We start from the raw sequence: 57671 nt of genomic DNA, 5'->3' as shown, positions 1-57671 counted from the left end.
ATTCGCCTCCGGGAAGCCCCTCGGAATCGTCGACCTTCTTCGGGTCGATGCTGGACACCGGGTCCGGCCCGGTCGGCGGATTGATCGAACGCATGGCACGACCCTGCGCGGGTTCCGGATCACCGATCACCCGAGGCCGCCCGGTGCCGTCCACGATCATCCGCGCCGGATTCTTCGCCGGCACCATGCCCAGCCGAGATGCCTTGTCGGACAGTTCCGGCGCCGAGTCACCGGATTCGTAACTGCGCTTGAGTGAGTCACGCCGATCGACGAGCGCCTGGTTCGCCTGCCGCTCCTCACCGAGCCGATACGAATCCGCGGCAGCCTTGGTCGACAACAGCAGACTCATGCCGAGACCGACCACGAGAAGGGCGAGTACCGGTACCACGAAAGGAATTCCGGCGATTCGAGCCCGCATCGAGATCGGTCGACCGACCGCAGGCGTCGACTTCGCCTTGGACCGGCCCGCGATCTGATCGGCCCGTTCATCCCGCTCGAGCCGTTTCCGACTACGGTCGATCGCGCGCTGGGCCGCGCGCGACCGGGTCGCGCGCTCACTCTCGAAACCCGAATGCCGCCGGCCCCGGCGGATCTGGTCCGCTTCGACGTGATCATCGTCGATCTCGATGTCCTGCAAGAGGGTCATGCGCGATCCTTTTCGTCGACACGTTCGATCACCCGGACACGCACCGGGGCCGATCGAGGGTTCTCCGTTTGCTCCTGGTCGTTCGCTCGCTCGGCGCCGCGGGTGACCAGGCGAAAATCCGGTGCCGAGTCCGGCAATTCGACCGGCAGGCCGATCGGCGAGGTCGATGTCGTTCGTGTGACGAACTCCCGCTTGACGATCCGGTCTTCCAACGACTGGTAACTCATGACGGCAACGCGCCCACCGACCCGCAGGGCCGACATCGCCGCCGGGAGTGCGCGGCGAAGTGCATCGAGCTCGTGGTTGACCTCGATGCGCAACGCCTGAAAGGTGCGTTTCGCCGGATGTCCACCGGTCCTGCGCGTAGCGGCCGGTATGGCTGCGTAGAGCAGTTCGACGAGACGGGCACTGGTGGTGAACGGTTCCTTCTCACGCTCCCGCAGAATCGCCGACGCGATCTTCCCGGCGAATCGCTCCTCGCCGTACTCGGACAGGATGCGTGCGAGGTCGCCGTGCGAGTACGTGTTGAGAATGTCTGCAGCAGTGGTGGATTCGGAGGAATTCATCCGCATGTCCAGTGGCGCGTCGACCGCGTAGGCGAAACCCCGGTCGGGACGGTCGAGTTGCATGGACGACACGCCGAGGTCGAAGAGCACCGCGTCGACGAGGTCGACACCGACGTCGGTCATCACCTCGCCGATCTCGTCGAAACGGGCCTGATGAAAGGTGATCCGCTCACCGAACTCTGACAGGCGGTCGCGCGCGATGTCGAGCGCGTTGCTGTCCCGGTCGATGCCGATCACCCGGACCCGTGGATCTGCGCGCAGTATGAGCTCGGTGTGGCCGCCTGCCCCGAGCGTGCCGTCCACGAAGATCGGAGTGCCGGCGCTTCGGGGGAACGCTGCCGTGATGAGGTCGACCATGCGGTCCGCCATCACCGGCAGATGACCGAACTCGCCAGAACGGCGGGGCGCACCGCTCGGCTCCGCGTGCGGAGTGAGCCGACCGGATTCGCCGTCCGGCTCCTCGTGGCGTGCGTTCACCGACCTCCTCCTCGGACTGTGCGGTTCGATTCGTCGGTCTCGGGCGGTGAGGGCTCGCAACGGGAGGTCTCCGATGAGGCGGGGTCTCGGCCCGATCGCGCACCTGGCGTTGGGGAAGTACGCCAGGGTCGCTCCGGGCCGAGGCCTCGACCCATCCGATCCCGTATTCATCTGTCTGCCCGGGCGGTGCCTGCTAGAGCAACGCGTCCAGGGCTGCCGAGCCCGCGGCGGAGAAGTCCTCCTCGTGCTGACTCTGGTAGTCGCTCCATGTCTGCGCGTCCCAGATCTCGAGGTGATCGAACCCGCCGATCACCACGCAGTCCTTGGACAGGCCGGCATAGTTCCGGTGCTCACCGGACAAGGTGATCCGTCCCTGTCCGTCCGGCCGCTGCTCATCGGTACTCGCGAAGAAGTACCGCTGGAACGCCCGCGCCTCCGGGTTGTTCCGCGATGCCGCCATCGTCTGTTCCGCTATCGCGTCGAACTCTTCGGCCCGATACACCGACAGGCTGCGGTCCTGGCCTCGTGTGACCATCACCCCTCCTGCCAGCGCGTCGCGGAACTTGGCGGGCAACGTGAGCCGCCCTTTGTCGTCCAACTTGGGCGTGTAGGTGCCGACAAATCGCACGGACATGTCGTCACCTCCTGCCCTACTGGGTTCGACGTCCGGTTCGCCTCACCCAGTGCTGCCACAGTACCCCACTTTCCTCCACTTTCCACCCCCGACGCTCCACTTACCCTCCACAGGATCAGAAAAGTCCAGTTCAATGGCCTGATTTCGAGTGGGGAACGATCCGCGACACGGCGCGTCGCAAGCACAGGCGGGTGGTGGCAATGATGCTCAATCACATCAAAGTGCCAGGTGAGACATGAAGTCCGCTCACGGTGGGGCGTAGTGGGGCACGCCGGTGGGGCACCGTGGGGAATCGGGGTGGGGCAGGTGGGCAATCGAAGCGGGGCACCGTGGAGAAAGCGGCTGGGAGTCGCGGGACGGGTCGCCGGCCTCCACCGGCGGGCGTCGAAGACGAAAAGACCGCACACCGAAGTGGTGTGCGGTCTGTGAACGACCTGGCGCCGGTCTCACCCGGCGGAGGATCTACTCCTGCTCGAAGCGGCGGTTGAACCGCTCTTCCATGCGTTCGGAGAACTTTCGCTTGGGTCCGCCGCCGCGGGATTCCTTGGCACCGGGGCCTTGCTCACGGTCTGCCCCCGCTGATCGACTGCCGCCGCCCCAGAGGGCGAGCAACCCGGCCCCGAACATGACGAGAAAGCCGACGAGGCTGATGATCGGGAACCCGCCGACGCGCACCTCGACGATGAGTCCACCGACGAGGAGGACCAGACCCACAACGAAGATGGCAACCGCTTGCAGGCGGCGCCGGCCGCTGGACCGTCCGAGGCGACGACGCTTGACGCTCGACGCGAACTTCGGGTCTTCGGCATACAGAGCGCTTTCGATCTGTTCGAGCATCCGCTGCTCGTGCTCCGAAAGAGGCACCGACCCTCCTAACTCCCACTCCACCGACCCGACCGCATCGCCGTTGCCGGTCCTGCGCGATGTCGACGCCGTCTGCCGCCGTCTGCGGCTTCAATTTCCCATGATACGAGCAGAATCACCCGGCGACCACCATTACCCGAGGTTGGGTCGGATCATACCGTTACGCGGTCCGGTCCGAATGCGCGGCCTGGTGGGGCAACTTGCCTTGTTCGTACGAGATCAGCAACGCCTCGACGGCATTTAGCAGGTCGATGACCCTACGGCGCATCTGCTGGACCGCGCGATCATCGATCGAGCGGATCAGGCCGGCCTCGATGTCGAGACGTATCCGCGAGCGGGCGGCGAAGTAGGCGGCGTGGTCGTCGAGCTCCGGCACCACCACCGGAACCCGATTCCAGGCGCTACGGGAATGCCTGCGTCGGACCGGCCTGTTCGTCGGTTCGTGGATCTCCAGCGCCGCGCCTGCGGCACGCAACGCGGTGAGGTAGTACTGACGGAAGCGCTCTGCGGAGTCGTCGACGCCGTCGGCGTTGTCGAACAGGTTCTGGGCGCGGTCGAGCAGGTCACGGCTACGTCCCACCACGATCGGATCGATGTCCGTCGTGGACCCGGTCGTCGGAATCGAGTTGGGCATGTCCACCTCCCCGTGGTCAGTCGGCCGTCGTTGTATGCGGTGCGACTGCTGTATACAACGTCGGCCCGACAGCAAACGCTTCCCTCGTCGCCGTCGGGCCGACGCCCGATGTCGGCCGGGTGGACAGAACAGCTTGCGGAGGCTGATTCATCGAACACCCGTTCGACATATTCAATATAGCTAGCACCTCCGTCACCTTCAAGGCGACGGCCGACCCCGATGTCCAGTGTTCGACGAGAGGACAGACGTTCGTTGACGATCCGCCTCGTTGATCTGACCGGCCAGGATTCCCGGATTTGGCTCGAACCCGCCCTCGACATCTACGTGACCGCGATGAACTACCCACGCGGTACCGAGATTCACCGGGCGGCGCTCTGGCGCGACCACATCACCCGGCCCGGCTGGCGTGCGGTCGGGGCGGTGGCGACGGTGCCGGCCACGGAGATCACCTCCCCGCAGATGGTGCGCCGGCGCTTGGCCCGGCCGGTGGCCCTCGCCGACGACGAACTCCTCGTCGGGATCGCCTACGGCTATCAGGGCGCACGCGACCAGTGGTGGAATCAGCAGCTCCGCATCGGCCTGCGCCAGGCGGGACATTCCGATCCCTCCGTCGATGCGATCACCCGCGACTACTTCGAGCTCACCGAACTGCACGTGCACCCGACGGCACAGGGACGCGGCATCGGACAGTGGCTCCTCGGCCGGTTGCTCGCCGGTCGGCCCGAGTGCCAGGTGTTGCTGTCGACCCCCGAGGCGCCTGCCGAGGACAACCGCGCCTGGTCCCTGTACCGGCGAATGGGATTCGTCGACATACTGCGCCATTTCACCTTCACCGGCGATCCGCGCCCGTTCGCATTTCTGGGACGGCCGCTTCCGCTGGGCCCCGACGACCCGGCCCGGGCACGATGACCGGGCGGAATCGCCGGGCGTGAGCCCCGCCGGCGATCGAACCCATCGGCCACTCGACGCGATCGTCGTCGGGGCGGGCCACAACGGCCTGGTCGCGGCGGCCTACCTGGCCCGTGCCGGGCGATCGGTGCGCGTCATCGAACGCGACCACGTCGCCGGTGGCGCGGTCTCCACGGTCGAGCGTTTCCCCGGCTATCGGGTCGATCGCGGGTCGTCGGCGCACCTGATGATCCGCCATTCCCCCATCCTCGACGAGCTGTCTCTCGCCGATCACGGACTGCGTTACGTCGACTGTGATCCCTGGGCGTTCGCCCCCTCGACCGATCGGACCGGGCCGATCATCTTCCGCACCGACCTCGACGCCACGTGCGAGTCGATCGAGCGTGCGGTCGGGTCGGACGACGCCGAGGCCTACCGACGATTCGTCGAGGTGTGGCGACCCCGGGCCAAGTCCGTCATGCGCGCGTTCTACGCCCCGGCGGGTCCGGGACGGTTCGCTGCGGCGTTCACCGGTCTCGCGAGCACCGCCGACTCCGCCCGGACGGGACTCATCGGACACCGGACCGGTGCGATGCTCTCCCTGACGCAGGAGCTGATGTCCTCCGGCGACACCCTCCTCGACCGGTGGTTCACCTCCGAGCCACTCAAGGCCGCGCTGGCCTGGTTCGGTGCGCAGTCCGGTCCATCGATGAGCGCACCCGGTACCGCCCCGATGGTCGGCTTCGCCGCGCTCCAACACGACATCCCGCCCGGCCGCGCCATCGGTGGCAGCGGGGCACTCACCGAGGCCCTTCTCGGCCGGCTCGGGAGCGACGGCGGCGAGGTGCTGCTGGGCCGCGCCGCCACCACGATCACCCGGTGCGGCGACCACTGGCAGGTCCGGACCGTGGACGGCGAAGGTCACTGCGCGCGAAAAGTGATCGCGGCCTGTCACATCGCCACCACCCTGGACCTGCTGACCGCAGGTGGATATCCCCACGAGACGGCCGACCGCTGGCGGTCGCAGATCGTCATCGGCGACGGCATCGGCATGGCCGTCCGGCTCGGCACCGACGCCCTCCCCGCCTACCGCGACCTGCCGTCGGACCTCCCGGCCCACGGCGTGCATTCGGCTCTCGGCCTGCTGGTTACCGATCGCGCGCAGCTCCGGCGAGCACACGCCGCGGCGTCGGTGGGCGACCTGCCCGAGCGACCCGCCTGCGTGGCGATGGGATATTCGGCGATCGACCCCACGCTCGCGCCACCCGGCAAGCATCTCGTCAACGTCTGGGCCCAGTGGCATCCCCATCGGCTCGCCGGTGGCCGGTCGTGGGCCGATGTCGCGCCGGATGCGGCCGCCGCGATCGGTGCGGAACTCGATCGCCATGCGCCCGGGTTCGGCGAACACGTCGAGCACACCCACATCCAGACCCCGGCCGACCTCGAACAGGAACTCGGCCTGCTGGGCGGCAACATCATGCACGTCGAGATGAGCATCGACCAGATGTTCTTCTGGCGCCCCCATCCCGATCTGTCCGGACACTCCGTTCCCGGCGCGAAAGGGATCCTGCTGGCCGGGGCGTCGACGCACCCCGGCGGCGGCGTGACGGGAGCGAGCGGCCGGATCTCCGCGCACCTGGCGCTTCGGCGGTGACACGTGCGCGTCGGCAACGGTTGCTCCGGCGCGTCTGGCACGATGAGCAACGTGCGCTCGTCATCTCGTAGGTCCGCGGTCCTGTTACTGGTGTCCCTGATGGCTGCCGCGCCCATGCTCACGGGCTGCCTGGAACGCTCGACCACCGTTGGTGACCGCTACTCCGGCACCATCGTGGTGGCGACCTCCCCGGACAATCCGCGTGGCGCACCCAAGCTCGACGTCCCGGAGTCGATGACGTCGAGCGTCACCCTCAGCGACTACTCCACTCGACCCGAGTCCGAGACGACCGCTGCGCCCGGAAGTTCCCCGACGCAGTCTCCCGCGAGCCCCGGCGCGAGCGCGGCTCCCGGCGCCACCGCCGACAAGGTCATCCCCCGCGTCGGCACCCGTGCGGTCTTCCACGATCTCACCGCCGGTCAGTTCAGCCAGCTCGGCGACATCGTGGCGGCCTCTTTCGGCGAGTCCGCGATGAGCATGGATCTGTCGGCGAAACGCAGTGGCGACGTCGTACGTTTCCGCGGCTCCGCCGACCTCACCGATCTGACCCCGAACCGCGACTTCGTCGAGCTCACGGTGACGTTCGGTGGACCGGTGAGCGCCACCAACGGCGATCAGATCAGCGACACCACCGTCACGTGGACGCCCGAGCCGCGTAAGCCGTCGGACTTCAGCGCCGACGCCACCTATCCGGATCCGGCGACGGCCGCCGTCAGCAGTTGGTCGTGGTTCTTCGCGCTGATCTGCCTGGCGACCGTCGCGATCGTGGGCTGGCTGGCCTATCTCAAGCGAGACCGCAGTCCCCGACCGGGCCGTCCACGGCGACTGGGACCGACGAACACGAAATCGTCGACGAAACCCGAGGCGACCGAGCAGACGACGACGACACAACAGACGACGACGGGTTCCGGCAGTCGGTGATCGGCCAAGCGTCGGGACGTCAGCCGACGGTCGCGCCCAGCGCCGACGACGTGTCGACCCCGAGGCGCTCGAGGACCTCGCTGGTCGCCTTGGCGAAGTTCAGGCTGCAGAAGTGTATGCACGGCACGCCCTCGGCAACGAGGCGTTGTGCCATCTCGGTCGCGAAGTCGATCCCGACCGCACGCACCGCCGCACGGTCCTCCTCCGCGCCGTCACCGGCCGCGGCCGCGAACCGCTCCTGCACATCGGCCGGGATCACCGACCCCGACAGCTCGGCCATCCGCCGCGCACTCGCCAGCGACGTGATCGGCATGATCCCGGGAATGAGTGGCTTGGCACCCTGCTCCGGATCCGCGCGGACCACCCGGTCCCGCAGCCGCAGGAAGTCGTCGGCGTCGAAGAACATCTGCGTGATGGAGTATTCGGCACCGGCGCGCAGCTTGTTCACCAGAGTGCGGGTGTCGTGCTCGAGCGTCGGCGCCCGGTGATGCCCTTCGGGGAACGACGCGACACCGACGTGGAAGTCGCCGAGCTGGTCGATCAGCCGAACCAGTTCCTCGGCGTAGGCGACCCCGTCCGGATGCCGGACCCAGTCGCCGAGCGGATTGCCCGGAGGGTCGCCGCGGAGCGCGAGGATGTTGGTGATGCCCTGGTCGGCATAGGCGCCGACGAGCGCCCGCAGCTCGTCGATGCTGTGGTTGACCGCGGTCAGATGGGCCACCGGTAGGAGTGTGGTCTGGGCGGCGAGCTCGCCGGTGATACGAACCGTCCGGTCGCGTGTGGAGCCGCCGGCGCCGTAGGTCATCGACACGAAGGCCGGACCCAGTCGCTCGAACGTGCGGACCGCGCGCCACAGCCTCGCCTCGGCCTCGGCGTCCTTGGGCGGGAAGAACTCCACCGAGAACGGGACGGGGCCGAGGTGAGTTGCCGACAGCCGGTCCACGATCGAGGGAGCCCGGGTGGGAGATGAGGTCACCCACACATAGTACGGATCACGGGTCGCGCCCTGCCGGGACCGGGCTCCACGGCGGCGACGGCGGCGGCACTAGCCTGGCAGGGTGACGTCCGCCCTGCCGATCCCGACCACACTCGACGCCGTGCCCGCCGCGGTCGAGCGGGCACTCGAGGTCTTCTTCGAGCGCGCGCTCCCGGTCGCTGCCGAGGTCGATCCGCAGGTGGGTGCGGCCGGCGAGGTGGTGCGGGACTTCGTCCTGCAGGGCGGGAAACGGGTGCGCCCCGTCTTCGCATATGCCGGATGGCTCGCCGGCCTCACCTCGTCCGGACGCGACCTGCCGGCTGCCGGGCCGGACGTCCCCGCCGCGGACGATGCGCTCCGCGTCGCCGCCTCGCTCGAGCTCGTCCAGGCGTGCGCACTGATCCACGACGACATCATCGACCGATCCGACACCCGACGCGGCCGTGCCACCGTGCACCGGGTGTTCCAACGCCGCCACCTCGACGACGGCTGGGCCGGCGATGCCGCCCACCACGGGATGGCCGCCGCGATCCTGCTCGGCGACCTCGCCCTCGCCTGGGCCGACGACATGGTGCACGGTCATCACCCGGGCGATGCGACCGCGTCGGGAGAATCCGCGCCACGTCCACTGCCCGCGTCGGTCGGTCGGGTGTGGTCGTCGATGCGGACGGAGGTTCTCGGCGGCCAATACCTCGACATCGTCAACGAGGCGGCCGGCGACGAATCCGTCGGCGCCGCCTACCGCGTCATGCGGTTCAAGACCGCTGCCTACACGGTCGCCCGGCCGCTCGAACTCGGCGCCACCCTCGCGTCGGCGCCCGCATCGCTCATCGGTGATCTCCGTTCGATCGGCCACGATCTCGGTGTCGCCTTCCAGTTGCGCGACGATCTCCTGGGAGTCTTCGGCGACCCCGACCGCACGGGCAAACCATCCGGCGACGATCTGGTCGCCGGGAAGCGCACCGCGCTGCTCGCCGTCGGACTGGCACGGGCAGCCGAGCGCGATCCGGCCTTCGCCGCACGGCTCCGCGCCGCCATCGGCCGACCGCTGACCGCCGACGAGGTGCGTGCAGCCCGGTCGATCCTCACCGACGTGGGCGCGGTCGACGAGATCGAGTCGCAGATCTCCGGTCTGCTCACCAGCGCCCTGGCCACCCTGGAGGCGGCCGACATGTCCGAACCGGTCCGCACCGAGCTGGGCTCCTTCGCCCATCGCATCGCCCACCGCACAGCGTGACCACGACGTGACCACGACGACGGCACGGCACGGCGCCCGGGTGGTGATCATCGGTGCCGGGTTGTCGGGCCTCTCGGCGGCTTTGCGCCTCACCGGACTGGGGCACCGGGTCACCGTCGTCGATGCCGCGCCCACCGCAGGCGGACTGGTCCGCACCGAACCGCTCGCGATCGACGCCGCAGACCTGGACCTGACTACCGAAACCGTCGGATTTGACACGGGCGCAACAGTTCTCACGATGCCATCGCTGATCGACGACGCGCTCGGCGCGGTCGGCATCCCGGCCGCCGAGTCCCGCCGCCGACTCGCCCTGATCGACGTCGACCCGTCCTACGCCGCTCGATTCGCCGACGGCACACACCTCGACGTCCCGCGCGGCGCCGACAGGTTGGCCGCCGCCGCGACCTCGACGTTCGGCCCGGACGCGGGTGCCGGGGTGCGTGCACTCACGAGCTGGCTCGCCCGGCTCCACGACGTCGAGTTCGACACCTTCATCGATCACAACCTCAGTTCACTCTCCGACCTGCGTGACCGCCGAATCCTCTCCCGCGCCGCAGATCTGGTGGCGATGGGTGCGACCCGGCGGCTCACCCCGGCCGTCGCGCGGCACGTCACCGACGAACGCCTGCAGCGCGTGTTCACCTTTCAGGCCCTCTACGCCGGGGTGCCGCCACAGCATGCGGCGGCGATCTACGGCGTGATCGCACACATGGACATCGGACTGGGCGTCTACTACCCGACCGGCGGGATGGGTCGCGTCGGCGCAGTCCTGGCCGATGCGCTGCGCGAGGCCGGGGGAACCGTCGAACTGTCCACCCGTGCGACGGCCCTGTGTCGCGACGGCGCACGGGTCACGGGTGTCCGCCTGGACTCCGGCAACACCCTGCCCGCCGACGCGGTGGTGGCTGCCGTCCCGATCGGCGAGGTCGCTCGGCTCCTCGGCGCCCCGATGCCGCGCGGACCCCGATGGCGCCGTATCCGTCACTCGCCGAGTGCCGTCGTGATCCATGGTCTCGCCCCGCGTTCGGTGACCGCGAACTGGCCGGGTCACCACCACACCCTCGACTTCGGGGCCGCGTGGCAGGAGACCTTCGTCGACCTGACCCGCGCGCCGGGGCGTCTCATGCGCGACCCCTCATTCCTGGTGACACGTCCCGCGGTGTCGGACCCGAGCCAGACCGGTCCGATGGAGCCCGTCTCGGTGCTGGCCCCCTGCCCCAACCTGACCACCGCCGACCTGCCATGGGACGTCCTCGCCGACGCCTACGTCGACGAGTGCCTGCAGACACTCGCACGCCGCGGCTACCGGGGCATCGACACGGCGCTGCGGGTACTGCGCGTCGACGACCCGGCCACCTGGGCGGCCGCGGGACTGCCGGCCGGGACGCCGTTCGGCGCCGCCCACACCGTTCGGCAGACCGGGCCGTTGCGGACCCCGAACCGGTGGCCGGGCAGCACCAATCTGATCCTGGCGGGTGCGGCGACAGTGCCGGGGGTGGGCATCCCGCCGGTCCTGGTGTCCGGCAGGCTCGCCGCCGAGCGCGTCGTCTCGGCTCTCGGTACGTCGTCGCGCCGTAGGATCAGGCCGTGACCGCGACCCGCGACGACACCCCGCGATCCCGTCGGAGCCGCGCGGTCCGCGAAGCAGGATTCGCGGACCTGGTGGTGGGCTTCGTCGGTTCCGTGCTCGTGTGCATCGGCAGCTTCGGCGTCGGTGACATCGCGCGGAACAGCACCGTCGCCCAGGATCTCGGTCTCTCGGCGATCGCGTACGGACACGGCAAGACGTTGTTCGGCAGCATTTTCTGGCTCGGCGTCGCCACCATGGTGATCGCATGGGTACGGCTCGGACGGCGGCTCGCCTCCGACCGATCGGCGCTGTCGGTGCGCACCTTCCGCTGGGGCATCGTGGGCTGGGCCGCCCCGCTCGCAGTGGCCGTTCCCGTCTACAGCCGCGATGTCTACGCCTACCTCGGTCAGGGGGCGTTGTTCCAGGCGGGATTCGATCCCTATGCGGACGGACCCGCCCACCTTCCCGGACCGCTCCTCGACAGCATGGCGCAGGTGTGGGCGACCACCACCGCGCCCTACGGTCCGCTCTTCGTCGGGCTCACCCGGCTGGTCACCGAGATCACCGGCGACCACGTCATTCTCGGCGTCTACGCGATCCGCCTGATCCTGTTGCCCGGGCTCCTGTTGGCGCTCTGGGCCATTCCGCGGCTGGCCGATCATTTCGGCGCATCACCGCAGACCGGTCTGTGGCTGGCACTCGCCAACCCGATGGTCCTCATCCACCTGGTGGCAGGCAGCCACGTCGAGTTGCTGATGATGGGCGTCCTCGTCGCCGGTGTCGCCCTGGTGGTGACCGGGCGACACGTCCCCGGTCTGGTCGTGCTCGGGCTGGCGGTGTCCATCAAGGTCACCGCCGGCATCGCGATCCCGTTCGTGGTGTGGATCTGGTTGTCACACATCCGCGACCGGCGCAGTGTCGAGCCGGTCGACGTGGCCCGCGTGTTCGCCTCGGTGGTCGCCGTCACCGTCGCGGTGTTCGCGGTCTCCACCGCCGCACTCGGGCTCGGACTGGGCTGGCTGACCGGTCTCGGCTGGGCCGATCGCATCATCAACTGGTTCACCCTGCCCACCCTCGCGGGGCACATCGTCACGCTGGTCGCCGCCCCGTTCACGGCGTTGAATCTGCAACCGGTCCTCGGGGTCACACGTGCGGTGGGGATGGTGGTACTCGCAATCATCCTGGTGGGTCTGTGGTGGTCGCACCGTCGCGACGAACGCAGCGCCATGGCAGGCATGGTGTGGGCGATGCTCGCGGTCCTGCTCCTCGAACCCTCCACGCTCCCCTGGTATTACACCTGGGTCCTGTGTCTCGCGGTGGCATTCACCCTGCCCCGCGGGGTGCGGGCGATCGTCGTCGGCGTGTCCACCTTCATGCTGATCGTGTTCCAGCCCGACGACTCGATCCTGTTCTACAAACTCCCGGAGGTGCTCCTGGCGACGGCGCTGTCCCTCCTCGCGGCCATCTCGCTGACCCGGCAGGATCCGCTGCGCCTGCGGCGGGCTGTCGAATGGTTCCGAGGCGGCCCCGACGTCGCGGACGAGTCCGACCGACCGACGACTCCCGGTGCGTGAGAGCATGCTTTGCGATACCGACGAGACGGATATCGTCCGGCTCGGCTACCGGCGGGCACGGGCGCTGACCGCCGAACACGGCCGGACGTACTTTGCCGCGTCGTGCCTCCTCCCCCCGCGGCAACGTCGCGGGGTATGGGCGCTCTACGGATTCGCCCGGATCGTCGACGACGTCGTCGACGATCCGCCCGCCGCGCCTATGCCGCCCGACAAGACCGCCCAGATCGACCGGATCGAGGAGGCGCTGCACAGTGTGCTGCATCCCGAGCCCGACGGGACACCGGGTGCGGGGCTCGACCATCGACCCGGCCGCCACGAGCCGGGTGACCCCCAGATCGAGCCGATCCTGGCCGCGGTGCGCGACACCGTCGTGCAGTTCGACATCCCCACTGCCACCTTCGACGCGTTCCTGCGGTCGATGCGGATGGACGTGCCGGGCACCGCCGAATTCCGGGACCGCTATCGGACCTGGGCCGAACTCGCCGAGTACACCTACGGATCCGCGGCCGTCATCGGTCTGCAGATGATCCCGCTGCTCGGGGTGCGAGCAGCAGGTGACGACGTCGCCGACGGCGCCGCGACGCTGGGCGAGGCGTTCCAGTTGACGAACTTCTTGCGGGACATCGCCGAGGATCTCGACCGCGACCGGATCTACCTGCCCACCGACGAACTCACGGCGTTCGGGGTGGACGAGGACCACCTCCGTCGGTGTCGTGCGGAACGGGTCACCAGCCCGCATCTCCGACGGGCGCTCGCCCACATGATCGCGGTCAACCGGGACCAGTACCGACGAGCCTGCCCGTCGATCACGGCGCTGCCCAACAGATCTCGCCGATCGATTGCAGCCGCGGCGGCCATGTACCACGGCATCCTCCGCGAGATCGAACAGGCCGACCACAACGTCATGGATCATCGCGTGGTGGTCGGCGGCCGACGACGGGCCGTACTGGCCGCACACGCGATCTCCGGTGGCCGCCCCTGGTGAGACGGCCGGGCAGACCGACCGTCAGAACGCCTGGGCCTGAGCCCGACGAATGACCTCGCGAGCCGAATCCGTGTGCAGCGCATCGGCCGGGCACATACCGAGATCGTCCTGGACGGCGAACAGCCACTCCATCACCTCGTCGCGGGTGTAGCCGCCGTCGAAGAGGACCTCCACGAGTCCGGTGAAATGCTTGACGATCCCGAGGTCGTCGAAGAACACCGCCGGAATCGCCGGCTGTCCCTCGCGTGACACCGCGAGCAGTTGATGGTCCTGGATCAGGGTGCGCACACGGCTGGCCGACACTCCCAGCCGGCGGGCCGCGTCGCCGATCGTCAGCGTGTCGAGATCGGACGTGAGACTGTCTTCGGACAGCGGTAGTGAACCCACGTCGCCGAGCCTACCGGCTGGGGATTCGTCGCCCAACGATGCCGCCCCCGATTCGTGGCGGGAGACACCGGGCACCGGGCCTGCGCTGATCCGGGTCCGAGTCGATACACCGCCCGCGCGACGTCGACCGGTAGATTCGGCCACGTGAAACCTCCCGCCGACTCACTCCTGGGCGCGTCCCTCGAGGACCGCTACCGGATCGACGCGCCGATCGCGCGCGGCGGGATGTCGGCGGTCTACCTCGGGGTGGACCTGCGTCTGGGTCGGTCGGTGGCGATCAAGGTGATGGATTCCCGCTACAGCGGTGATCCACAGTTCCTGCGTCGGTTCGAGTTCGAGGCGCGGGCCGTCGCCGGATTGAAACACCCCGGGCTCGTGGCCGTGTACGACCAGGGCATCGACGACGGGATCGCCTTCCTCGTGATGGAACTCGTCGAAGGTGGCAGTCTTCGGGAACTGCTGCGCGAACGCGGTCCGATGCCGCCCCACGCGGTCAGCGCGGTGGCCGACCCGGTACTCGGTGGGCTCGGTACCGCCCATGCCGCCGGACTCGTCCACCGCGACGTCAAGCCGGAGAACGTGCTCATCTCTGACGCCGGCGAGGTGAAGGTCGCCGATTTCGGGCTGGTCCGCGCAGTCGCCGAGGCGGGCGTCACCTCCGCCAGTGTCATCCTGGGCACGGCGGCCTACCTGTCCCCCGAGCAGGTCGAGGCCGGTGACGCCGACGCCCGTAGCGACGTCTACTCGATGGGCGTCATGATGTTCGAATTGCTCACCGGCCGAACGCCTTTCCGTGGTGACACGCCGCTTGCACTGGCCTACCAGCGGCTCAGCTATGACGTGCCCGCACCGGGCGACGTGGTGGACGGTGTACCGGAGGAGTTCGACGAGATCGTGCTGCGCGCAACCGAGCGCGATCCCGCCGAGCGCTATGCGGACGGGTACGACATGCGTCGGGCACTGCTGGCCGCCGCCGACGAACTGGACCTGCCGTCCTTCACGGTCCCCGCCCCGCGCCGGTCGGCCGAACGCGACACCATGGCACGGTTCCGGGCCGATCGCGCCCAACCGCAGGCCCCGGCTGCCCCGGTCCCCAACCCCACCAGGGTGCAGTCGGGGCCCACGACCTCACCTCCGGTCGCCGCGCCGCCGCCGCGACCCGTGCGCGACCCCACGGCGGCGAGGATGACGCGCCTGGAGTCCAGATTCGACGAGCGGCCGGAACCGGACGACAACGGACCGGTGCGGGCGCTCATCTGGACCACCCTCGTGCTGCTGCTCGCCGTCGCGATCGGCGCCGTCGGCTGGTGGGTGGGACAGACCTATCTCAGCTGAGCACGCCGATCGATCCCGCGGCGACCGTCAGCCGCGCAGCATCTCCGCGACGAGGAACGCGAGCTCCAACGACTGCTGGGTGTTCAGGCGGGGATCGCAGGCCGTCTCGTATCGTCCGGCGAGGTCGAGATCGGAGATGTCCTGTGCGCCACCGAGACATTCGGTGACGTCTTCGCCGGTGAGCTCGATGTGCACACCACCGGGATGGGTACCCAACGCGTGGTGCACCTCGAAGAAGCCCTGCACCTCATCGACGATGCGATCGAAGTGCCGCGTCTTGTAGCCGGTCGAGGCCTCGTGGGTGTTGCCGTGCATCGGGTCGGACTGCCAGACGACCTTGTGCCCGGTCGCCTCGACCGCGGACACGATGGCGGGCAGGACCTCCCGCACCTTGTTGTTCCCCATCCGGGCCACCAGGGTGAGCCGTCCCGGGCGGTTGTGCGGGTCGAGTCGTTCGACGTATTCGACGGCCTGCGCGGGCGTCGTGGTCGGACCGATCTTGACGCCGATCGGGTTGTCGATCAGTTCGGCGAAGGCGATGTGTGCGCCGTCGAGCTGCCGGGTCCGCTCGCCGATCCAGAGGAAATGCGCGGAGAGGTCATAGAGCACCTTGTCGTCGGTGCCGGTTGGATCGTCGGCCAGACGCAGCATCGCGCGCTCGTAGTCGATGACGAGTGCCTCGTGGGAGGCGAAGATGGACGCCGATTCCAGATTGGTGTCGGTCACGCCGCAGGCGTCCATGAACCGCAGGCCGCGGTCGATCTCGGAGGCGAGCGCCTCGTAGCGAGCCCCCGCAGGCGAGGTCCGCACGAACTCCCGGTTCCAGAGGTGCACACGTCGCAGGTCCGCCTCCGAACCCGTCAGCGCGCGAACGAGATTCATCGCAGCGGCGGCGTTGGCGTACGCGCGGACCAGCCGCGACGGGTCATGCCTGCGCGTGGTCTCGTCGGCCGGGAACCCGTTGACCATGTCGCCGCGATACGACGGCAGGCCGAGCGCATCGGTGTCCGACGACCGCGGCTTGGCATACTGGCCGGCGATCCGGGCCACCTTGACCACCGGCATGCTGGCGCCATAGGTGAGTACCACCGCCATCTGCAGCAGCGTGCGGATGTTGCCCTTGATGTGCGGCTCGGTGTTGTCGACGAAGGTCTCCGCGCAGTCGCCACCCTGGAGCAGGAAGGCGCGCCCCTCGGCGACGTCGGCGAGCTGCGCACGGAGATCCCGGACCTCGGCGGGCATGCAGATCGGCGGCACGCTCTCGAGGACGGTGCGCATCTTGCGCGCCTCTTCGGCGGGCCAGCTCGGCTGCTGCAGCGCCGGACGCGCCATCGCATCGTCGAACCGGTTCTGCAGGTCGCCGGGCAGCGGCGGCAGCTCCGGGAGTTCTGCGATCGGAACGTCTACGGTCCAGTTCGTCACCACGGTTACAGGGTAGTTGAGCCGGTCGCGTACCAGGTGGGCGGGGAGCCCGGCGCGCGACGAGGCTCCGGACCGGCAGATGCGCCTCCGATCAGGGTCGCGACTTCTCGATGACCTGCCAACGACGCCAGTTGTGTCGGGCATCGGTGAGCGCATCGTGGGCGTCTCGCGGCGACGGCGGGAGCGCTGGTTTGCCCGCGGCCTCCCAGTGCTGTCGCAGCTCCCGGGTGAAGCGCGGCATCTCGCGCGGGAGCGCGGTCATCGGGCCCCACAGCTGGCACAGCACCACATGGTCGTAGGCGCCGACCCACGCCCACAATTCGACGTCGTCACCCTCGGCCGTCAGGAACGCGAACAGCTCGTCGCGGATCTGCCGACGGCTGCGCCAAGAGGGTGACGCCGGGGACGGTAGCTTGGGCAATACGTTGGTCCGAACCCAGTCACCGGCCCGGCCCGGGTCGAACTCGGTGGACACCGCGTAGAATTCACGTCCGTCCTCGGCGACGACACCGATCGAGATGAGCTCGATCGTGGTGCCGTCCTCGATAAACTCCGAGTCGTAGAAGAACCGCATACCCCCCAGTATTCACACCACGTGGAGCAGAGAACCGCCGAGACCATGACTTATCTGTCCGCGGCCGACACCAGGCTGCATCGATGGGCGCCGTCGAACGGTGCACGCACCGCGATCGCCGTGGTGTTTCTGGCGTCGGTCACCCTGCAGATCGTCGGTATCCCCTTCACGTCGAGTTTCGGGACCCGCACGCGCATCGACCTGGACGTCTACCGTCTGGGTGGGCAGATCTGGCAACACGGCCAAAGCCTGTACGCAGACGGGTCCATGCCCTTCACAAGCGACGGAATCTGGTTGCCGTTCACCTATCCTCCGTTCGCCGCACTCGGCTTCATGCCCCTCGGCGCGATCAAGCTCGGTCTGGCCGGGCTGCTGATCTCGGTGATCACGGTCGCCCTGACGGTGGTGATCCTGCAGATCGTGCTGAGGATGCTCTCGGTGGGCAACCCGGAGAACCGATGGTGGACCGCGCTGTTGCTCGCTGCCGGAGTCGTCTGGCTCAACCCGTTGTGGATGACCCTCGGCTTCGGTCAGATCAACATCATCCTGATGGCGATGATCATCGTCGACATCTTTGTCGTCGGTCGGGGCCGTGCCGCCGCCACCGGACCGTTCCGCGGAATCCTGACCGGTCTGGCATCCGCGATCAAGTTGACCCCGCTGGTCTTCGTCGCCGTCTACCTGCTGACGCGGCAATGGCGCGCGGCGCTCGTCACGGTCGGCACCTTCGTCGGCGCCGGCGCGCTCGCATGGATCTGGCTGCCCGCGGACTCACACGGCTACTGGACGCACACGCTCTTCCACACCGCCCGCATCGGCGACCCCGCAGGCCGGATCAACCAGAACCTCAACGCGATGTGGATTCGCCTCATCCCACAATCGGAGTCGGCCGAGCAGTTGATGTGGGTCGCCAGTTCGCTCGTGGTGACCGTCCTCGCGCTCGTCGCCGCACGATCATGCCGGCCGATCGCGGCCTTCGGGGCATTCCGGCGTCCCGACGGCGGCGACCCCTCGGCACGGGTCGCGGCCGTCCTGACGGTCTCGGTGGTCGCGCTCTGGGGCCTACTCGTGTCGCCGACCTCCTGGGCCCACCACTGGGTGTGGGCGATCCCGACCATCCTGACCGCCACCGTGGTGGCCGCGCGCGACACCGATCGACGCGTGCGGGTCGGCTACGGCTCGGTGGCCGTGACCGGAGTGGTGATCTTCGCGCTCGGCCCGTTCCAGTTCTTGTCGCCCGCGGTCCGCCAGTGGTCGATCATCGACCACCTGATCGGGAATTCCTACACGCTCTGGGGGCTGGCCGTCCTGATCGTCGTGTGGCTGCTCCCGCCGCAGATCACCGGCGAGGGCACCACGCGCGCGCATCCCCAACTCGCCGACGCACACGTTCGCTGAACCGGCGGGGTGCCGGGCCACCGGCGCGGATGCGACGACGGTGTAGTCGTGGGTGGGTCAGGCGGCCGACGCCGACACGGGCTCCGCCGGTTTCGGCTTGCTGTCCTTGAGGGAGGCCGCATAGACGTCGACGTACTGCTGACCGGTCAGCTGCATCAGCTCGTACATGATCTCGTCGGTGATCGCGCGCTCGATGAACCGGTTGCCCTGCATTCCCTCGTAACGCGCGAAGTTCAGCGGCTTACCGATCTTGACGACGATGCGCGCCGGGCGCGGGATGAGCGAGCCGGGCGGGTTCAGCTTCTCGGTGTTGATCATCGCGACAGGGATCACCGGTACACCGGTGTCGAGCGCGACCCGTGCGAGACCCGTCTTGCCCTTGTACAGCCGACCGTCCGGGGACCGGGTGCCCTCCGGGTACATCCCCATCAGCTCACCGGTCTCGAGCTGCCGGCGCGCGGCGGTCAACGCACCCGCGGCCGCCTCCGCACCAGAACGATCGATCGGGATCTGACCCAACGCCGAGAAGAACCACCGCTGGAACGCACCCTTGGGTCCGGTGCCGGTGAAGTACTCGTTCTTGGCCAGGAAATAGATCCGGCGCCGCACCATCAGGGGCAGGTAGAAACTGTCCATCACGGCCAGGTGATTGCTCGCCAGGATCGCCGGTCCACGGGCCGGGATGTTCTCCAGCCCTTCGACCGTCGGTCGGCCGAGGAGGCGGAGAAACGGTCCCAGCAATACATATTTGAACGTGTAGTACCACATCGAAGACTCCGAACCTCGCCCATCGTCACCGCCTCAGACCTTACTCGCAGAAACGATACACATCCTCAGGTTCGGCCGCGTACCGTCTCCCCGGCCTGCACTCTGATGGCTTGTCGCGCAACTTCTGCCGCGCCCACCACACCGGCACTCTCACCGAGCTGGGTGCCGCGGATGCGGGCGAGCTGGCGATGACCGGCACCCGTCACGAGCCGTGCGTAGTGCTCGCGCGCCTCGTCGAGGAACAGCCCGGAGGCCGCGCCGACCCCGCCTGCGAGCACGATGAGATCCGGGTCGAAGATGTCCGCGATCATCGCCAGACCCTGTCCCAACGATGCGCCGAATTGGGCGAACGCCGCCAGCGCGACGGCATCCCCGTCCGCGGCGGCACCGGCCACCCGACGGCCGGTCAGTGAGCCGGGGTCGGCGGCCACGTCCGCCGCCAGTTGACTGCGTCCCCAGTCGCCGTCGGCGAGCAACTCGAGCACGGTGTCCACCAAAGCGGTACCGCTGCAATATCTTTCCCAGCATCCGAGCTTCCCGCAGGAGCACACCCGGCCGTTCGGGACCACCGTCAGGTGCCCGAGCTCCGGCGCCACCCCGAAGCTGCCACGATAGATCTCGCCGTCGAGCAGCAAGCCGGCGCCGATCCCGGTCCCGATGGCGAGGACCAACGAATTCTTGCCACGGGCAGCGGCCCCGAAACGCCATTCCGCCACCGCCGCGGCATTCGCGTCGTGTTCGGCGAACACGGGTACACCGATCCGGGCGGTCATGTCCTCGGCAACCGCGGCCTCCCGCCATGGGAGATGCGGCGCGAAACGCACCACCCGACGGTCCGGGGTCAGGAATCCCGCGATGGCCAGTCCGACCGCCTTCGCGGCCCACCGGGAGGTGAGTTCACCGACCAGCCGGTCGAGGCAGTGTTCGAGCGCGCTGGTCGTCGGCGGCGTCGCCGCCCGCAGGGTGTCCAGCATCGCGCCGTGGTCGTCTACCACCGACGCGCGCACGCTCGTGCCACCGATGTCGATGCCGATGGTCAAGTCCCCCATCAGATCTCGCTCTCCGGATCAGGCCGGCGCACGTTCTCCGACCGGTCGACGACGTCGATGCGGACCGCGATCGGCTGATAGTGCTGGGCCACGTCACCGGTGGTCGACGGGGTCGATCGCAGAGCGTTGGCCATTGCCTCGAGCACCGCGATCAGGGCCGCGATCAGGCGGGCCACCAGATCTCCGAGCTCGGTGAGCAGCGTGGTGATGTCGCCGGTGAGATCGGCGAATGTACCGGCATCTGTCGACACTCCCGCGGTCGCCGACGCGTGCTGTCCGGCGGCACCCTGTCCGGGGCCGCCGAACAGGGCGGCGAGCTGATCGATCTGGGCCGCCACGCCGAGGAGAAAGTCCCGTACCGGGTCACCCGTGGCGCCACGGGCGTGGCCTGCGACGTTGTCGTCGTCGGGTCCGGTCGTGTCGTCCGAGGTCATGTGGGCAGCTCTCCTGTCCGGGTCCGGCAGTAGTGTACGCGACACCACCGCCACGTGGCCGTGCGGCGGATTGCGCCGATGTCAGCGGCCCTGCGGCCACAGTGCCGGGTCCGGCATGAACCGGACCGTCAGGTCGGCGCCGTCCCACGCCGCATCGACGACGACGCATCGCCGCAGCACCGAGGGTAGGCGCACGGGATGCCGGAAACCGCCGACGGTCACCAGCAGGTCGTCGCCGGATCGCCCGAGCCGCAGGCCCTCGGGATCGGGAAGTCGCTGACGCCAGGTCAGTTCGTACACGCGAGAGGTACCGGCCCCGGTTTCGGCGGCCTCGGTGACCTGTGCCGTGCCCGACCCGGAGGGCCGACCGTTGGGCACCGGGAGGCCGACTCCGAGTTTGCGCAGCCGGGCGGCCCGGTCGATCGGTAGGTCCAGACACGGCAACTCGGCGACCTCGACGTCTGCCTCGCCGCCCCGGACGACGGCGCGTAGCCGGTTCACGAGGGCGTCGCGATCCGCGCCGTCGCGGCCGGCTCCGGCACCCCGGTTGATCATCACCGATCGCAGCGCCAGGCCCATCACGTCGACGGTGGCCAGCAGGTGCGGAAGTGCGCGCTCACCGCGGTCGTCCGCCCCGACGACCACGTGCATCGCCACGGTGTGCGGGTCGGTCACGAGTTCGGTGACGTCGACACAGTCGCGGTCGATCGCGTCGACGGCCGCGGTCAACTGGGCCATCACCGGACGCTCGGCCGCAGCCGCGAGTCGACGATGCCTGGGCCACAATCGATTCAACGCCTGACTCAGCAACGACGACGCCCTCAGGAACTCGAACGGGTCGCCGAGTCCGGACGCGTCGACCACGATCCGGCGCCAGTGGCCGCTGACCGCCTCGTCCCGGATTCGGCGCATCACGAGGAAATCCTCGACGCCCGGCAGGGTCGACAGCTCGGCGGCGTCGATGTCCGACACCGCACCGACACCCGGTAACGCCACCTTCGATCGGGCCATCGTCTCCGACAGCACGGCAGTGAACTCCGACCAGGTGGATTCGAGCAGCGCCAGGCGGTCGAGCGAGAGCAGGTGCAACCGGGTCGACACCGCAACCGGCTCGTCGGGCTGCCGGAACACTCCCAGGAGGTCGGCGGTCGGCGAGCACCGGTCGACGGTGACCAGCAGGGTGTCGCGGTCGGGGTCCGTGACGGCACGGGTGCCCCCGGGCCTGCGGGTTCCCGAGCGGCTCAGGGCACCCGAGGCCGCGGTCACCGAGACGCCGGCACCACCCGGCCCGATCACCACATGGATGGGCGTGAGATCGATCAGCCTTCGACCCTCTTCTTCAGATCGTTCAATGCCGCCTCGGTGATCGCCTTCTCCGCCCGGCGCTTCAGCTGCCCGATCATCGGCACCAACAGGTCGACCATCAGTTCGTAGGTGACCTTCGTGGAGCCCGGGACCTGCTGCGCGAGAACGTATCGGCCGCGCTGATCGCGCTGCAGGTCGCTACTCACCAGTCGCCACGAGACCGCCCGCGCATCGGCCGCCCACTCGTAGGAGAGGACGTAGGTGTCCTGCAACACCCCGGCATCGAGCACAAACCGCACCTCGCTGGGCCGACCGCCCGCGCCGTACTCGGTCACCTGAACCTCACGCGCGGCCGAGACCCACTCCGGGTAGTGCTCGAAGTCGGCGATCACCGCCATGATGTCGTCGGGATCGGCGTTGACCACGATGGAACGTTCGGTGTGTTCGGCCATCAGACCGCCACCCGGTCGTCGCCGGTTGCCGGGCCGCCCACCGAACGGCCGGACTCGAGGCGATCCTTCACCTCGAACGACATCACCTTGCCGGCCGCACGGCGATCACGGTTCGCATCCGCGAGGTAGCCATTCCGGGCCCGCCCCTGCGCCGGGAGACCGACCGTGGGCTCGGCGTGGAGGAAATAGTGCAGCACGAATCCGTCCATCACCGGTTCACACCAGATCTCCATGGTGCCGGCCAGCGGGCCGTCCACACGCCATCGCACCCCCTGCGCCCCCCGCTCCTCGGTCACGGCCAGGCGGAGGTCGGGCCACCACCGGCGCCAGTTGGCCCGGTCCCCGACCACCTCCGTCACCGACGACGGTGCGGCGGCGATGAAGGTCTCATCGGCCACCTGAATGCTCGTCACGTTCACTAGCTTCACACACTCGACCGACGCCGGGACAGCGACCTCGCCAGACGGGCTCGGCGAACGTGCCCCCGGTCACGTCGGCCACAGCGATACCATCGGTGACGAGAAGCTGCATGCGAAAGGTACCTCGATGAGTGAGTTCAGCGTTCCCGCACAATTCTCCGTCCCCGAGAGCGCCAACTGTACCGACATCATCTTCGGTATCGCCGAGCGAGAACCCGACAAAACGGTGTTCCGCCGCAAAGAGGGGCCGCAATGGGTGCCGGTCCGCGCAGGTGATGCCGCCGCGCAGATCACCGCTCTGGCCAAGGGCCTGATCGCCGAGGGCGTCGGCCCCGGCGATCGCGTCGCGATCCTCTCCCGTACCCGCCCGGAATGGACCCTGATCGATTTCGCCATCTGGTCGGCCGGTGCGGTGCCGGTTCCGATCTACGATTCGTCGTCGGGACCGCAGATCGAATGGATCATGCGGGACTCCGGAGCCAGTGCGATCGTGCTCGAGGATGCCGGCCATCGGGCCATCTTCGACGGGATCGAGAACCTCGAGGGCATCAAGGTCTTCCAGATCGACGGCGCAGACGGAGAGGCCGGTGCCATCGCGGCCCTCGAGGCCGCCGGGGCCGACATCCACGACGACGAGGTGACGAAGCGACGCGCGACGGTCACCGCGGCCGACCCGGCCACCCTGATCTACACCTCGGGCACCACGGGCCGGCCCAAAGGATGCATGCTCAGCCACAGCAACCTGCTCTCCGAGACCTACGGGGTACTCGAGGGCAACATGCGCACGCTGCTCGGCCCCGACAAGCGACTGCTGATGTTCCTCCCGATGGCGCACGTACTCGCACGGGCCATCAACCTGGTCGCCCTCGAGGCGGGCGTGGAGATCGGTTACACCAGCGACATCCCCAACCTGGTGCCGGAGTTCGCCGTGTTCCGGCCGTCACTGATCCTGTCCGTCCCCCGGGTCTTCGAGAAGGTCTACAACAGTGCCCGGCAGAAGGCACACGACGACGGCAAGGGCCGCATCTTCGACGCCGCCGCCGACGCGGCCGTCGAATACTCACAGGCGCTCGAGCGCGGCGGTGCCGGGCTGGTCCTCAAGGCCAAGCACGCGGTGTTCGACAAGCTGGTCTACGGCAAGCTGCGCGCGGCGCTGGGCGGCGAGTGTGAGCTCGCCATCTCGGGCGGCGCACCGCTCGGCCCCCGACTGGGACACTTCTTCTCCGGTGTCGGCATCCCCGTCTACGAGGGCTACGGCCTCACCGAGACGACCGCGGCCTTCAGCGTGAACACACCCGGCGAGGTGCGGGTCGGGACAGTCGGAAAACCGTTGGCCGGCAACAGCGTACGGGTCGCCGAAGACGGCGAGGTGATGCTCAAGGGTGGCGTCGTGTTCGGCGGCTATTGGCAGAATCCGGACGCCACCGCCGCCGCGATCGAAGACGGCTGGTTCCACACCGGCGACCTCGGGAACGTCGACGGCGATGGATTCCTCACGATCACCGGCCGGAAGAAGGAGCTCATCGTGACCGCCGGGGGCAAGAACGTGTCCCCGGCCGGACTCGAGGATGTCATCCGATCCAGCGCGCTCATCTCCCAGGCGCTCGTCATCGGAGACGCGAAACCCTTCATCGCAGCGCTCATCACGATCGATCCGGAGGCCTTCCCCGCGTGGAAGGAGCGCCACCACAAGCCCGCGTCGGCGAGCGTCGCCGATCTCGCGGGCGACGACGACCTGCGGGCCGAGGTCCAGGCCGCCGTCGACGACGCGAACAAGACCGTCTCGCACGCGGAAGCGATCAAGAAGTTCCGCATCCTCCCGGACGATTTCACGGAGCAGACCGGGGAGATGACCCCGACCCTGAAGGTGAAGCGCAACGTGGTGGTCCAGAAGTTCGCCGACGACATCGACGCGATCTACACCCGCTGAGACACCCGGACGCTCAGAGCAGCTGGCGCAGTCGAGCCGCGATCGATCGCCACTCCCAGGTGTCGACGGCGTGCTCGCGACCCCGCGCGCCCATCTCGGACGCCGTCCCCGGATCGGCGAGAATCGCCGTGATCGCGAAGGCGACCGCGTCGACATCGGTGCCGTCGACGACGGTCCCGGTGACGCCCTCGACGACCGTCTCGGGCGCCCCGCCCGACTGACCCGCGACCACCGGGACCCCGGTCGCCGATGCCTCGAGGTAGACGATGCCGAGTCCCTCGACATCCAACCCGCGTCCTCGCGTCCGGGCCGGCATCGCGAACACATCGGCGATGTTGTGATAGGCGGGCAGATCCGCGGAGGGCACCGAACCGGTGAACACGACGTGCTCGGCCATACCGTTCTGCGCCACCAGCTCGCGCAGGGTCTCCGCGTAGGGACCCCCGCCCACGATGACCAGCGCCACGTCGCCGATCTCCCGCCGGATCAACGGCAGCGCACGGATCAACGCGTCCTGTCCCTTGCGCGGCACCAGCCGGGACAGGCAGAGCACCGTCGGGCGCTCACCGAGCCCGAGCTGCTCGCGAATCCGCTGACGTGCCTGCGGGTCCGGGGCGAACCGGCCGGTGTCCACACCGGGCGGCAGATACTCCAGGGCGGCCCGTGCGCCGAACGCCGCCGCGAACCGGCCACGCGTGTACCGACTCACGAAGGTGACGACATCGACGTTGCGCCCGATGAAGGTCAGCACCTGGCGCGCGACGGGCAACATCGACCATCCGACCTCGTGGCCGTGGGTGCTCGCGACGACCCGTTCGGCCCCGGCCCGCCGCATCGCCGGAGCGAGGACCGCCAACGGCGCGGCCGCACCGAACCAGACCGTCGAGATGCCGTGGGTACGGATGATCTTCGAGGCCCGGCGGGCGACGAACGGCGTGGGCAACATCAGCGTGGTGGGATGCCGCACCACCGTGTAGGGAACCGTCGCATCGAATTTCTCGTGGCCACGCCACCGCGGTGCGTAGACGACCACCTCGTCCGGCGGCAGGAGGTCGACCAGGTTCTGCAGGTACGACTGGATGCCACCGGGTCGGGGCGGGAAGTCGTTGGTGATCAACAGGGTTCGTCGCATCAATCGACCTGTTCGTTCAACCATCGCCGCCACGAGGCGACGAACTCGGCGCGCGACATACCCAGGACCGCACGGATCGCGACGTCCTGACGCTTCACGTCGTCGGTGGCGGCGACACCCACATAGAGCTCCTTCAGCTTCTTCTCGCCGAAACGTGCGGCCACGAACGCGGCAACCGACCACGCGGCCTGGTACGCCACCAGCGCCTGATCCGAGTCCACCGCGAACTCCCGGTCGGTCGGCAGCCCCGTGGGACCCTCACCGGCCCGCACGGCAGCGGCCAGATCGGGAGCAGCGTCCTCGAGGCGGACATAGGTGTCCTTCCGTCCGACGTACTCGGGAACGCCCTCGGTGATCCACAACGGGGCTCCCGGTGAGGTCACCACGCGCGCGGCCACGTGCGTCAGCTCATGCCGCAGCACCACTCCCAGCGCAGGCTCCGCGAGGTCTCCCGCGTTCGGGGTCAGGATGATGCGCTGCCCGGCGGCCGCATGGGCGCCGGTGTCGATCCGGCTGAACACGGTGGCCGCCGCCGCGCCGGCGATGTCGGTGGACGCGCTCTGGGCCAGATCGCTGAACTCGGACGGGCGCCCGGTGACCACCACCGCCGCGCGTCGCGGCCAGTCGGAGCCCCAGAAGTCGGTGACGGCGGCCGTCGCGCCCGGGAGCAGCCGGCGAACGCGATCGACCACGGTCTCCGTGCCGGGGTAGGACGCGACCACCGATTCCCCACCGGCGGTCGCGACGTCATCGGCCGCTACGCCGGGGAGTTCCCACAGCTGGGTCGGCATGGCGGCGGCCCCGATCGCCGACGCATCGCCGACGATCTTCCAGGCATCCCCGTACCGCGCCATCACGAACTGGGATGAGACCACCACCTCCGGTTCGTCGAGCCCCGGCTTCGCCGCACCTCCCAGTGCGTAGTGCAGTTCCACCGGCGCCACCCAGGAGTCCGAACTCCCCTGGGCGTCGAGTCGCGCCTGCAACTCGGGGGGCACCAGGGTCTCGGCCTCCTCCGTGGGCGCCAGGACGTAGCGAAGGGCCTTCAACTGCAAGGCTTCTCCCCGGGCCGGCGGTGCCGCGGACGACGGCGGAGGCGTGTGCGACGCGTCGCCGGAGGGCGAATCCGATCGCCGAGTGGGCGTGACGTCGAGGGCGGGCGACGAGGAGGGGCTCGACGAGCCACCCCGGAGTCCGGCGCCGGCGAGATCGGCGACCGATGTCTCGATCCGGGCGCGGAAGGCAGGCGACGCCGAAGCGTCGACGAGATCGGTGACACGGCTCCGGTCGCCGGCCAGCAGGCCCCTGCCGAGAGCATCGAGGGTCGCCTGCACCCCCGCCGTCCGTTGTTCCTCATAGACATTGGCCGGAGTGGTCGACGAACTGCTGCCCGATCCGGGCGCGGGAGTAACCGCCTCGCCGCACCCGGTCAGCACTGTCGCGACCACGAGCGCGGGCACGGCGACGGCCAGTAGTCTGCGCGGCCGACGCGGGCCACCCGGAGCGATCATCCGGACGCGCCCCTCACGGCACGCCACTCAGTACCGGCGAGCCGAGTCGAACGGTCCCGCCTCGTCGATCGGCACGACCTTCACAGGCACACCGAACGTGGAGGCATGGATCACATAGCCGTCGCCGACATACATGCCGACATGATGGGCATCCGAGTAATAGATGATCAGGTCACCCGGGCGCAGGTCATTACGATCGACCGACTGACCGGAACTGTTCTGCGCCTCACTGGAACGTGGCAGTGTCTTGCCCGCCTGCTCGTAGGCCCACACCATGAGACCCGAGCAGTCGAACGAATCGGGTCCGGTGGCACCCCACACATACGGATCACCGATCCGGCTCAGCGCGGCCTGCACCGCCACGAGTGCGGCGGACGTGCCCTTCGGGACGAACCGTGGGTCGAAGTCGAATTTCGGGCCACGGAGTGCCGCGAGCTGCTTGCCCGTCATGGACTCGTACACCGCGCGGATCTGCACCGCCTGCAGCTGCAGGTTCGCCTGTTTCGCCTGCAGCTCACCGCGAGTCTTCTCGGCAGCGGCAACCGCGGCGGTCGCCTCGGTCGCGGTCTGGTCCGCGGAAGCCTTCGCCGCCAACGTCTTCTGGCGCGCGTCTTTGAGCCCCTTCAGATCGGCGGCCGACTGCCGCGAGATCAGTTCCAGACCCGACATCTGATCGAGCAACGACTGGGGCGAATCGCTGACCAGCACGGCGTACAGGCGATTGACGCGGGCGCCCTTGTAGCTCGCGCGGACCACCGCGTCGACGCGGCCCTGGTAGCTCTCGAGACGCTTCTGCGTCACGACCAGCGTGCGGTCGGCGTCGGCAGACGCCCTTTTCGAGTCGGCCACGATGCGTCGCTGCTTGTCGTACTCGATCTGCGCGTTGTGCATCGCCTCCGCCGACTTCTCGGCGTCGTCGCTGAGCTTCTTGTATTGGGTGAGCAGCTGATTCGGCGACCGCACCGGTGCCGCCGAGGCGTCACCCGCGCCCGTCGCCGACGCGAACTGGCCGGAGGAGACGACGAGCGCCATCACCGCGGCGATGAGTATCACGGGCACGGACCGCGCCCGCGCGGTCCACCATCCGGTAACCACGGTTGTCACTTCTCCTCCGCCACTGTCCCCCCGATCACGTGACCCTGACGGCGACCGGATGGACCGATCCTGTCAGGCCAGGTGATTGGTTTGGGCGGATCACGCAATCCACGTGATCCGCCCAAACGAGTTCACATCCTCATCGGTGATCCGACGCTCAGTAACGCCGGATGCCGGTCACCGACCAGTCACCGACCTTGTCCTTCTTGACCGGCACTCCACTGGTCTCCGCATGGACGAAGGTTCCGTTGCCGATGTACATGCCGGCGTGGCTACCACCGTTGAAGATCAGCACGTCGCCGGGCTTGGCCGCCGCGATCGACGACACCGGGGTGCCGCCACCGAGCTGCCCGTAGCTGTCGCGCGGGATGGTCTTGCCCGCCTGCTTGTACGAGTAATAGACGAGACCCGAGCAGTCGAAGGCGTTCGGGCCGGCCGAACCGTAGACGTACGGCGCACCGATCTTGCTCTCCGCGACGCGCACGGCCTTCTGTGCTGCCGTCGGCTTCGCACCCAGGAAGCCGCCGTCGTCACCCTTGGGCTTGAACTGCTGCGGGATCTGGTTGTCGTTCAGACCGGGCACGGTGAAGGTACCCAGATTCGGAACCGAAACGCTCGCACCGGGCGACTGGGCCGCGGGAGTGGTCGGAGCTGCCTTGGGGGCAGGTGCCGCCTTGTGCTCCTGGAATTGCTGGGGGACCTGCTTGCTATCGACCCCAGGAAGTTCGAATGTGCCGACATTGGGCACGTGTATCGGCGCTGCGAGCGCCGGTCCCGCGACAGCGGCGAGCGAGCCGACAGTGATCGACCCTGCAACCACCGCGCGCTTGGCTACCTTGGTGCCGCGGTTGGGCTGTTCCAAACGATGTTTCGCCACGAAGCGACTTCTCCTTGCTCTCCCTTCGACCGCCGACCGGGTTAGCTGTCGGGTTCGGGCCGGAAGAATGGCCCTACACACGTGTCTCGACGACGTCGAAAACGTCGCCGGGCATGCGCGATTCACCCCGATTCGGATCACTCCGAAAACTTGATGGTTCCCCGGTTCGCCTGTGGCGATTGAGCGGTGACCGATCCAGACCACTCCTGTTGGAGCGGGACGCTCTGCAAAGGTCTCGGAAAGGTTACGAAATCTGATGCAGGTCTGTCCACCGACCCCTTCGGGCCCGAATCGGCGGGCGTGTTCAACCAGCGCGCAGAATCCGGAGTTGCCGGCCGGAAACCGCACCGCCAGCTGCGGTTTTCGCATTTCTTGCAGATACTGCAGCGGCACTGGAGACCATTGCAGCAGCCTCGAAAACACCGATGGCGGCGTCGATGTCAGCGTCGCCCGGCACCCCCGATCTCGTAACCTTTCCGCCACCTTCGACGGTGGGGTTTTCGCAGTTGGGGGCGTCGAACAGCACCTGCATCATGCAGCCGTCACAGGCGACGGGACGGCCCGGGCAGGACTGGCAGTCGATGTACATGTGTGATCTCCATCTCAATCGCGTGCTCTGGGTATGTCGACGGGCCGAAATCGCCTGACTCGGCACCGTGCGCCACACGTGATGGAGACTAGGGACGGCCACCGACAGATCCGGCGCCATCACCGGTCGAACTCAATTTTCCCGCCTGTCACATCAGAATCTGTCGCAACGTCGAACTAGTGTTCGGTGCGTGGTGCTCAGGGGGCAGGCGGACGGCGGACAACTCACCTTCGCCGATCTGGACGACAACGACGACGACGGATTCCGGCCCGATCGCTCACTGTTCGACACCACCCTCGTCGTCGTGGACCTCGAGACGACCGGTGGCAGTCCGACCGACGACGGGATCACCGAGATCGGCGCGGTGAAGATCCGCGGCGGTGAGGTCATCGGCGAGTTCGCGACGCTGGTGGATCCCGGACTGCCCATCCCCCCGCAGATCGTGACCCTCACCGGCATCACCGAGGCTATGGTCAGTGACGCGCCGATGATCGGCGCGGTACTGCCATCGTTCGTGGAATTCGCACGTGGCTCCATCCTGGTGGCACACAACGCACGATTCGACATGGGTTTCCTCCGACAGAACGCGGCGCGCCTGGGGATCGACTGGCCGTTCACCGTCAGCCTGTGCACGGTGACCATGGCCCGTCGCATCCTGACCCGCGACGAGGCCCCCACCGTCCGGTTGTCCGCTCTCGCCGATCTCTTCGATGTCTCGACGCGGCCCACCCACCGCGCCCTCGACGATGCGCGCGCGACGGTCGAGGTGTTCCATCGACTCCTCGAACGGGTCGGCAATCAGGGCGTCGACACCTACCGGGAATTGACCGCCTACCTGCCGCGCTCCGATCCCCGATTGCGCGTCAAACGCACCCTGGCACGGGACCTGCCGTCGCGGCCCGGTGTCTATCTCTTCCGCGGACCGTCGGACGAGGTGTTGTACGTGGGCACCGCCGTCGATCTCCGGCGCCGGGTGATGTCGTACTTCACCGGCAGCGACCCCCGCCGGCGTATCGGCGAGATGGTGAATCTGGCCACCCGGATCGATCACGTCGAATGCGCCCACGCCCTCGAGGCCGGCGTGCGTGAGCTCAGGCTGCTGGCCGCTCATGCGCCCGCCTACAACCGGCGGTCCACCCAGCCGCATCGCGGCTGGTGGATCGTGCTGACCGGCGAACGCTTCCCACGGCTGAAGGTCTCGCGGACCCCGACCGATGAGTCCATCGGCCCGATCGGCAACCGCACGACCGCGGCGACGATCGCCGACATGATCAGTAGATCCGCCGGATTGCGCAGCTGCACAACACGATTGGGTTCCGCATCGCACCACTGGTGTCGATCGGAGGCCGCGGGCGGCCCGCGCATCGGAGGGTGTCACGCGGCGTCGGAACGCCCACTCACCCTCCCCGATTACCTACCGCGGGCCTCGGCGGTGCGTGACCTGATGGCAGGCGATTGCGATCGCCTGCTGACCGACCTCACCGATCGGTTGACCCGACTCGCCGATGCGCAGATGTTCGAAAGTGCTGCGCGACAACGTGACCGGGTGTCCACAACCGTGGACGCGCTGGCCCGCTGCCAACGACTCGCGGCGCTGTGCGCGATCGGCGAACTGGTCGTGGCGCGCCCCGATCCCGATCGGGGATGGGAGATCGCCGTGATCCGGCACGGCCGGCTGGCCAGTGCCGGGGTCGCGCGCCGCGGCATCGCCCCGATGGCCGTCGTCGACTCGTTGACCGCATCCGCGGAGACGGTGGTCGCGACCGAGGGGCCGTTGCTCGGCGCCCCACCGGAAGAAGCCGGGCTGCTCTATCGCTGGGTCACCGAACCGGGCGCCCGGATCGTCTCCACGACGGAACCGTTCGCGCTGCCCGCGGCGAGCGCCGAGCGGTGGTTGCCGTGGTCGCAAACCGCGCATGCCGCCCGTGAGTCGCCCCGGCGCGCGGGCCGACTGCCCCTCGCCGCGCACCCGGCACCCCCAACACCCGCCGATCGGGCGGGGTGATGTGCACGGTCGGCGCGGGGCCGGAGCACTACTGTGGCACCCATGATCACCGCCATCGTCCTGATTCACGCCGACGTACATCAGATCCCGGAGACCGCGCAGGCCGTGGCCGACATCCCGGGCGTCTCGGAGGTCTATTCATGCGCCGGTGACGTCGATCTGATCGCCAAGATCAAGGTGCGTGACCACGAGCAGATCGCCGACGTCGTGACCGGGAAGATCAATCGACTGCCAGGGGTCAGCCACAGCGCGACCCACATCGCGTTCCGCAGCTATTCCAGTTCCGATGTCGAGGGCGGCTTCTCCATCGGCGAGGAATGATCTAGCTTGCTGCGGCGGCCAACTCCGCGGTGAGGCGACCCCAGCGGTCGAGCAACCGGGTCGCGTCGCCGCTGTCGAGCACCGCGGCGGCCCGCTCGGTGGCAGCACCCATCGCGTCGGTCAGTCCGGCCGTGGTCATCACCGCCTCCTGCTCGAAGGCGACGATCGCCCCCGCCGCGTTCAGGAGCACCGCGTCACGCACCGGCCCTCGCTCCCCGGCGAACAGCCCGCGGGCGATCGTCGCATTGGCGATGGCGTCACCCCCCTGCAGAGCGGAGAGTTCGACCCTTCCGATGCCGAGATCGGCCGGGTCGAGCGCGAGTCGATGTACCGCGCCGTCGACCACCTGCCACACGGTCGAGGTCGTCGTGGTGGTCAGTTCGTCGAGTCCGTCGTCGCCGCGGACGACGAGCACCGAACTCCCCCGATCGGCGAAGGCCTGCGCGAGGACCGGGGCGAGATCGGCGAACGCACATCCGATCAGCCCGCGCCGCGGCCGTGCCGGGTTGGTGAGGGGCCCGAGCACGTTGAAGACCGTCGGGATGCCGATCTGGCTGCGCGGCGGACCGGTGAACCGGAATGCGGGATGAAAGACCGGAGCGAAGCAGAACCCGATGCCGAGTTCGTCGACACAGCGGGCGACGTCGGCGGCCCCGAGGGAGATGTTGATGCCGAGTGCCTCGAGGACGTCGGCGCCGCCGCTCTTCGACGACGCCGCCCGGTTACCGTGCTTCACCACCGGAATCCCGGCCGCGGCGATGACGATCGACGTCATCGTGGAGATGTTGACGGTGTGCGAGCGGTCGCCCCCGGTGCCGACGACATCGACTGCGGGTCGCGGAACGTCCACCAGCGTGGCGTGATCGAGCATGGCCGCCGCCAGGCCGCGCAGTTCGGCCGGGGCCGCGCCCTTCATCTTCACACCCACACCGAAGGCCGCGATCTGTGCTCCCGTCGCCGCGTCGCTCATGATCTCGTTCATCGCCCAGGCTGCCTCGTCGACGGTCAGGTCGACGCCATCGGTGACGCGGCCCAGGATCTGTGGCCAGGTGAGGGACGTCGACGTGGTGCGGGAAGGCTCTGTGCTCACGGTGCAAAGGGTAGTGCGCGGCCACTCATCGGCGCGCCTCCGGTCGTTGGAGTACCTGCCATCGGAGCACCGTGCCACCGTGTCGGGCCCCGAGGCCGGCCATCCGCGACCGTTCCTGTGACAGGTGCATGGCGTCGAGTGTCTGGCGGCGCGCGAGCACCACGACGACGGTGTCGTCGGCGCCCCCGGCGACCGTCCGGCCGAGAGCATCGTCGTCGAGCCGTTGGTACCCGTCGAGCGCAGCCGTCGCGACGGCGTCGTCGGCCCGCGCGGCCGGCACCCGCAGCATGTGCCGCAACACGACGTCGTCGCCCGCCCGCCAGGCCGACTCGTCGAGCACTGCCGAGCTCGCCACCGTCTCGTCGTCGGACTCCGCCACCACGATCAGATCGGCGTCGTCGACACCCAGCGGCGCACCACCGGAACCGCGTCCCGACAACCGCTGCCGCATCCGTTCCCAGCGGCCCGCGCCCACCGGGTGTCCGTTCAGGTCCCAGCGCGCCGAATCCGATGGCCGAGAGGTGTTCCGATCGCCGTCCACACACCCAGCAAACCACGTCTGGAGACACGCCGACGAGGGCCTTCCCGGTGCCCCCACCTGGGTCGGGAGAAATAGTTCCGCCAATTTGGTGACCCAAGTGGTCACGGCTTACTACGAACCGTCATACTTCCTTTTGTGACTAGCGCTGTAGGTACCTCAGGAACAGCCATCACCTCGCGCGTGCACTCGCTGAACCGGCCCAACATGGTCAGCGTCGGCACCATCGTGTGGCTGTCCAGTGAGCTCATGTTCTTCGCTGGACTTTTTGCGATGTACTTCGTCGCGCGCGCCAACTCGTCGATCGGTTGGCCGCCCGAGCCCACGGAGTTGAACCTCACCCTCGCGATCCCGGTGACGACCGTCCTGATCCTGTCGTCGGTGACCTGCCAGATGGGCGTGTTCGCCGCCGAACGAGGTGACGTCTTCGGGCTGCGCCGGTGGTACATCCTGACGTTCCTGATGGGCGCCTTTTTCGTCTGCGGCCAGGGATACGAGTACTACCACCTGGTCGGTGAGGGCACCACGATCTCGTCGAGCGCATACGGTTCCGTCTTCTACATGGCGACCGGCTTCCACGGTCTTCATGTCATCGGCGGGCTCGTCGCCTTCATCTTCCTGCTGATCCGCACCAAGCTGTCGAAGTTCACGCCCGCGCAGGCCACCGCGGCCATCGTCGTGTCGTACTACTGGCACTTCGTCGACATCGTCTGGATCGGCCTCTTCGTCACCATCTACTTCATCAGGTAGCAGCCTCCGGGCCAGCCCCTGCAACAGCAACAGTCCGTCCGCTTAGTAGAGAGTCACAGATGAGTTCATCTCCACCGCGACCGTCGGATAGCGACGACGTGGACGCCGGCCACAACACCGATACGGCCGGCGTCGCGTCGGCCGGACGCTCGGCATCCGCAGCCACCTCGGCGCGCAAGGCGAAGTCACGACGCAAGCTGCGCCGTCGGGCCAGCGGCACCCTTCTGCTCCTCGTCGGTCTGGTGACCGCCGGGGTTCTCGCATCGGTACTGACCCCCAAGCCCCAGGTCGCGGTCGCCGACGAGTCGAACGCGGCGCTGATCAGCGACGGCAAGAAGCTCTACGAGACGTCCTGCATCACCTGCCATGGCGCAAACCTGCAGGGTGTCCAGGATCGTGGACCGGCACTGCTCGGTGTCGGCGATGCCGCCGTCTACTTCCAGGTGTCGACCGGCCGCATGCCTGCCGCACGCGGCGAGGCCCAGGCGATCCGCAAGCCACCGAAGTTCACCAAGGCGCAGATCGACCAGCTCGGCGCGTACGTCCAGTCGGAGGGTGGCGGACCGCAGGTCATCTACGAGCGCAACCCCGACGGCTCGGTGAAGATGAAGGACGGACTGCCCGTCCTCGCCCAGGAGTCGTTGCGCGGCAAGAACCTGGGTCGCGGCAGTGAGCTCTTCCGGCTGAACTGCGCGTCCTGCCACAACTTCACCGGCCGCGGCGGCGCACTGTCGTCGGGCAAGTTCGCACCGACGCTCGACGGGGTGGAAGAACAGCAGATCTACACGGCCATGCTCACCGGACCGCAGAACATGCCCAAGTTCTCCAACCGTCAGCTGTCGGTGGAGGAGAAGAAGGACATCATCGGCTTCGTCAAGTACGTCACCGAGTCCAAGCCGCAGGGCGGCCTCGGGATCGGCGGCTTCGGCCCGGTCAGCGAGGGCATGGTGATGTGGGTTGTCGGAGTTGTGGCGATCGTTGCCGCCGCAATGTGGATGGGATCACGAACATGAGTGCAACCGGCGGAAACGACCCGTCGCAGGACGAGCTCGACCAGATGAGCAAAGAAGAGCTGGTCAAACTCGGTACCAATCTCGACGGCGTGGAGATCATCCACCGCGCCGAGCGGTTCCCGGAGCCGGGCACCGGCGTCGAGAAGCGTGCCGAGCGCCAGGTCGCCGCCTGGTTCACCCTGGCCGGCATCTCGGCTCTCGCCTGCTTCATCATCTTCATCTGGAATCACTGGGAGTTCGCGCTCCCCGACTCGGTCGACTATTGGCGCTACACGCTCAACACCCCGCTGCTCGGCGTGACCTTCGGGCTCTCTGTGTTGTCGATCGGCGTCGGCATGGTGCTGTTCACCAAGAAGTTCATCCCCGCCGAGATCTCGGTGCAGGATCGCCACGACGGCGGCTCCTCCGAGGTCGACAAAAAGACGATCGGCGCGGAGTTCAACGATTCGCTGACCACCTCGACGCTCCCGCGTCGCAAGATGATCATCGGGTCGGCCCTGTTCGGGCTCGGTGCGTTCGCCTTCACCGGTCTGGTCGCCGGCCTCGGCGGGATCATCAAGAACCCGTGGGCACAGGGCGACAAGGCTCCGTTGTGGCACACCGGCTGGTCGCCGATCTACAACCCGGCGAACGATCCGAACGAGACGGTGTTCCTGCGGCGCGACACCGGTAACCCGTACCAGGTCGCCCTGGTGCGCCCGGAGGACCTCGACTCCGGCGGCATGGAGACCGTCTTCCCGTGGCGCGTGTCCGACGGCTACGGCGAGACCGAGGAATCCCGCCACAAGCTGGTCGAGGGCCTGCGGTACGTGAGCAATCCGGTCATGCTGATCCGCCTCCGCCCCGAGGACGCGGCCCGGGCCATCAAGCGCAAGGGTCAGGAGAGCTTCAACTACGGCGACTATTTCGCCTACACCAAGGTGTGCAGCCACCTCGGCTGCCCGACCTCGCTCTTCGAGCAGCGGACCAACCGCATCCTCTGCCCCTGCCACCAGTCGCAGTTCGACGCCCTGGAGTACGCGAAGCCGGTCTTCGGTCCGGCCGCGCGCGCCCTGGCGCAGCTGCCGATCACGGTGAACAATCAGGGATACATGGTCGCCGCAGGCGACTACATCGAACCTGTCGGACCGGCATTCTGGGAGCGTAGATCATGACCATCGCCGACCGTCTCGCGACGCAGGCCGAAGGCGTCGACTCGCGCTACCACCTGTCGCCGGGTATCCGTCGTCAGATCAACAAGGTGTTCCCCACCCACTGGTCGTTCCTGCTGGGTGAGATCGCGCTCTACAGCTTCATCATCCTGCTGGTCTCCGGTGTCTACCTGACCTTCTTCTTCGATCCGTCGATGCAGGAGGTCGTCTACAACGGCGCCTATCAGCCGCTCAACGGCGTGATGATGACCCGCGCCTACGAGACCACCCTGAACATCTCGTTCGAGGTACGCGGTGGCCTGTTCGTGCGGCAGATCCACCACTGGGCGGCCCTGCTGTTCGCGGCGTCGATCATCGTGCACATGGCCCGCATCTTCTTCACCGGCGCGTTCCGGCGTCCGCGTGAGGCCAACTGGATCATCGGCTCCCTGCTGCTTGTCCTGGCGATGTTCGAGGGCTTCTTCGGCTACTCGCTCCCCGACGACCTGCTCTCGGGAACCGGCGTCCGCGCCGCGATGAGCGGCATCGTCCTCGGCATCCCGTTGGTCGGCACCTGGATTCACTGGGCGCTCTTCGGCGGACAGTTCCCGGGCGACATCATCATCCCGCGCCTCTACGTGATGCACATCCTGCTCTTCCCGGGCATCATCCTGGCGTTGATCGGCGCCCACCTGGCGTTGGTCTGGTACCAGAAGCACACCCAGTTCCCCGGCCCGGGCCGCACCGAGAAGAATGTCGTCGGCGTGCGCATCCTGCCCGTGTTCGCGGTCAAGTCGGGTGCTTTCTTCGCCATCACCACCGGCGTGCTGGCAATGATGGCCGGCATCTTCCAGATCAACCCGGTGTGGGTCCTCGGCCCGTACAACCCGGCACACGTCTCGGCGGGTTCGCAGCCCGACATCTACATGATGTGGACCGACGGGTTGGCCCGTCTGATGCCTGCGTGGGAGCTCTATCTCGGCAGATACACCATCCCGGCAATCTTCTGGGTGGTCGTGATCATCACGATCATCTTCGGCCTGATGTTCTCGTATCCATGGATCGAGAAACGGTTGACCGGCGACGATGCGCATCACAACCTGCTGCAGCGTCCCCGCGACGTACCGGTCCGAACCGCGATCGGCGCGATGGCGTTGTCGTTCTACATCATCCTGACGCTGTCCTGTATGAACGACATCATCGCGCTCAAGTTCCACATCTCGCTGAACGCGACAACGTGGATGGGACGTATCGGGCTCATCGTCGTACCGCCGATCGCATATTTCATCGCCTACCGCTGGGCCCTCGCGCTGCAGCGCAGCGACCGCGAGGTGCTGGCCCATGGCATCGAGACCGGCATCATCAGGCGACTGCCGCAGGGTGAGTACATCGAGTTGCATCAGCCGCTCGGCCCGGTCGACGACCACGGCCATCCGATCCCGCTCCCCTACGAGGGCGCGGCGCTCCCGAAACGGATGAACAAACTGGGTTCCGCAGGCGCACCCGGCACCGGATCGATCCTCCTCGAGGATCCGCCGGAGCAGCAGACGCGCAACGTGGAACTCGAGCACGAAACGGAGAAGGCCGAGAAGCAGGCTCTGCGCGAGCTCCAGGCCAAGGGCGGCGACGCTCTGGACTGATCGGCTCAGGCTTCACCGGACCACGAATCGGCCGCCGTCGCGATTGCGACGGCGGCCGATTCGTCGATGCTCGGGCAGTAGCCCCGACATGACTAGGATCGAGATGATGAGATCACCTCGACGATCACGATCACGACCACGATCCCGATTCCGCTGGGACTCTTCCGGTTTACGACAGATCACCCGAGGGCTCGGCACGCTCGACGCCGAGATCTTCGAGACCGTCGCGCGATCGGACTCCCCTGCCCTGGACGCCACGATGCGCCCACTCTCGCGCGCGGCCGACCATTCCACACTGTGGTTCGCCATCGCAGGCGGGTTGGCGCTGAGCGGCCGACCCACCGCTCAGCGGGCGGCAGCCCGCGGCGTCGCCACGCTCGCGGTCACCAGCCTGCTCACCAATCAGGTCGCCAAGCGGATCCGCGCTCGTCCGCGACCGACACCGACCACCGTTCCCCTGCAGCGGCGCGGGCATCGGCTACCCACCTCGAACTCACTGCCCTCCGGCCACTCTGCGAGCGCGGCCGCATTCGCGCTCGGGACGGGCATCGAGAACGCGCCGGCGGGCCTCGTGCTCGGCGGCCTGGCCGGCCTGGTCGGTCTGTCGCGGGTGGCCACGGGTGCCCACTATCCCGGCGATGTCCTGGCCGGATTCGGGATCGGTGCGTCCGTCGCGGTCATCGGCGCCCGCCTCGTCCCGCCCATCACCGAGCACAGCGTCGCCGTGCCGGCCGCCAGTCGCGACCTCGCTCCCCCACGCCCCCGCGGCAACGGCGTGGTGGCGGTGGTGAACCCGTCGTCGGGATCGGGTGACGGCCGGTCGGTCGTCGATGCGATGCGCAGCGAACTCCCGGACGCGGAGATCATCGAACTCGGCCCCGACGACGACGTCGAGGCGCTGCTCCGTGACGCCGCTGGTCGCGCCGAGGTCCTCGCGGTCGGCGGCGGTGACGGCACGGTGGCGGCGGCCGCACGGGTCGCCCTGGACACCGGGTTGCCCCTCGCAGTCTTCCCGGCAGGCACCTACAACCACTTCGCGAAGGACCTCGGCATCACGACGGTCGCGGACACCGTCGCCTCGCTGGCGGCGGGCGACGTGATGCGGGTCGACGTGGCGATGCTCAACGACGACCACGTCATCCTGAACACGGCGAGTATCGGGGCATACCCGCATTTCGTGCGCACCCGTGGCCGACTGCAACACCGGTGGAGTCGCCCGTTCGCGACGGCGGTCGCCCTCACGGCGACGTTGAGACGGACGCGTCCGGTGCGGATCCGCGTCGACGGCACGGTGATCGAGACGTCGCTGTTCCTGCTGGGCAACTCGCTGTATCAGCCGTCCGGCTTTGCACCGTCACGACGGGTACGCCTCGACGACGGTCTCCTCGACGTCCGCATCCTCGAGGTCGGCCATCGATTCGCAGTCATGCGCCTCCTCGGATCGCTGGTGGCCGGCCGGCTCGAGCGATCCCCGCTCTTCCACGAGATGCAGGTGCCCGAATTCTCGTTCTCGGCAGTCGACGGCCCGGTCGTCGTCGCTCACGATGGCGAGATCGGTGAGTCGTTCCAGGACGCCACCTTCCGGGTCGCATACCGTGCCCTGCCCGTCTACGCCCCGCGCCGACGCGACTGACCTCACGGCGGGCACCGGTCCACGAACAACATCAGGTCCACCAAAGCAATCGGCCACATCCCCGACTGGAGGATGTGGCCGATTGCCCAAGAGCAGTGCTGTCAGTGCTTCTCCGGACCGATGTGGTACTCGAACACGAGACCGGCAGCGGTACCGATGATCACGACTGCGGCGAAGATGGCGAACCAGAAGTTGCCCGTCGCGAACCCGATGGCGAACATCGCCGCCCCGGAAGCAAGCAGGATCGGCCACCAGGAGTGCGGGCTGAAGAAACCGAGTTCTCCTGCGCCGTCCTCGATCTCGGCATCCTCATAGTCCTCGGGACGGATCTCGACGCGTCGGGCGACGAACCTGAAGTACGTCCCGGCGATCAGGGTCAGACCACCGGTGAAGAACATCGCGGTCACACCGGCCCACTCCACGCCCTTGCTGGAGAAGGCCGTGCTGATCGTGTAGGCGATGCCGGCGATGAAAAAGAATCCGGTCAGTAGTTCGAAGATCCTGGCTTCGATTTTCATCCGTTGGCTCCCACCGTGCAGCCCTGCAGGGACGTGTTGGAGGCGTCACCCAGATCCTTCGGAGTGTCGCCGTTGGTCGCGCGACGCGTGTTGAACGGAACCGTCGTGACCGACCTGGGCACCTCGCAGATCGATTCGAGGGCCTGGGCATTGGTCGCGGTCGGATTCTGCTCGCGATAATGGATGTATGAGTCGAACTTCTGCGGACTGACCGCACGGACCTCGAAGTTCATCATCGAGTGATACGTACCGCACATCTCCGCACAACGACCCACGAACGCACCGGAGCGGTCGATGCTCTGGATCTGGAAGACACTGTCAGTGTGGTTCTGCTTCGGGAACGGCAAGACGTCCCGCTTGAACAGGAACTCCGGCACCCAGAAAGAGTGGATGACGTCGGCCGATGCGATCTCGAACTCGATGCGCTTGCCCGTCGGTAAGACCAGGATCGGGATCTCCGTCGACGAGCCGACGGTCTCGATCTTGTTGAACTTCAGGTAATCGCGGATGTCGTCGTCGCGACCGCCCGCCGGTCCCTGGATCGGATGCTCTTCACCGTCTTCGGTCCGCATGTTGCGGGTCTGCAGTTCGAAAGGGCTCGCCGCGCGTTCGAAACCGTTGTACGTATTGCCGTCGGTGAAGGTGACGTCGCGGTAGCCGAACTTCCAGTTCCACTGGAACGCGGTGACATCGACGATGACCTTCGGATCGGATGTCTTCTTCTCGACATCGTTCTGGACGACGACGGTGAAGTAGAACAGCACCGCGATGATGACGAACGGAACCGCCGTGTAGCTGAGCTCCAGCGGCACGTTGTAGGCCGTCTGACGGGGGAACTCGTCCTTACCGGCCTTGTGCCGGTGAAAGGTGATGGTCCAGAAGATCAGTCCCCAGACGATGATGCCCATGACGAGCGCGGCGATGACCGACCAGGTCCACAGATCGCCCATCTTCTTGGCCTCGGGGGTGATACCCGCCGGCCAACCGAATCGCATCGCGGTTCGGGCATCACAGCCCGACATGAGCAGCGCACCGATACCGAGTGCGACGACTGCCCCGATCTGCTTGATCGTTCGCGATGCGGATCGGGCTTCTTTCGCCCGCGGCCGTCCACCGTGTGCCAATTTCACGCCTTCCCGCTCGCTCGGTTCCGGCACGTCGTGCCGACCGAGTTGCCATGCCACATGACCCGCACAGGGCTGTCCTCGCCTGCACCGGGAGTGCTCACACCCAGCACTACAGCGATTCTCGCACCTAGTACTACGCAGCGTAGACCAACACGGCGAACCTTTCGTGATTGGGGTTTACCTTCGTGCGTCGAGACCGCCCGCGCGCGTTGTCATCACCCGTTCTCAGGCATACTCGACGCGTCGGGAGCACGTGTAGTCGTCGATAAGTGAGGCCTTTCTGGTGTGTGGTTTGCTCGGTCTGTTGACCTCGGACGGTTCGGCGGCCGACGCCGTCGACCTGGTGTCCACCGCATCCCACTGCATGCGCCATCGCGGCCCCGACGAGCCGGGTACCTGGCACGACGATGATCTGGTGCTGGGGTTCAACCGGTTGTCGATCATCGACATCGAGCACTCGCACCAGCCGCTACGCTGGGGCCCCCCGGAACAGCCGGACCGGTACGCGATGGTGTTCAACGGCGAGATCTACAACTACCTGGAGATCCGCGAGGAACTGCGACGGGACTCCGACGCCCGGTTCGCCACCGAGGGCGACGGCGAGGCCATCGTCGCGGCGTTCCACCACTGGGGGCCCGACTCGGTGCGGCGGTTGCGCGGGATGTTCGCCTTCGCCATCTGGGACACCGTCGAGAAGTCGCTGTTCCTCGCGCGCGACCCCTTCGGCATCAAGCCGATGTTCATCGCGACCGGACCGGGCGGCACCGCCTTCGGCAGTGAGAAGAAGAGCCTTCTCGAGCTGATCGGCCGACTCGGCCTCGGGGACGAACTCGACCCGCGCGCCATCGAGCACTACACGGTGCTGCAGTACGTTCCCGAGCCCGAGACCCTGCACGCCGCGATCCGCCGGCTGGAGTCCGGTTGCCACGCGACCGTGCGTGCCGGTCAGGCACCACAGGTGCAGCGCTATTTCACACCCCGGTTCGGAGTGCGGCCGGTCACCGACGCCACCCGTCAGAAACGCTACGACGAGATCGCCGAGGTGTTGTCGGACTCCGTGGCCAAGCACATGCGTGCCGATGTGACGGTCGGATCGTTCCTGTCCGGCGGCATCGACTCGACGGCAATCGCCGCGCTGGCCATCCGGCACAACCCCGACCTCATCACCTTCACCACCGGCTTCGAGCGACAGGGGTATTCCGAGGTCGACGTCGCCGTCGAGTCGGCCGAGGCGATCGGTGCCCGCCACATCGTCAAGGTGGTGAGCCCGCGCGAGTTCATCGACGCGATCCCGGAAATCGTCTGGTACCTGGACGATCCGGTGGCCGATCCGGCGCTGATCCCGCTTTACTTCGTGGCAGCCGAGGCCCGCAAGCATGTGAAGGTGGTGCTCTCCGGAGAAGGCGCCGACGAGCTGTTCGGCGGCTACACCATCTACAAGGAACCACTGTCGCTCGGCGCCTTCGACCGGTTGCCGAATGCATTGCGCCGCATCGCGGGACGGGTCTCCGACCGCATCCCCGAGGGCACGCGCGGCAAGAGCCTGCTGCATCGGGGGTCGTTGACGCTCGAGGAGCGCTACTACGGCAACGCGCGGAGCTTCGACGACGCACGGCTGCGCGCCGTGCTGCGCGATTACCGGCCGGAGTGGACCCACACCGACGTCACGGCACCGATCTATGCGATGTCGGAGGATCTGGACCCGGTCGCCAGGATGCAGCACATCGATCTGTTCACCTGGCTGCGCGGCGACATCCTGGTCAAGGCCGACAAGACGACGATGGCCAACTCACTGGAACTGCGCGTGCCATTCCTCGATCCCGAGGTCTTCCGGGTCGCGGAGACATTGCCATTCGACGAGAAGATCTCGCATGGCACCACGAAGTACGCGCTACGCCAGGCCCTCGAGCAGATCGTCCCGGCCCACGTCCTGCACCGCAAGAAGCTCGGCTTCCCGGTCCCGATCCGACATTGGCTGGCCGGCACCGAGATGTACGACTGGGCGCACGAGACGATCGAGCACTCACAGACCGATCACATCCTGAACAAGGAAGCGGTTGTCGCGATGCTGAACGAACACCGCGACGGTGTCGTCGACAACAGCCGACGACTGTGGACGCTGCTGATGTTCATGGTGTGGCACGGGATCTTCGTCGAGAAGTCGATCGTGCCCGCCATCACCGACCACCACTACCCCGTCCGGCTGTAGCGCCCGCAAGCCGCCCGCAACCCACCTCCCCCAACGCCACCAGCATGGAGGCCGAGAGCAACACAGAATTCGTCGAGAGCAACCAGCCACGAGTCGATTTGGTCGACATCGACAAAACCCTGGTTGCTCTCGACGAATTCTGGGTTGCTCTCGGCGCGAATCCGCCGGCGCGAGAGGTGCTCGGCGCGAAGCCGCCGGCGCGAAAGGCGCTCGGCGCGAAGCCGGCGGCGTCGTGGACCTAGAGCTGCGCCGCGATCTCCGTGGATGCCGCATCGCCGTAGGCGTCGGCAAGTCGCTTGAGGGCCAGGTCGCGGTCCCAGGTCCAGTCCTGGGTCGAGACGGTCTCGAGGACCAACACGGCGACCATCGATCCGACCTGTGCGGCGCGCTCGAAGTCGAGTCCCTTGCCGAGTGCGGTCAGGAAGCCGGCACGGAAGCCGTCGCCGACGCCGGTCGGGTCGACCTTCTCGGTCTCCGGTACCACGCCGACGTGGGTCCGGGCACCGTCCTTGCCGACGATCTCGACGCCATCCTTGCCGAGCGTGGTGACCCGGACCCCGACCATGTCGGCGACCTGAGCCTCCGACAGACCGGTCTTCTGACGAAGCAGGCCCCATTCGTACTCGTTGGTGAACAGATAGGCGGCGCCGTCGATGAGAGCGCGGGCCTGTTCGCCGTCGAGCCGTGCAAGCTGCTGGGACGGATCGGCCGCGAACGGGATGCCCAGGGCCCGGCATTCGTCGGTGTGCCGCACCATCGCGTCCGGATCGTCCGCCCCGACCAGGACCAACTCGGGGGTGCCCACCTGCTCCACGACCTCCGACAGGGCGATCTCGCGGGCCTCGCTCATGGCGCCTGCGTAGAACGTCGCGAGCTGCGCCATCGTCTGATCGGTGGTGCACATGAACCGCGCGGTGTGCTTGGTGTCCGACACCCGGACCGCACGACAGTCGACTCCGTGCGACTCGAGCCAGCGGCGATAGTCGTCGAAGTCGGCGCCGACCGCGCCGACGAGGGACGGACTGCCACCAAGCTCACCCATCGCGTAACAGATGTTGCCGCCGACGCCGCCGCGTCGGACGACCAGATCCTCGACGAGGAAGCTCAGCGAGATGTGTTCGAGATGGTCTCCGAGCAGCTGCTCGGAGAACTTCCCGGGGAAGGTCATCAGATGGTCGGTTGCGATGGAGCCACAGACAACGATTGCCACGTGCGGATGCCCTTCGGTTTTCGGGAGCTGGACAGCAATCCACGCTACTCAGGTCGCCGAGACGACACTGACCGCACCCCCGGAACGGGGATGCGGTCAGTGTCGAAAGGGGTCTGGACTCAGTTGAACGAGTCGCCGCAGGCACAGCTGCCGGTGGCGTTCGGGTTGTCGATGGTGAAACCCTGCTTCTCGATCGTGTCCACGAAGTCGATGGTCGCGCCGCCGACGTAGGGTGCGCTCATCCGGTCCACTGCGAGAGTGACGCCGCCGAAATCGTCGGTGAGGTCACCGTCGAGGCTGCGATCGTCGAAAAAGAGCTGGTAACGCAGGCCCGCGCAACCGCCGGGCTGAACCGCGATCCGCAACGAAAGGTCCTCGCGGCCCTCCTGGTCGAGCAGCGCCTTCGCTTTGGTGGCAGCCGCGTCGGACAGAATGACACCGGTCGTGGTGGTGGCGGTTCCGGATTCGTTCTGAACGGTCATCGATGCTCCTGTGTGTCTCGGGTCGGGATCTCCTCGGGCGGCCGCGTCCACAGACCGGCGGCACGCCGATTCGGCCACGTGCTCATCACAACGGTACCCCGTCCCCGTCTATTCCTGCCGATCCACGCACACGGACCCGCCACCTCGCGCGGTCACTCCGCGACACGGGCGCCGATCGCGGGCTGCCGGGCACCCCGCTGCCGGCGCGCGACGATCACCGAGTCCAGCGTGAACACGACGAGTGCCAGCCAGACGATTGCGAACCCGATCCAGCGTTCCGGCGGCATCGGTTCGTCGAGCACCCACACACCGATGATCAGCTGCATGGTCGGCGTGATGAACTGCGCGATCCCGAGAACGGTCAGGGGGACGCGCCGGGCCCCGGCCGCGAACAACATCAGCGGCGCCGCAGTGACCACGCCGGCCAGGGCGAGCAGCACGGCATGCCCGGGCCCCGCGGAACCCATCGTCAGGCCGGTGGTCAGGCCGACGACGACGAGCTGCCCGATCGCGAGCGGCGCCAGCCACAGCGATTCCAGCGTCAGCCCGCTCGTCACGTCCACCGAGGCCCCGATGTGCTTCTTGACCAGTCCGTACAGCCCGAACGAGAACGCCACGCCGAGCGCCAGCCACGGAAACGACCCGTAGCCCACGACGATCACCAGCGTCGCCGACACGGCCAGCCCCACGGCCAGCCATTGCATGGGCCGCAGCCGCTCGCGCAACACGACGACCCCGAGCAGGACCGTGACGATCGGGTTGATGAAGTACCCGAGACTCATCTCGATCACGTGCCCGGTGAGGGTCGCGATCAGGAAGATCTGCCAGTTGAGATAGATCAGCAGGCCCGCCACTGCGGTCCAGACCACGAGGCGACGGTCGGCGAGTACCGCCCGCAGTCGCGGCCGGCCGCCGATGACCGGGACCAGCACCGCATAGAACACCAGGGACAGCAGAATCCGCCAGGCCACCACCTCCCACGGGCCCGTCGGTTCGAGCAGCACGAAATAGAGCGGCAGAAAGCCCCACAGTGCGTAGGCGCCCACCGCATACGCCGCGCCGGACATCTCGAGAGTGCGCCGCCCTCGCTCCTGCTGCCCGGTCACCGACCGTCACACACCGTGGACCCGCGTCGACTCGTAGTCACCGGCCCAGTCCGCCGCTGCCTGTTCGGCCAAGCGGGACAACTGGTTGGCGGCGTCGGTCATCGCCACCTCGACCGAACCCGCCACATCGACGATCGCGTATGCGGCCGCGATCCCGGCCGCCGCGATCTCCTCCGGCGGCAGAGCCACCTGACCGGCGAAGACGAGGGTCGGGACACCGGCACCGGCCGCCGACGCGGTGAGCGCGGCGACGACCTTGCCGCGCAGGGTCTGGGCGTCGAACTTGCCCTCTCCGGTGATCACCAGCTGCGATGACGCCACATCGGCGTCGCGTCCGGTCGCCTCGCCGACCACGGTGGCCCCGGAGACCCGGGTCCCGCCGAGCGCCAGCAGGGCGGCGCCGAGGCCACCCGCCGCGCCCGCGCCCGGCTCGTCGGAGACGTCACGTCCGGCCATCCCGGCCAGCACCCGCGACCACTGCGTCATCCGTTCTTCCAAGCGCAGCGCGGTAGCCGGATCCGCGCCCTTCTGCCGGCCGAACACCGCGACCGCGCCGAGCTCGCCGAGCAGGGGGTTCTCCACATCGGATGCGGCGACGAGCTCGACGCCGTCGAATATCCTGGTGGCCTCCCCGGGGCCGCCCAGCGCATCGATCAGGCCGCGTCCACCGTCATTGGTCGCCGATCCGCCGAGGCCGACGACGATCCGCCGGGCACCCGCGTCGAGGGCCTGCGCGACGAGGATCCCTACTCCCGCGGTGTCGGCCGCCAGGGCCGTACGCGGCGTGGGCCGACCACCGAGCTGGTGCAGCCCACACGCCTGCGCACACTCGATATACGCCGCCGGGTCGGGCCCACGATCGTCGAAGAGCCAGGTCGCGCTCACCGATGCACCCAGCGGACCGGGGACGTCCGCGGTCCGCACCGACCCGAACCGCGAGGCCAGGACGTCGACGAAGCCGGGCCCCCCGTCGGACTGCGGCGCCTTCCGCACCACGTCGGTCGGGCGCGTCGCCGACCATCCGCGAGCGATCGCCTCGGCCGCCGCCACCGCGGACAGCGTGTCCCCGAACGAGTCCGGCGCGATCAGGATCTGCATGTCGACCTCACCGATCCGTCATCTGCGGGCAGCGTGATCGTCCCATGGGCGAAGTATAGGGAGGTCGGAGAACCTCGGCAGCGCGGAATCACCTAGGCTCGAAGGTGTGAAGTTGCCATGGAAGTCAGATGACGACGCGACCGCTGAGGGCGCCGACACCGAGGTGTCCATCGCCGCTGACGACGAGTCGTCCACCAGCGCGAACAACGGCTCCAAGGGCACCGCGTACACGGCGGCCAAAGGCCGCGCGACGCCGTCCCGGCGAGAGGCCGAGGGTCGCCGCCGCGGTCCGGTCGCGCCCCCGCCGACCACGCGGTCCGAGGCCCGGGCGCGCAAGAAAGAGCTGAAGTCGAGCATGTCGCGCGAGGACAAGCGCAGGGTCTCCGACGATCGTCGCACCCAGCGCACCGAGCAGCGCGAGAAGATGATGGCGGGCGACGAGCGCTACCTCATGCCCCGCGACAAGGGACCCGCCAAACGGTTCACCCGCAACATCGTGGACTCCCGCCGCAACTTCGCCGGCCTGTTCATGCCCTTCGCGGTCGTGCTGATCGTGGTGATGTTCGTGCCGCAGATCGCCGTGTTCGCCAACATGCTGCTGTTGGTCTTCGTGGTCTTCATGGCGATCGACGCGTTCATCCTCGGCCGCCTGGTGAATCGGCGTGTACGCGAACGCTTCCCCGACGTCGATCCGTCGCAGACCGGGTTCCGCCTGGGCTGGTACGCGTTCACCCGCGCCATGCAGCTTCGCATGATGCGCGCTCCCAAACCGCAGGTGTCGCCGGGCGACGAGGTCTGATCCGGTGGGATCTCGGGGCACCCGCACACTGATCCTCGGCGGAGTGCGGTCGGGTAAATCCGGCCATGGGGAATCACTGCTGCTCGACCATCCATCGGTGCGTTACCTGGCCACCGGTCCGACCACCTCGTCGGACGCCGAATGGGTCGCCCGCCTTGCGGCCCATCGCGCTCGCCGCGACGACCGGTACACCACCGTCGAGACGATCGACGTGGCCGCGGCGCTGCGATCAGACCAGACTGTGACATTGCTCGACGACCTCGGGAACTGGCTGGCCGCGCAGCTCGACGCAGTCGGCGGATGGGGCGACGCGCCGGTCGATCTCACCTCCGTCCGCACCGAGATCTGCTCGGCCATCGCCGATTTCACCGGAGATCTGGTCATCATCAGCCCCGAGGTCGGGCTGTCCGTGGTTCCTCCGACGCCGGCCGGCCGACGTTTCCAGGATGAGTTGGGCGCCCTCAACGAGGCCGTCGCGGCGGTCTGCGATCGCGTGGTCCTGACGGTCGCCGGACGCGTGCTCGAGCTCCCGGCATCGGCATCGGCACCGACACTCGCGCCCGCGCCCGCGCCCGCGCCGACAGCAACCGTTCTTACGCCGACAGCAACCGATTCCACGCCGACAGCACCAGAAAAGCAGACTGCGGCGGCGACCACCCCGGCGCCGACGACGGGTGGGCAGGTGGATCCGACCGATGCCGAGAACTTCCCGCCGGTCGAACCGCCCGATATCGCCACGGCCGCGGCCGCGCGTGCACGGCACCTCGAGCTCACCAAACCGCCAGGCTCGCTCGGACGCCTCGAGGACATCGGGGTCTGGCTCGCCTCATGCCAGGGCGCCTGTCCCCCAAAGCAACTGACTGCGCCGTCGGTGGTCGTGTTCGCCGGCGATCATGGCGTCGCGCAGTCCGGGGTGTCGGCCTTCCCGTCCGAGGTGACCGCCCAGATGGTGGCCAACATCGCCTCTGGTGGTGCGGCTGTCAACATCCTCGCCCGGCGTGCCGGGGCCTCAGTGCGGGTCGTCGACATGTCCGTCGACGCCGATACCGCACCCGACGTCTCCCGCTACAAGGTCCGGCGCAGCAGCGGCGACCTGCGCATCACCGATGCCCTCACACTCGCTGAGGCGCGGGAAGCTCTGGCAGCGGGCCGCGCGATCGCCGACGAGCTCGTCGACTCCGGCGCGGACCTCCTCATGGGGGGCGAGATGGGGATCGGCAACACCACCCCGGCGACTGTGCTGATCGGTACCCTGACGCGGCGTGAGCCGGTCGAGATCGTCGGGCGCGGAACAGGTATCGACGATGCCGGGTGGATTCGCAAGACCGCGGCCATCCGCGACGGCATGCGCCGGGCGCGACGTCACGTGCACGATCCGCTCTCGCTGCTCGCCGCGGTCGCGGGCGCCGACCTCACCGCACTTGCCGGGTTCCTCGCACAGGCGGCCGTGCGCCGCACCCCGGTGATCCTCGACGGCATGGTCGTCACCGCAGCCGCGATGGTCGCCAACGAGCTCGCCCCGGGTGCGACGCACTGGTGGCTCGCCGGCCATCGCTCCGTCGAACCCGCCCACACCGTCGCTCTCGAACACCTCGATCTCGAGCCGGTGCTCGACCTCTCGATGCGCCTCGGCGAGGGCAGCGGCGCTCTCACCGCACTGCCGATCGTCGCGTCGTCGGTGGACATCCTGACGTCGATGGCGACCTTTGCCGACGCGGGCGTCAGCGGATCGGCTGCCCCCGACGCCTCAACCGGCGGCCTCAACCCCGACCCGGCGACCTCCGACCAGGTCAGCACCGATGGCGACACCACCGAGACGGCGGCGGCCTCGAGCGCCTCCACCATCTGACGACGACCATGGCGTCCTCAGTGCGGGCCGTCGGTGTGGCGTTCTCGTGGCTGACCGTGCTGCCCATACCGCACAGCTGGGTCGACGCCGCGGGACCGGTCGATCGACGTCTCGGCGGCGCCGTGATGAGCGCGGTACCGGTCGTGGGCGCCGTCCTCGGTGGCGTGGGCGCCACGCTGACATGGGGACTCTCCTACACCGACCTCCCATCGGCGATGATCGGTTTCCTGCTGGTGGCGGCACTGGGTCTGGCCACCCGCGGCATGCATCTCGACGGTCTCGCCGACACCGCCGACGGCCTGGGTTGCTACGGCACGCCCGAGCGGGTGGCCGAGGTGATGCGCAGCGGCACGGTCGGCCCCTTCGGGGTCGCCACGGTGGTCGGCGTGATCGTGATCCAAGGCCTCGGCTTCGCTGCCCTCGGCGACGATGGTCGCTGGTATGCGATCGCACTAGCGATCGCCACGGGTCGGGTGGCCGCGGTGATCGGCACGCGACAGGGCCTCGGGTCGGCGCACCCGAACGGATTCGGCGCACTCGTGGCGGGCACCCAACACGTCTCGGCCGTCGTGTGGCCGGCGATCGGGATCGTCGCGGCCGCGGTGTCCGGGCTCTGGCTCGCCGGTACCACGGTCGGCACGTCGGCAGTCGCGACGGCCGTCCAGGCGGTTGTCGCGGCCGGTGTGGTGTGGCTGTTCACCTGGGCCTTCACCCGCCACTGCGCGCGACGGATGGGCGGGATCTCCGGCGACGTCCTCGGCGCCGTCATCGAACTCGGTACGACCCTGATGGTGATCGGTCTCCTGGTCTGAGGCCACCGGGATCGACCTGTCGCACCCGACAAGTCAGCGGGACGCGACCGGCGGTGGCGCCAACCGGTCCCCCGAGACCAACGATCCGGCGTGTTTGATCCGCCGCGTCATGGGAGCCAGCTCGTATCCGGTCACACCGTCGAGATCGGCGAGAACGGTGACGACGAAATCGTAGAGGCCGGGAACGTCGACCGCGGCGACCGAGGCGATCATGTTCGAGGCGCCGGTGACCGCCGCCGCGAACGGGACGTCGGGATGTTCGGCCAGGGCATCGCCGACGGCACGCAGCCGACCGGGCGCGACGGTCAACCACAGTAACGCCGAGAGAAACCGGCCGGTAGCCGCCGGGGCCAGGTCGACGTCGAAATAGATCACCCCCGACGACACCAGCGTCTGGATACGCCTGGTGACCTGCCCCGGAGTGCTGCCGAGGGTCCGCGCCAGGGACGAATACGGCGACCGACCGTCGTGTGAGAGACGCTCGACCAGTGCGCGGTCACCGGGCGACAACTCCACCGGGCCACGGTCGGTGGTCACGGGGATCCTGGTGGACACCAAGGCATCTGCCTGATCCCGGCTCAGCACATCACGCCAGCCCTCCCAGTCGGTCGGCGCACCTCCGACGAACGTGTGCATGACCGCCGCGGCCGACACGTCCAGTACCGGCGCCGCCCTCGGCAGCAGCCTGGTGAGCAGCTCGTCGGTCTCGGATTCGGTGGCCGACCTCAGGTTGAACGCGACCTCCCATCCGGCCGAGAGGATCGAGACCCACGACACGTCGTCACGCCTGCCGAGGGCATCGGCGATGGGGCCGGCGTTCTCCGGCCGACAGCGGACCCGAACCATCCACACCGTGACGCCGATCGATCGTGGCTCGATCGCGACGGTCACGCGCATCAGACCGTCCCGACGAAGGCGCCGATACCTGCGGGCCACCGTCTGCTCGGCCACCCCGAGCACATCGGCCATCTGGCCGAACGATGCCCGCGGCGAGAGCTGAATCGCCCGAGTGATCTGCGCATCGAGTGCATCGATGGTGGAGGAATCACGAGGATCAGGGGCCGGCATGAGAAGAATTCTACGTTTCGACCGACTGGTGGCAGTCTCGAAGGCGATTGCGACGACACTTGTCGAGGTCCGAGATCCATCGCGCTCGGCCAGAGTCTTCAGGAGGTTTTCATGGCACGCAGATGGTGGACCCTTGTGGTGGTCTGTGCGGCGACGTTCATGTTGTTACTCGACGTCACGATCGTCGTGGTCGCCCTGCCGGATATCCAGCATGCACTGGGCGCCAGCTTCAGCCAGTTGCAGTGGGTGACCGACGCCTACGCGCTCGCACTCGCGGCGTTGTTGTTGACGTCTGGATCCCTTGCCGATCGCTTCGGCCGCAAACTCGTCTTCGTCGTCGGCCTGGTCGTCTTCACCCTCGGTTCGCTGTTGTGCGGTGTCGCCGCGGACCCGATGATGCTCGTCGTCTCCCGCGCCGTCCAGGGCGTCGGTGGCGCCATGCTCTTCGCGACGTCGCTGGCGTTGCTGGCCTCGACGTTCCACGGCCGCGAGCGCGGCGTCGCGTTCAGTGCGTGGGGGGCCGTCACCGGCATCTCGACCGCACTCGGCCCCATTCTCGGCGGCCTCATCACCACTGGGATCAGCTGGCGCGGAATCTTTCTCGTCAATCTGCCGATCGGCATCCTCGCGTTGTGGGTCGCGTTGACCCGCGTCGACGAATCACGCTCACCACATGCGCGACGCATCGACTGGGCGGGCATGATCAGTTTCACCGGCGGCCTGTTCGCACTGGTCTTCGGGCTCACCGAGGCCGGCGAGAGCTCGTGGTCGGACACCGGTGTCATCGTGTCGTTCGTTGTCGCAGCGGTCGCGCTCATCGCGTTCGTCGTCATCGAACTACGCGTCGCCGAACCGATGCTCGACCTGTCGCTGCTGCGGATCCCGACCTTCCTGGGCGGGTCCATCGCCGCCTTCACGATGAACGGCTCACTGTTCGCGGTGCTGCTCTATCTGGTGATCTATCTCCAGGACAGTCTGGGCTACTCGGCATTGCAGACCGGTGTGCGGTTGTTGCTGATGTCCGGCGCCACCATGGTCGTCGCCACCATCGCGGGACGTGTGTCCTCGCACGTACCGGCACGGTGGCTCATCGGGCCGGGGTTGTTCGGGGTGGGCCTGGGCCTACTGCTGATGACCGGCCTCGACGGTGACACCGCCTGGACGCATCTCATCCCCGGCCTGCTCGTCGCCGGCATCGGCAGCGGCCTGGTCAATCCACCACTGGCCTCGACCGCTGTCGGCGTCGTCGAGGTGCACCGGTCCGGGATGGCGTCGGGGATCAACAACACGTTCCGTCAGGTCGGGATCGCCGTCGGGATCGCGGTCTATGGTTCGTTGTTCTCCGCGCGGATGTCGTCGTCGATCAGCGGGAGCCTGTCCGGGAACGGTGAGCTCGGCAGTCGGGCAGATGATCTCGCCGATGCTGCGCACAACGGCGCCTTGGGTCCGGTCCTACAGTCGCTTCCCGCCGGACTGCGCGGGGAGGTGGTCGGCGCCGTCCACACCGGCTTCGCCGACGCGATGAACCTGCTGTTCGTCGTCAGCGGATCGGTGGCACTCGTCGGCGCCGTGTGCGCGTTGCTCCTGATCCGCAGCAAGGACTTCGTCGCGGATCAACCGCCGAACGGTGAGCGGCCGGACACCTATGCCCGGCCGGCCGGTACCCCGACATCCTGAGCGACCGAACCATGACACGCCCCTCGTGGCCCTCGGACCACGAGGGGCCTGTCAGCGTCGGTACAGCTCGGTCATCCAGCCGTGCGTGTCGGCGAAGGTGCCACGCTGAATCCCGGTCAGCGTGTCGCGCAACGCCTGGGTCACCTCGCCCGCCGAACCATCGCCGATCATGTAGTCCTCGGTGTCGCCCTTGACCCGGCCGACCGGGGTGATGACGGCCGCGGTCCCGCAGGCGAAGACCTCGGTGATGTCGCCCGTAGCAACTCCCTTACGCAGTTCCTCGGTCGTGATACGTCGTTCCTCGACGGCGAAGCCGGCGTCGGTTGCCAACTGCAGCAAGGACTCCCGGGTGATGCCGGGCAGCAACGAACCGCTCAGCTCCGGGGTCACGAGCCGCGCATCCGCGCCGGACCCGAACACGAAGAACAGATTCATGCCGCCCATCTCCTCGATGTAGCGGCGTTCGACGGCGTCGAGCCAGACGACCTGATCGCAGCCGTGCTGGGTGGCCTGTGCCTGTGCGAGGAAGGCGGCCGCGTAGTTGCCACCGCATTTGGCGAATCCGGTACCGCCCGGTGCGGCGCGGACGTACTCGGTGGAGAGCCAGACGCTGACCGGCTTGATGCCGCCCGAGAAGTACGCCCCGGCCGGAGACGCGATGACCGAGTAGATGTACTGGTTGGACGGCGCGTTGACGCCGAGGCCGGCCTGCGACGCGAACATGAAGGGACGCAGATAGAGGGCTTCCTCGCCGCCGGCGGCGGGCACCCACTCGTTGTCGGCGTCGAGCAGCACCCGCAGCGACGCGATGAAGTCCTCGACGGGCAGCGGTGGCATCGCCAGACGCTCGGCGGAACGCTGCATCCGCACGCCGTTGGCCTCCGGACGGAATGCGGCGATCGAGCCGTCGGGCTGACGGTAGGCCTTGAGCCCCTCGAAGACCTCCTGGCCGTAATGCAGCACCATCGCCGACGGATCGAGCGCGATCGGCGCGTAGGGGCGCACCTGCGCGTTGTGCCACCCGCGATCCACGTCGTAGTCGACCAACACCATGTTGTCGGTGAAGAATTTGCCGAAACCGGGGGCGGAGAGGATCTCCGACCGACGATTCTCCGACACCGGGTGGGGATGCTCGGTACGCGTGAACTGCAAGGTCATTGGCCAATCGTACCGCCGCACCGCAAACGAGTTGTCGCCCGCCATCATCGTCGGGACACGGTCGCGGTCCGCGGGGCGGCGGCCGGGGTCGACCCCGAGGTCAGACGTGCGGCGTGACGAACGGCGGTGCGACGACCTCGCACACCAGGTCCCGCCCGCGGACGTCCACCACCACCTCGTCGCCGACGGCGATCCCGGCATCGGTGGCCAGCAGCGCGAGCGCGATGCCCTGCTTGAGCGTCGGCGAGAAGGTCCCCGACGTGCACGTGCCGATCTGCGCGCCACCCGGCCCCGACAGCACCGCGCACTCCGCCCGCGGTACGCCGCGCCCGGTCGCCTTCAGTCCGTGCAGCCGTCGGGCCGGGCCGGCGGCCTTCTCGGCGATGAGAGACTCCCGGCCGAAGAACTCGGGCTTCTTCCAACCGACCGCCCAGCCCGACCGGGCCTGCACGGGCGTGATGTCGGGGCTCAGTTCGTGCCCGTGCAGCGCATATCCCATCTCGGTCCGGAGGGTGTCCCGGGCGCCCAGACCCGCCGGCTGACCGCCGAGGTCGGTGACCGCCGACAACAGCGCATCGAACACCGGCCCGGCGTCGTCCCATCGCGGCAGCAGCTCGTATCCGCGCTCCCCGGTGTACCCCGTCCGGCACACGCGCACCGGCAGCGTTCCGACCTCGGTGGTCAGCTCTGCGTCGGTGAAGGCCATGTACTCCATCTCGGTGGGCAGCCCTACGCGCGCGAGGGCATCGGGAGCCTTCGGTCCCTGCACGGCCAGCACGGCGTACTCGCGATGGCGATCCGTCACGGTGACACCGTCCGGTGCCGCCGCCGCCAGTCGTTCGACCACGCTCGCGGTGTTCGCCGCGTTCGGTATCAGGAACACCTCGTCGTCGCTCACCAGATAGGTGATGAGGTCATCGACAACACCGCCGGATTCATTGCAGCACAGCGTGTATTGCGCCTTGCCCGGTGCGATCTTGGCGAGGTCGTTGGTCAGTGTGCGATTCACCAGGTCCGCCGCCCCCGGCCCCGCGACGACGGCCTTGCCGAGATGACTCACGTCGAAGATGCCGACGCTCTCGCGGACGGCGGTGTGCTCGGCAACGGTTCCGGCATAGGAGACCGGCATGTCCCAGCCACCGAAGGCGGCGAAGGTGGCGCCGAGAGCACCATGGCGGTCGGCGATCGGGCCCGCAAGGAGTTCACTCATGGACACCTACCGTACTGGGACCGGAGCCACATGACCGCGATGCCGCACGCCCCGTCGCCCTCCGCCGCGTCGGCAGGCCCTGTGGCACAGTTGTGCCGTGAGCAAGAACGAGACGACTGACCGCGTGCGCGGCCCGGAACTGGAGTTGGCGACCACCCTCGGCAAGGCCGACGAGGCCCTGGTGATCGGCCTGATCAAACCCGAGAACAGTGAGAAGGAGGGCACCGGTACCGACGCCGACCCCACCCTCGTGATCGGCGACGGGATCTTCGATGATGCGCAGGCCGAGTTCGTCGGCGCGGCCGCCCGCCGCCTCGGCGCGACCGGCTCGCACGGCGAGATCACCCGGCTCCCGGCCCCCGAGGGCCTGGACGTCGACGTCATCGTCGCCGTCGGACTCGGCACCGCCGACAACCTCGACGATCCGGAACAGGTCCGGCAGGCCGCCGGGATCGCGGCGCGTGAACTCGACGGCCACGCGCAGGCGGCCACCACCCTGTCGGCGGTGAACCTGGCCGCGGCCGCCGAGGGATTCTTCCTGGGCGCGTACCGATTCGACATCTTCCGGTCGGAGAAGACCCGTCCCAAGAAGTCGCTCCCGACCACGATCACGCTGCTCGTCGAGGACAAGAGCCGGACGGCCAAGGCCGAACTGGCCCACGCGGCCGCGGTGGCCGATTCGGTGGCCATCGCCCGTGACTTCGTGAACACCCCGCCCAGTCACCTCTATCCCGAGGAGTTCGCCGAGCGCGCCCGCGTGCTGGGCAGCGCCGTCGGCCTCAAGGTCGAGGTGCTCGACGACACCGCACTGGAGAAGGCCGGATACGGCGGCATCATCGGCGTCGGCAAGGGCTCGTCGCGTCTGCCGCGGCTGGTGCGTCTGGTGCACACCGGCAAGAAGGACGCCAAGAAGGTGGCGCTCGTC

The 57671-nt window shown here is 68.1% G+C and carries 55 protein-coding genes and 1 riboswitch (2 of these 56 running past the window's edge); of the genes, 24 read left to right on the top strand and 31 right to left on the bottom strand.

Going from position 1 to position 57671, the window contains the following annotated elements; all coding sequences use genetic code 11:
* The 5 genes from ACPXCG_RS11050 to ACPXCG_RS11030 all read right to left on the bottom strand — a co-directional run.
* Positions 1-646: the 5' portion of a hypothetical protein gene (locus ACPXCG_RS11050; RefSeq protein WP_425791917.1), read on the bottom strand. It extends 263 nt beyond the left edge of the window; 646 of the gene's 909 nt are visible here — the first part of the coding sequence; the start codon lies at positions 644-646; its stop codon lies beyond the left edge, outside the window.
* Positions 643-1590: a 16S rRNA (cytosine(1402)-N(4))-methyltransferase RsmH gene (gene rsmH, locus ACPXCG_RS11045; RefSeq protein WP_425792110.1), complete on the bottom strand. Its 948-nt coding sequence runs from the start codon at positions 1588-1590 to the stop codon at positions 643-645. The genes ACPXCG_RS11050 and rsmH overlap by 4 nt, the downstream gene beginning before the upstream one ends.
* Before the next feature lie 292 nt (positions 1591-1882).
* Positions 1883-2323 (bottom strand): division/cell wall cluster transcriptional repressor MraZ, encoded by a 441-nt coding sequence (gene mraZ / locus ACPXCG_RS11040; RefSeq protein ID WP_425791915.1) that lies wholly within the window; start codon positions 2321-2323, stop codon positions 1883-1885.
* A 462-nt stretch (positions 2324-2785) separates the two neighbouring features.
* Positions 2786-3187: a DUF3040 domain-containing protein gene (locus ACPXCG_RS11035; RefSeq protein ID WP_425791913.1), complete on the bottom strand. Its 402-nt coding sequence runs from the start codon at positions 3185-3187 to the stop codon at positions 2786-2788.
* Positions 3188-3347: 160 nt separating this feature from the next.
* Positions 3348-3821 carry an SAV_6107 family HEPN domain-containing protein gene (locus ACPXCG_RS11030; RefSeq protein ID WP_425791911.1) on the bottom strand — a complete coding sequence of 158 codons (474 nt, stop codon included), beginning with the start codon at positions 3819-3821 and terminating at the stop codon, positions 3348-3350.
* Positions 3822-4073: 252 nt separating this feature from the next.
* Here ACPXCG_RS11030 and ACPXCG_RS11025 point away from each other — a divergent pair, with 252 nt between their 5' ends.
* From ACPXCG_RS11025 to ACPXCG_RS11015, 3 genes are all read left to right on the top strand, one after another.
* Positions 4074-4730 carry a GNAT family N-acetyltransferase gene (locus ACPXCG_RS11025; protein WP_425791909.1) on the top strand — a complete coding sequence of 219 codons (657 nt, stop codon included), beginning with the start codon at positions 4074-4076 and terminating at the stop codon, positions 4728-4730.
* Positions 4731-4749: 19 nt separating this feature from the next.
* A complete protein-coding gene (locus ACPXCG_RS11020) occupies positions 4750-6363 on the top strand; it encodes a phytoene desaturase family protein (protein ID WP_425791907.1) in 1614 nt (537 codons plus the stop codon).
* A gap of 99 nt (positions 6364-6462) precedes the next feature.
* Positions 6463-7284, top strand: coding sequence for an LppM family (lipo)protein (locus ACPXCG_RS11015; RefSeq protein WP_425791905.1), 822 nt, complete (start codon positions 6463-6465; stop codon positions 7282-7284).
* A gap of 19 nt (positions 7285-7303) precedes the next feature.
* On the opposite strand, the gene metF is transcribed toward ACPXCG_RS11015, so the two are convergent.
* Positions 7304-8260: a methylenetetrahydrofolate reductase [NAD(P)H] gene (gene metF / locus ACPXCG_RS11010; protein WP_425791903.1), complete on the bottom strand. Its 957-nt coding sequence runs from the start codon at positions 8258-8260 to the stop codon at positions 7304-7306.
* Positions 8261-8342: 82 nt separating this feature from the next.
* On the opposite strand from metF, the gene ACPXCG_RS11005 reads away from it, so the two are divergent.
* The 4 genes from ACPXCG_RS11005 to ACPXCG_RS10990 are packed head-to-tail and all read left to right on the top strand — an operon-like array spanning position 8343 to position 13626.
* Positions 8343-9497: a polyprenyl synthetase family protein gene (locus tag ACPXCG_RS11005; RefSeq protein WP_425791901.1), complete on the top strand. Its 1155-nt coding sequence runs from the start codon at positions 8343-8345 to the stop codon at positions 9495-9497.
* Between the two features lie 7 nt (positions 9498-9504).
* Complete coding sequence (gene crtI / locus ACPXCG_RS11000; RefSeq protein WP_425791899.1) at positions 9505-11088, top strand: phytoene desaturase family protein; 1584 nt, start codon at positions 9505-9507, stop codon at positions 11086-11088.
* The gene (locus ACPXCG_RS10995) at positions 11085-12641 is read left to right on the top strand and encodes an alpha-(1->6)-mannopyranosyltransferase A (RefSeq protein ID WP_425791897.1); all 1557 of its coding nucleotides are present in this window, start codon (positions 11085-11087) and stop codon (positions 12639-12641) included. The genes crtI and ACPXCG_RS10995 overlap by 4 nt, the downstream gene beginning before the upstream one ends.
* Entirely contained in the window at positions 12634-13626 is a 993-nt protein-coding gene (locus ACPXCG_RS10990) for a phytoene/squalene synthase family protein (RefSeq protein ID WP_425791895.1), read from the top strand. The genes ACPXCG_RS10995 and ACPXCG_RS10990 overlap by 8 nt, the downstream gene beginning before the upstream one ends.
* A 21-nt stretch (positions 13627-13647) precedes the next feature.
* On the opposite strand, the gene ACPXCG_RS10985 is transcribed toward ACPXCG_RS10990, so the two are convergent.
* Complete coding sequence (locus ACPXCG_RS10985) at positions 13648-14013, bottom strand: Rv2175c family DNA-binding protein (protein ID WP_425791893.1); 366 nt, start codon at positions 14011-14013, stop codon at positions 13648-13650.
* A gap of 144 nt (positions 14014-14157) precedes the next feature.
* Between ACPXCG_RS10985 and ACPXCG_RS10980 the strand changes: the two genes are divergently transcribed.
* Positions 14158-15348, top strand: a complete 1191-nt coding sequence (locus ACPXCG_RS10980) for a protein kinase domain-containing protein (protein ID WP_425791891.1) — start codon at positions 14158-14160, stop codon at positions 15346-15348.
* A gap of 27 nt (positions 15349-15375) precedes the next feature.
* Here the strand turns inward: ACPXCG_RS10980 and ACPXCG_RS10975 are convergent, their stop codons facing one another.
* Together ACPXCG_RS10975 and ACPXCG_RS10970 are read right to left on the bottom strand one after the other, a co-directional pair.
* Positions 15376-16770 (bottom strand): class II 3-deoxy-7-phosphoheptulonate synthase, encoded by a 1395-nt coding sequence (locus tag ACPXCG_RS10975; RefSeq protein ID WP_425792109.1) that lies wholly within the window; start codon positions 16768-16770, stop codon positions 15376-15378.
* A 91-nt stretch (positions 16771-16861) separates the two neighbouring features.
* Positions 16862-17344 (bottom strand): polyadenylate-specific 3'-exoribonuclease AS, encoded by a 483-nt coding sequence (locus ACPXCG_RS10970; protein ID WP_425791889.1) that lies wholly within the window; start codon positions 17342-17344, stop codon positions 16862-16864.
* Positions 17345-17389: 45 nt separating this feature from the next.
* On the opposite strand from ACPXCG_RS10970, the gene ACPXCG_RS10965 reads away from it, so the two are divergent.
* The gene (locus ACPXCG_RS10965) at positions 17390-18742 is read left to right on the top strand and encodes a glycosyltransferase 87 family protein (protein ID WP_425792108.1); all 1353 of its coding nucleotides are present in this window, start codon (positions 17390-17392) and stop codon (positions 18740-18742) included.
* A 57-nt stretch (positions 18743-18799) separates the two neighbouring features.
* Here the strand turns inward: ACPXCG_RS10965 and ACPXCG_RS10960 are convergent, their stop codons facing one another.
* From ACPXCG_RS10960 to ACPXCG_RS10935, 6 genes are all read right to left on the bottom strand, one after another.
* The gene (locus ACPXCG_RS10960) at positions 18800-19510 is read right to left on the bottom strand and encodes a lysophospholipid acyltransferase family protein (RefSeq protein ID WP_425791887.1); all 711 of its coding nucleotides are present in this window, start codon (positions 19508-19510) and stop codon (positions 18800-18802) included.
* Positions 19511-19575: 65 nt separating this feature from the next.
* Positions 19576-20559 (bottom strand): ROK family protein, encoded by a 984-nt coding sequence (locus ACPXCG_RS10955; protein WP_425791885.1) that lies wholly within the window; start codon positions 20557-20559, stop codon positions 19576-19578.
* Positions 20559-20993 (bottom strand): hypothetical protein, encoded by a 435-nt coding sequence (locus tag ACPXCG_RS10950; protein WP_425791883.1) that lies wholly within the window; start codon positions 20991-20993, stop codon positions 20559-20561. Before ACPXCG_RS10950 ends, ACPXCG_RS10955 begins: the two co-directional genes overlap by 1 nt.
* A gap of 81 nt (positions 20994-21074) precedes the next feature.
* Positions 21075-22292: an ArsA-related P-loop ATPase gene (locus tag ACPXCG_RS10945; protein WP_425791881.1), complete on the bottom strand. Its 1218-nt coding sequence runs from the start codon at positions 22290-22292 to the stop codon at positions 21075-21077.
* A gap of 20 nt (positions 22293-22312) precedes the next feature.
* Complete coding sequence (locus ACPXCG_RS10940) at positions 22313-22750, bottom strand: SRPBCC family protein (RefSeq protein ID WP_425791880.1); 438 nt, start codon at positions 22748-22750, stop codon at positions 22313-22315.
* On the bottom strand, positions 22750-23178 hold the full coding sequence (locus ACPXCG_RS10935) for a hypothetical protein (RefSeq protein ID WP_425791878.1): 429 nt from the start codon (positions 23176-23178) through the stop codon (positions 22750-22752). The genes ACPXCG_RS10940 and ACPXCG_RS10935 overlap by 1 nt, the downstream gene beginning before the upstream one ends.
* A gap of 118 nt (positions 23179-23296) precedes the next feature.
* Between ACPXCG_RS10935 and ACPXCG_RS10930 the strand changes: the two genes are divergently transcribed.
* Positions 23297-25099: an AMP-dependent synthetase/ligase gene (locus ACPXCG_RS10930; RefSeq protein WP_425791876.1), complete on the top strand. Its 1803-nt coding sequence runs from the start codon at positions 23297-23299 to the stop codon at positions 25097-25099.
* A gap of 13 nt (positions 25100-25112) precedes the next feature.
* On the opposite strand, the gene ACPXCG_RS10925 is transcribed toward ACPXCG_RS10930, so the two are convergent.
* From ACPXCG_RS10925 to ACPXCG_RS10905, 5 genes are all read right to left on the bottom strand, one after another.
* Positions 25113-26231, bottom strand: coding sequence for a glycosyltransferase family 4 protein (locus tag ACPXCG_RS10925; RefSeq protein WP_425791874.1), 1119 nt, complete (start codon positions 26229-26231; stop codon positions 25113-25115).
* Entirely contained in the window at positions 26231-27742 is a 1512-nt protein-coding gene (locus ACPXCG_RS10920) for a hypothetical protein (RefSeq protein ID WP_425791872.1), read from the bottom strand. The genes ACPXCG_RS10925 and ACPXCG_RS10920 overlap by 1 nt, the downstream gene beginning before the upstream one ends.
* Before the next feature lie 27 nt (positions 27743-27769).
* Positions 27770-28774, bottom strand: coding sequence for an NlpC/P60 family protein (locus ACPXCG_RS10915; RefSeq protein WP_425792107.1), 1005 nt, complete (start codon positions 28772-28774; stop codon positions 27770-27772).
* A 220-nt stretch (positions 28775-28994) separates the two neighbouring features.
* Positions 28995-29714, bottom strand: coding sequence for a C40 family peptidase (locus tag ACPXCG_RS10910; protein ID WP_425791870.1), 720 nt, complete (start codon positions 29712-29714; stop codon positions 28995-28997).
* Between the two features lie 14 nt (positions 29715-29728).
* Positions 29729-29910: riboswitch (cyclic di-AMP (ydaO/yuaA leader) on the bottom strand.
* Positions 29911-30018: 108 nt separating this feature from the next.
* Positions 30019-30303 carry a hypothetical protein gene (locus ACPXCG_RS10905; protein WP_425791868.1) on the bottom strand — a complete coding sequence of 95 codons (285 nt, stop codon included), beginning with the start codon at positions 30301-30303 and terminating at the stop codon, positions 30019-30021.
* 190 nt (positions 30304-30493) lie between these two features.
* Here ACPXCG_RS10905 and ACPXCG_RS10900 point away from each other — a divergent pair, with 190 nt between their 5' ends.
* Complete coding sequence (locus ACPXCG_RS10900; protein ID WP_425791866.1) at positions 30494-32308, top strand: DEDD exonuclease domain-containing protein; 1815 nt, start codon at positions 30494-30496, stop codon at positions 32306-32308.
* 42 nt (positions 32309-32350) lie between these two features.
* Positions 32351-32629 carry an Lrp/AsnC family transcriptional regulator gene (locus tag ACPXCG_RS10895; protein WP_124706671.1) on the top strand — a complete coding sequence of 93 codons (279 nt, stop codon included), beginning with the start codon at positions 32351-32353 and terminating at the stop codon, positions 32627-32629.
* Between the two features lies 1 nt (position 32630).
* Here ACPXCG_RS10895 and trpD read toward each other — a convergent pair whose 3' ends face one another.
* Both trpD and ACPXCG_RS10885 read right to left on the bottom strand, forming a co-directional pair.
* Positions 32631-33719 (bottom strand): anthranilate phosphoribosyltransferase, encoded by a 1089-nt coding sequence (trpD, locus tag ACPXCG_RS10890; RefSeq protein WP_425791864.1) that lies wholly within the window; start codon positions 33717-33719, stop codon positions 32631-32633.
* A 25-nt stretch (positions 33720-33744) separates the two neighbouring features.
* Positions 33745-34260 (bottom strand): hypothetical protein, encoded by a 516-nt coding sequence (locus ACPXCG_RS10885; protein ID WP_425791862.1) that lies wholly within the window; start codon positions 34258-34260, stop codon positions 33745-33747.
* Between the two features lie 135 nt (positions 34261-34395).
* Between ACPXCG_RS10885 and ACPXCG_RS10880 the strand changes: the two genes are divergently transcribed.
* From ACPXCG_RS10880 to ACPXCG_RS10860, 5 genes are all read left to right on the top strand, one after another.
* On the top strand, positions 34396-35007 hold the full coding sequence (locus ACPXCG_RS10880) for a cytochrome c oxidase subunit 3 (protein WP_425791860.1): 612 nt from the start codon (positions 34396-34398) through the stop codon (positions 35005-35007).
* Positions 35008-35066: 59 nt separating this feature from the next.
* Positions 35067-36020, top strand: coding sequence for a c-type cytochrome (locus tag ACPXCG_RS10875; RefSeq protein WP_425791858.1), 954 nt, complete (start codon positions 35067-35069; stop codon positions 36018-36020).
* Positions 36017-37174 (top strand): ubiquinol-cytochrome c reductase iron-sulfur subunit, encoded by a 1158-nt coding sequence (locus ACPXCG_RS10870; protein WP_425791856.1) that lies wholly within the window; start codon positions 36017-36019, stop codon positions 37172-37174. Before ACPXCG_RS10875 ends, ACPXCG_RS10870 begins: the two co-directional genes overlap by 4 nt.
* On the top strand, positions 37171-38790 hold the full coding sequence (locus ACPXCG_RS10865; protein WP_425791854.1) for a cytochrome b: 1620 nt from the start codon (positions 37171-37173) through the stop codon (positions 38788-38790). Before ACPXCG_RS10870 ends, ACPXCG_RS10865 begins: the two co-directional genes overlap by 4 nt.
* Positions 38791-38896: 106 nt before the next feature.
* Positions 38897-40423 carry a bifunctional phosphatase PAP2/diacylglycerol kinase family protein gene (locus ACPXCG_RS10860; RefSeq protein ID WP_425791853.1) on the top strand — a complete coding sequence of 509 codons (1527 nt, stop codon included), beginning with the start codon at positions 38897-38899 and terminating at the stop codon, positions 40421-40423.
* Positions 40424-40524: 101 nt separating this feature from the next.
* Here the strand turns inward: ACPXCG_RS10860 and ACPXCG_RS10855 are convergent, their stop codons facing one another.
* Both ACPXCG_RS10855 and ACPXCG_RS10850 read right to left on the bottom strand, forming a co-directional pair.
* On the bottom strand, positions 40525-40941 hold the full coding sequence (locus ACPXCG_RS10855; protein ID WP_425791851.1) for a cytochrome c oxidase subunit 4: 417 nt from the start codon (positions 40939-40941) through the stop codon (positions 40525-40527).
* Positions 40938-42011: a cytochrome c oxidase subunit II gene (locus tag ACPXCG_RS10850; protein WP_425792106.1), complete on the bottom strand. Its 1074-nt coding sequence runs from the start codon at positions 42009-42011 to the stop codon at positions 40938-40940. The genes ACPXCG_RS10855 and ACPXCG_RS10850 overlap by 4 nt, the downstream gene beginning before the upstream one ends.
* Before the next feature lie 340 nt (positions 42012-42351).
* Between ACPXCG_RS10850 and asnB the strand changes: the two genes are divergently transcribed.
* Positions 42352-44277: an asparagine synthase (glutamine-hydrolyzing) gene (gene asnB / locus ACPXCG_RS10845; protein WP_425791849.1), complete on the top strand. Its 1926-nt coding sequence runs from the start codon at positions 42352-42354 to the stop codon at positions 44275-44277.
* 44 nt (positions 44278-44321) lie between these two features.
* Positions 44322-44519 carry a hypothetical protein gene (locus tag ACPXCG_RS10840; protein ID WP_425791847.1) on the top strand — a complete coding sequence of 66 codons (198 nt, stop codon included), beginning with the start codon at positions 44322-44324 and terminating at the stop codon, positions 44517-44519.
* On the opposite strand, the gene ACPXCG_RS10835 is transcribed toward ACPXCG_RS10840, so the two are convergent.
* The 4 genes from ACPXCG_RS10835 to ACPXCG_RS10820 all read right to left on the bottom strand — a co-directional run bounded on the left by ACPXCG_RS10835 (position 44516) and on the right by ACPXCG_RS10820 (position 48173).
* The gene (locus tag ACPXCG_RS10835) at positions 44516-45487 is read right to left on the bottom strand and encodes a carbohydrate kinase family protein (protein WP_425791845.1); all 972 of its coding nucleotides are present in this window, start codon (positions 45485-45487) and stop codon (positions 44516-44518) included. The two genes, ACPXCG_RS10840 and ACPXCG_RS10835, sit on opposite strands and share 4 nt — an antisense overlap.
* A gap of 119 nt (positions 45488-45606) precedes the next feature.
* Positions 45607-45969, bottom strand: coding sequence for a HesB/IscA family protein (locus ACPXCG_RS10830; RefSeq protein WP_425791843.1), 363 nt, complete (start codon positions 45967-45969; stop codon positions 45607-45609).
* A gap of 152 nt (positions 45970-46121) precedes the next feature.
* Positions 46122-47075 (bottom strand): EamA family transporter RarD, encoded by a 954-nt coding sequence (gene rarD / locus ACPXCG_RS10825; RefSeq protein WP_425791841.1) that lies wholly within the window; start codon positions 47073-47075, stop codon positions 46122-46124.
* 6 nt (positions 47076-47081) lie between these two features.
* Complete coding sequence (locus ACPXCG_RS10820; protein ID WP_425791839.1) at positions 47082-48173, bottom strand: glycerate kinase; 1092 nt, start codon at positions 48171-48173, stop codon at positions 47082-47084.
* Between the two features lie 106 nt (positions 48174-48279).
* On the opposite strand from ACPXCG_RS10820, the gene ACPXCG_RS10815 reads away from it, so the two are divergent.
* Genes ACPXCG_RS10815 through ACPXCG_RS10805 form a run of 3 tightly spaced genes read left to right on the top strand, consistent with a single transcriptional unit; the run spans position 48280 to position 51633 of the window.
* On the top strand, positions 48280-48972 hold the full coding sequence (locus ACPXCG_RS10815) for a DUF3043 domain-containing protein (RefSeq protein WP_425791837.1): 693 nt from the start codon (positions 48280-48282) through the stop codon (positions 48970-48972).
* A gap of 4 nt (positions 48973-48976) precedes the next feature.
* Complete coding sequence (cobT, locus tag ACPXCG_RS10810) at positions 48977-50821, top strand: nicotinate-nucleotide--dimethylbenzimidazole phosphoribosyltransferase (protein WP_425791835.1); 1845 nt, start codon at positions 48977-48979, stop codon at positions 50819-50821.
* A gap of 8 nt (positions 50822-50829) precedes the next feature.
* Positions 50830-51633 carry an adenosylcobinamide-GDP ribazoletransferase gene (locus ACPXCG_RS10805; RefSeq protein ID WP_425791834.1) on the top strand — a complete coding sequence of 268 codons (804 nt, stop codon included), beginning with the start codon at positions 50830-50832 and terminating at the stop codon, positions 51631-51633.
* A 33-nt stretch (positions 51634-51666) separates the two neighbouring features.
* On the opposite strand, the gene ACPXCG_RS10800 is transcribed toward ACPXCG_RS10805, so the two are convergent.
* The gene (locus ACPXCG_RS10800; protein ID WP_425791832.1) at positions 51667-52701 is read right to left on the bottom strand and encodes an Lrp/AsnC family transcriptional regulator; all 1035 of its coding nucleotides are present in this window, start codon (positions 52699-52701) and stop codon (positions 51667-51669) included.
* Between the two features lie 111 nt (positions 52702-52812).
* On the opposite strand from ACPXCG_RS10800, the gene ACPXCG_RS10795 reads away from it, so the two are divergent.
* Complete coding sequence (locus tag ACPXCG_RS10795) at positions 52813-54378, top strand: MFS transporter (RefSeq protein ID WP_425791830.1); 1566 nt, start codon at positions 52813-52815, stop codon at positions 54376-54378.
* A gap of 51 nt (positions 54379-54429) precedes the next feature.
* Here ACPXCG_RS10795 and ACPXCG_RS10790 read toward each other — a convergent pair whose 3' ends face one another.
* Positions 54430-55536: a branched-chain amino acid aminotransferase gene (locus ACPXCG_RS10790; RefSeq protein ID WP_425791828.1), complete on the bottom strand. Its 1107-nt coding sequence runs from the start codon at positions 55534-55536 to the stop codon at positions 54430-54432.
* A 100-nt stretch (positions 55537-55636) separates the two neighbouring features.
* On the bottom strand, positions 55637-56746 hold the full coding sequence (gene gcvT / locus ACPXCG_RS10785) for a glycine cleavage system aminomethyltransferase GcvT (RefSeq protein WP_425791826.1): 1110 nt from the start codon (positions 56744-56746) through the stop codon (positions 55637-55639).
* Positions 56747-56843: 97 nt separating this feature from the next.
* On the opposite strand from gcvT, the gene ACPXCG_RS10780 reads away from it, so the two are divergent.
* A protein-coding gene (locus ACPXCG_RS10780) for a leucyl aminopeptidase (protein ID WP_425791824.1) crosses the window boundary here: on the top strand, positions 56844-57671 show its 5' portion. The gene runs 717 nt beyond the window's last position; only the first 828 of its 1545 coding nucleotides appear in the window; the start codon lies at positions 56844-56846; its stop codon lies beyond the right edge, outside the window.

Origin of the sequence: Gordonia sp. DT218, assembly GCF_049847105.1 — a bacterium.
Classification (GTDB): Bacteria; Actinomycetota; Actinomycetes; order Mycobacteriales; family Mycobacteriaceae; genus Gordonia.
This window is presented reverse-complemented; position numbering and strand designations above follow the sequence as displayed.

Coding starts and splice junctions, on each gene's coding strand:
- ACPXCG_RS10865 (WP_425791854.1), top strand. CDS start 37,171: ATGACCATCGCCGACCGTCTCGCGACGCAGGCCGAAGGCGTCGACTCG.
- ACPXCG_RS10855 (WP_425791851.1), bottom strand. CDS start 40,941: ATGAAAATCGAAGCCAGGATCTTCGAACTACTGACCGGATTCTTTTTC.
- ACPXCG_RS10930 (WP_425791876.1), top strand. CDS start 23,297: ATGAGTGAGTTCAGCGTTCCCGCACAATTCTCCGTCCCCGAGAGCGCC.
- ACPXCG_RS10970 (WP_425791889.1), bottom strand. CDS start 17,344: ATGCGGTTCTTCTACGACTCGGAGTTTATCGAGGACGGCACCACGATC.
- ACPXCG_RS10940 (WP_425791880.1), bottom strand. CDS start 22,750: ATGGCCGAACACACCGAACGTTCCATCGTGGTCAACGCCGATCCCGAC.
- ACPXCG_RS10955 (WP_425791885.1), bottom strand. CDS start 20,559: ATGGGGGACTTGACCATCGGCATCGACATCGGTGGCACGAGCGTGCGC.
- ACPXCG_RS10790 (WP_425791828.1), bottom strand. CDS start 55,536: ATGACCTTGCAGTTCACGCGTACCGAGCATCCCCACCCGGTGTCGGAG.
- ACPXCG_RS10800 (WP_425791832.1), bottom strand. CDS start 52,701: ATGCCGGCCCCTGATCCTCGTGATTCCTCCACCATCGATGCACTCGAT.
- ACPXCG_RS10920 (WP_425791872.1), bottom strand. CDS start 27,742: ATGATCGCTCCGGGTGGCCCGCGTCGGCCGCGCAGACTACTGGCCGTC.
- ACPXCG_RS10870 (WP_425791856.1), top strand. CDS start 36,017: ATGAGTGCAACCGGCGGAAACGACCCGTCGCAGGACGAGCTCGACCAG.
- ACPXCG_RS10875 (WP_425791858.1), top strand. CDS start 35,067: ATGAGTTCATCTCCACCGCGACCGTCGGATAGCGACGACGTGGACGCC.
- ACPXCG_RS10915 (WP_425792107.1), bottom strand. CDS start 28,774: ATGGCGCTCGTCGTCTCCTCCGGCCAGTTCGCGTCGGCGACGGGCGCG.
- ACPXCG_RS10860 (WP_425791853.1), top strand. CDS start 38,897: ATGAGATCACCTCGACGATCACGATCACGACCACGATCCCGATTCCGC.
- ACPXCG_RS10905 (WP_425791868.1), bottom strand. CDS start 30,303: ATGTACATCGACTGCCAGTCCTGCCCGGGCCGTCCCGTCGCCTGTGAC.
- ACPXCG_RS10830 (WP_425791843.1), bottom strand. CDS start 45,969: ATGACCGTTCAGAACGAATCCGGAACCGCCACCACCACGACCGGTGTC.
- ACPXCG_RS11015 (WP_425791905.1), top strand. CDS start 6,463: ATGGCTGCCGCGCCCATGCTCACGGGCTGCCTGGAACGCTCGACCACC.
- ACPXCG_RS11030 (WP_425791911.1), bottom strand. CDS start 3,821: ATGCCCAACTCGATTCCGACGACCGGGTCCACGACGGACATCGATCCG.
- ACPXCG_RS10820 (WP_425791839.1), bottom strand. CDS start 48,173: ATGCAGATCCTGATCGCGCCGGACTCGTTCGGGGACACGCTGTCCGCG.
- ACPXCG_RS10840 (WP_425791847.1), top strand. CDS start 44,322: ATGGAGGCCGAGAGCAACACAGAATTCGTCGAGAGCAACCAGCCACGA.
- ACPXCG_RS10925 (WP_425791874.1), bottom strand. CDS start 26,231: ATGCGACGAACCCTGTTGATCACCAACGACTTCCCGCCCCGACCCGGT.
- gcvT (WP_425791826.1), bottom strand. CDS start 56,746: ATGAGTGAACTCCTTGCGGGCCCGATCGCCGACCGCCATGGTGCTCTC.
- ACPXCG_RS10965 (WP_425792108.1), top strand. CDS start 17,390: ATGACTTATCTGTCCGCGGCCGACACCAGGCTGCATCGATGGGCGCCG.
- mraZ (WP_425791915.1), bottom strand. CDS start 2,323: ATGTCCGTGCGATTTGTCGGCACCTACACGCCCAAGTTGGACGACAAA.
- ACPXCG_RS10895 (WP_124706671.1), top strand. CDS start 32,351: ATGATCACCGCCATCGTCCTGATTCACGCCGACGTACATCAGATCCCG.
- ACPXCG_RS10795 (WP_425791830.1), top strand. CDS start 52,813: ATGGCACGCAGATGGTGGACCCTTGTGGTGGTCTGTGCGGCGACGTTC.
- ACPXCG_RS10950 (WP_425791883.1), bottom strand. CDS start 20,993: ATGACCTCGGACGACACGACCGGACCCGACGACGACAACGTCGCAGGC.
- ACPXCG_RS10805 (WP_425791834.1), top strand. CDS start 50,830: ATGGCGTCCTCAGTGCGGGCCGTCGGTGTGGCGTTCTCGTGGCTGACC.
- ACPXCG_RS10960 (WP_425791887.1), bottom strand. CDS start 19,510: ATGTGGTACTACACGTTCAAATATGTATTGCTGGGACCGTTTCTCCGC.